The organism is Flavobacterium sp. W1B (assembly GCF_047344965.1).
In the GTDB taxonomy this organism is placed as follows: Bacteria; Bacteroidota; Bacteroidia; order Flavobacteriales; family Flavobacteriaceae; genus Flavobacterium.
Window position 1 is genome coordinate 922,747 of record NZ_CP178845.1, and the last position, 57,671, is coordinate 980,417.

At 35.5% G+C, this 57,671-nt stretch carries 36 protein-coding genes (2 of these 36 only partly in view); 22 read left to right on the forward strand and 14 right to left on the reverse strand.

Annotated elements, in window-relative coordinates:
• The 7 genes from ACMDB5_RS04120 to ACMDB5_RS04150 all read left to right on the forward strand — a co-directional run.
• Window positions 1–2,348, forward strand: the 3' portion of a protein-coding gene (locus ACMDB5_RS04120) for a hypothetical protein (RefSeq protein ID WP_413999750.1). 955 nt of this gene lie to the left of the window's left edge; only the last 2,348 of its 3,303 coding nucleotides appear in the window; the start codon falls outside the window, past its left edge; its stop codon occupies window positions 2,346–2,348.
• Window positions 2,345–2,764, forward strand: coding sequence for an rRNA maturation RNase YbeY (ybeY, locus tag ACMDB5_RS04125; protein ID WP_413999751.1), 420 nt, complete (start codon window positions 2,345–2,347; stop codon window positions 2,762–2,764). The genes ACMDB5_RS04120 and ybeY overlap by 4 nt, the downstream gene beginning before the upstream one ends.
• 259 nt (window positions 2,765–3,023) lie before the next feature.
• Window positions 3,024–4,895: a tRNA uridine-5-carboxymethylaminomethyl(34) synthesis enzyme MnmG gene (gene mnmG, locus ACMDB5_RS04130; RefSeq protein ID WP_413999752.1), complete on the forward strand. Its 1,872-nt coding sequence runs from the start codon at window positions 3,024–3,026 to the stop codon at window positions 4,893–4,895.
• Between the two features lie 245 nt (window positions 4,896–5,140).
• A complete protein-coding gene (locus ACMDB5_RS04135; protein WP_413999753.1) occupies window positions 5,141–5,989 on the forward strand; it encodes a class I SAM-dependent methyltransferase in 849 nt (282 codons plus the stop codon).
• 245 nt (window positions 5,990–6,234) lie between these two features.
• Window positions 6,235–6,798 carry an OmpH family outer membrane protein gene (locus ACMDB5_RS04140; RefSeq protein WP_413999754.1) on the forward strand — a complete coding sequence of 188 codons (564 nt, stop codon included), beginning with the start codon at window positions 6,235–6,237 and terminating at the stop codon, window positions 6,796–6,798.
• Between the two features lie 189 nt (window positions 6,799–6,987).
• Entirely contained in the window at window positions 6,988–9,258 is a 2,271-nt protein-coding gene (locus ACMDB5_RS04145) for a helix-turn-helix domain-containing protein (RefSeq protein ID WP_413999755.1), read from the forward strand.
• 4 nt (window positions 9,259–9,262) lie between these two features.
• Window positions 9,263–9,745, forward strand: a complete 483-nt coding sequence (locus ACMDB5_RS04150; RefSeq protein WP_413999756.1) for a hypothetical protein — start codon at window positions 9,263–9,265, stop codon at window positions 9,743–9,745.
• A 59-nt stretch (window positions 9,746–9,804) separates the two neighbouring features.
• On the opposite strand, the gene ACMDB5_RS04155 is transcribed toward ACMDB5_RS04150, so the two are convergent.
• The gene (locus tag ACMDB5_RS04155) at window positions 9,805–10,740 is read right to left on the reverse strand and encodes an SPOR domain-containing protein (RefSeq protein WP_413999757.1); all 936 of its coding nucleotides are present in this window, start codon (window positions 10,738–10,740) and stop codon (window positions 9,805–9,807) included.
• Between the two features lie 203 nt (window positions 10,741–10,943).
• Between ACMDB5_RS04155 and dprA the strand changes: the two genes are divergently transcribed.
• The gene (gene dprA, locus ACMDB5_RS04160) at window positions 10,944–12,044 is read left to right on the forward strand and encodes a DNA-processing protein DprA (protein ID WP_413999758.1); all 1,101 of its coding nucleotides are present in this window, start codon (window positions 10,944–10,946) and stop codon (window positions 12,042–12,044) included.
• A 56-nt stretch (window positions 12,045–12,100) separates the two neighbouring features.
• On the opposite strand, the gene trpS is transcribed toward dprA, so the two are convergent.
• Complete coding sequence (gene trpS / locus ACMDB5_RS04165) at window positions 12,101–13,075, reverse strand: tryptophan--tRNA ligase (protein WP_413999759.1); 975 nt, start codon at window positions 13,073–13,075, stop codon at window positions 12,101–12,103.
• A gap of 213 nt (window positions 13,076–13,288) precedes the next feature.
• Between trpS and ACMDB5_RS04170 the strand changes: the two genes are divergently transcribed.
• On the forward strand, window positions 13,289–14,035 hold the full coding sequence (locus ACMDB5_RS04170; protein WP_413999760.1) for a lysophospholipid acyltransferase family protein: 747 nt from the start codon (window positions 13,289–13,291) through the stop codon (window positions 14,033–14,035).
• On the opposite strand, the gene ACMDB5_RS04175 is transcribed toward ACMDB5_RS04170, so the two are convergent.
• The 7 genes from ACMDB5_RS04175 to ACMDB5_RS04205 all read right to left on the reverse strand — a co-directional run bounded on the left by ACMDB5_RS04175 (window position 14,032) and on the right by ACMDB5_RS04205 (window position 19,904).
• A complete protein-coding gene (locus ACMDB5_RS04175; protein ID WP_413999761.1) occupies window positions 14,032–15,471 on the reverse strand; it encodes a hypothetical protein in 1,440 nt (479 codons plus the stop codon). The genes ACMDB5_RS04170 and ACMDB5_RS04175 overlap by 4 nt on opposite strands.
• Entirely contained in the window at window positions 15,468–16,010 is a 543-nt protein-coding gene (locus ACMDB5_RS04180; protein ID WP_413999762.1) for an RNA polymerase sigma factor, read from the reverse strand. Before ACMDB5_RS04180 ends, ACMDB5_RS04175 begins: the two co-directional genes overlap by 4 nt.
• 16 nt (window positions 16,011–16,026) lie before the next feature.
• Window positions 16,027–16,440, reverse strand: coding sequence for a hypothetical protein (locus tag ACMDB5_RS04185; RefSeq protein WP_413999763.1), 414 nt, complete (start codon window positions 16,438–16,440; stop codon window positions 16,027–16,029).
• Window positions 16,441–16,628: 188 nt separating this feature from the next.
• Complete coding sequence (gene recA / locus ACMDB5_RS04190; RefSeq protein ID WP_414000357.1) at window positions 16,629–17,636, reverse strand: recombinase RecA; 1,008 nt, start codon at window positions 17,634–17,636, stop codon at window positions 16,629–16,631.
• 183 nt (window positions 17,637–17,819) lie between these two features.
• The gene (locus ACMDB5_RS04195) at window positions 17,820–18,329 is read right to left on the reverse strand and encodes an acyl-CoA thioesterase (RefSeq protein WP_413999764.1); all 510 of its coding nucleotides are present in this window, start codon (window positions 18,327–18,329) and stop codon (window positions 17,820–17,822) included.
• Between the two features lie 37 nt (window positions 18,330–18,366).
• Window positions 18,367–18,750, reverse strand: coding sequence for a DoxX family protein (locus ACMDB5_RS04200; protein WP_413999765.1), 384 nt, complete (start codon window positions 18,748–18,750; stop codon window positions 18,367–18,369).
• A gap of 5 nt (window positions 18,751–18,755) precedes the next feature.
• Window positions 18,756–19,904 (reverse strand): ATP-binding protein, encoded by a 1,149-nt coding sequence (locus ACMDB5_RS04205; protein ID WP_413999766.1) that lies wholly within the window; start codon window positions 19,902–19,904, stop codon window positions 18,756–18,758.
• A gap of 928 nt (window positions 19,905–20,832) precedes the next feature.
• On the opposite strand from ACMDB5_RS04205, the gene ACMDB5_RS04210 reads away from it, so the two are divergent.
• The 10 genes from ACMDB5_RS04210 to ACMDB5_RS04255 all read left to right on the forward strand — a co-directional run bounded on the left by ACMDB5_RS04210 (window position 20,833) and on the right by ACMDB5_RS04255 (window position 51,170).
• Window positions 20,833–21,273 (forward strand): hypothetical protein, encoded by a 441-nt coding sequence (locus ACMDB5_RS04210; protein WP_413999767.1) that lies wholly within the window; start codon window positions 20,833–20,835, stop codon window positions 21,271–21,273.
• A gap of 66 nt (window positions 21,274–21,339) precedes the next feature.
• Window positions 21,340–22,632, forward strand: a complete 1,293-nt coding sequence (locus tag ACMDB5_RS04215) for a hypothetical protein (protein WP_413999768.1) — start codon at window positions 21,340–21,342, stop codon at window positions 22,630–22,632.
• Window positions 22,633–22,738: 106 nt separating this feature from the next.
• Window positions 22,739–24,199: a gliding motility-associated C-terminal domain-containing protein gene (locus ACMDB5_RS04220; protein ID WP_413999769.1), complete on the forward strand. Its 1,461-nt coding sequence runs from the start codon at window positions 22,739–22,741 to the stop codon at window positions 24,197–24,199.
• A 2-nt stretch (window positions 24,200–24,201) separates the two neighbouring features.
• Window positions 24,202–27,093: a PorP/SprF family type IX secretion system membrane protein gene (locus tag ACMDB5_RS04225; RefSeq protein ID WP_413999770.1), complete on the forward strand. Its 2,892-nt coding sequence runs from the start codon at window positions 24,202–24,204 to the stop codon at window positions 27,091–27,093.
• Window positions 27,094–27,338: 245 nt separating this feature from the next.
• Window positions 27,339–45,119 (forward strand): T9SS type B sorting domain-containing protein, encoded by a 17,781-nt coding sequence (locus ACMDB5_RS04230; protein ID WP_413999771.1) that lies wholly within the window; start codon window positions 27,339–27,341, stop codon window positions 45,117–45,119.
• 45 nt (window positions 45,120–45,164) lie between these two features.
• Complete coding sequence (locus tag ACMDB5_RS04235) at window positions 45,165–46,139, forward strand: type IX secretion system membrane protein PorP/SprF (RefSeq protein WP_413999772.1); 975 nt, start codon at window positions 45,165–45,167, stop codon at window positions 46,137–46,139.
• 160 nt (window positions 46,140–46,299) lie between these two features.
• Entirely contained in the window at window positions 46,300–47,487 is a 1,188-nt protein-coding gene (locus ACMDB5_RS04240; RefSeq protein ID WP_413999773.1) for a phosphoglycerate kinase, read from the forward strand.
• Window positions 47,488–47,592: 105 nt separating this feature from the next.
• Window positions 47,593–49,611 carry a LysM peptidoglycan-binding domain-containing protein gene (locus tag ACMDB5_RS04245; protein WP_413999774.1) on the forward strand — a complete coding sequence of 673 codons (2,019 nt, stop codon included), beginning with the start codon at window positions 47,593–47,595 and terminating at the stop codon, window positions 49,609–49,611.
• Window positions 49,612–49,660: 49 nt separating this feature from the next.
• Window positions 49,661–50,638, forward strand: a complete 978-nt coding sequence (locus ACMDB5_RS04250) for a DUF4837 family protein (RefSeq protein ID WP_413999775.1) — start codon at window positions 49,661–49,663, stop codon at window positions 50,636–50,638.
• Between the two features lie 76 nt (window positions 50,639–50,714).
• Window positions 50,715–51,170 (forward strand): GNAT family N-acetyltransferase, encoded by a 456-nt coding sequence (locus ACMDB5_RS04255; RefSeq protein ID WP_413999776.1) that lies wholly within the window; start codon window positions 50,715–50,717, stop codon window positions 51,168–51,170.
• Window positions 51,171–51,218: 48 nt separating this feature from the next.
• Here the strand turns inward: ACMDB5_RS04255 and ACMDB5_RS04260 are convergent, their stop codons facing one another.
• Both ACMDB5_RS04260 and rnpA read right to left on the reverse strand, forming a co-directional pair.
• Window positions 51,219–52,856: a S41 family peptidase gene (locus tag ACMDB5_RS04260; RefSeq protein ID WP_413999777.1), complete on the reverse strand. Its 1,638-nt coding sequence runs from the start codon at window positions 52,854–52,856 to the stop codon at window positions 51,219–51,221.
• 107 nt (window positions 52,857–52,963) lie between these two features.
• Window positions 52,964–53,377, reverse strand: coding sequence for a ribonuclease P protein component (gene rnpA / locus ACMDB5_RS04265; RefSeq protein WP_413999778.1), 414 nt, complete (start codon window positions 53,375–53,377; stop codon window positions 52,964–52,966).
• 127 nt (window positions 53,378–53,504) lie between these two features.
• Between rnpA and ACMDB5_RS04270 the strand changes: the two genes are divergently transcribed.
• The 3 genes from ACMDB5_RS04270 (at window position 53,505) to ACMDB5_RS04280 (ending at window position 56,005) form a co-directional block, all read left to right on the forward strand.
• Complete coding sequence (locus ACMDB5_RS04270; RefSeq protein WP_413999779.1) at window positions 53,505–54,239, forward strand: lysophospholipid acyltransferase family protein; 735 nt, start codon at window positions 53,505–53,507, stop codon at window positions 54,237–54,239.
• 10 nt (window positions 54,240–54,249) lie between these two features.
• On the forward strand, window positions 54,250–55,236 hold the full coding sequence (locus ACMDB5_RS04275) for an acyl-ACP desaturase (protein ID WP_413999780.1): 987 nt from the start codon (window positions 54,250–54,252) through the stop codon (window positions 55,234–55,236).
• Window positions 55,237–55,351: 115 nt separating this feature from the next.
• Window positions 55,352–56,005, forward strand: a complete 654-nt coding sequence (locus ACMDB5_RS04280) for an HD domain-containing protein (protein WP_413999781.1) — start codon at window positions 55,352–55,354, stop codon at window positions 56,003–56,005.
• 92 nt (window positions 56,006–56,097) lie between these two features.
• Here ACMDB5_RS04280 and ACMDB5_RS04285 read toward each other — a convergent pair whose 3' ends face one another.
• From ACMDB5_RS04285 to ACMDB5_RS04295, 3 genes are all read right to left on the reverse strand, one after another.
• Complete coding sequence (locus ACMDB5_RS04285) at window positions 56,098–56,502, reverse strand: hypothetical protein (RefSeq protein ID WP_413999782.1); 405 nt, start codon at window positions 56,500–56,502, stop codon at window positions 56,098–56,100.
• Between the two features lie 181 nt (window positions 56,503–56,683).
• Window positions 56,684–57,466 (reverse strand): enoyl-CoA hydratase/isomerase family protein, encoded by a 783-nt coding sequence (locus ACMDB5_RS04290; RefSeq protein WP_413999783.1) that lies wholly within the window; start codon window positions 57,464–57,466, stop codon window positions 56,684–56,686.
• Between the two features lie 9 nt (window positions 57,467–57,475).
• Window positions 57,476–57,671 carry the 3' portion of a sensor histidine kinase gene (locus tag ACMDB5_RS04295; RefSeq protein WP_413999784.1) on the reverse strand. Its footprint extends 1,220 nt past the window's final position, so the window shows 196 of its 1,416 coding nt (coding positions 1,221–1,416); its start codon lies beyond the right edge, outside the window — the gene reads right to left on this strand; its stop codon occupies window positions 57,476–57,478.

Below are 57,671 nucleotides of genomic sequence, written 5' to 3' on the forward strand. Positions count from 1 at the left end.
GGAAAATGGATACCGAAGCAACTCAAGAAGTTGATTGGTCTAATGAAATTGCCCATTTTCCTTTTGCTAAAGTTGAAAAGAGCTTCACTTTGTCAAAAAATATAGTTAATAGTACTGAATATCAAATTTTTACTTCAAATAATAAGGTTCAAAAGTACGAAAAGTTGAATTATCAGCTTACTGTGGTCAAAGATCAGTTTCCTTCTATCAATGTAAGCAATACACCAGACAGTTTGAAGGTTGTAAGTAACTATGTCGTGGGTCAAATTGCCGATGATTATGGTTTGTCTCAACTACAGATTGTTTATTATGAAAGGAACAAACCAGAAACTGCTAAACGTGGAACAATTGCTATAAAGAAATCTACATTCGATCAATTTGTGTTTGCTTTTCCATCTAAGCTTCCCGTTGTTCAAGGTGTATCTTATGATTATTATTTTGAGGTTTTTGATAATGATGCGCTTCATCATTTTAAAAGTAGTAAATCAGTTGTGTTTTCTAATAGGATTTCGACTGATGAAGAAAACGCTGATCAGGTTTTGAAGCAGCAAAATGAAAACATTAGTGGATTAGCAAAATCGCTTAAAAATCAAAATAAGCAAATTTCAGAAATTGAAAAACTGCAAAAAACAGGAAAAGAGAAGGAGCAATTTGAATTTAAAGACCAACAAAAAGTAAATGATTTTATCCAGCGCCAAAAACAACAGGATGATATGATGAAAGAATTTGCTAAGAAAATGAAAGATAATCTAGATAAATTTAAAGCTGATGATAAAGATGAATTCAAAGAAATACTTGAAAAACGTCTTGATAACGCCGATAAGGATTTAGAAAAAAACAAGAAATTATTAGAGGAGCTTAAAGAATTAAACAATAAAATTCAAAATGAAGATTTACTTAATAAGCTAGATAAATTCAAACAGAACAGTAAAAACCAAACAAAGAATTTACAGCAATTAGTTGAACTGACCAAGAAGTATTACGTTGAAAAGAAAGCGGAACAGCTTTCGGATAAATTAGACAAACTTTCTGATAAGCAAGATAAATTATCCAATGCTGATAAAGAAAATAAAGCAGAAAAACAGAAAGAGATTAATGCTGCTTTCAATAAGATTCAGGAGGAATTAGAGGATTTAAGTAAAGAAAATAAGGATCTAAAATCACCATTGGATTTGCCTAAGGATGCAGCTTTGGAAAAAAGCATTGATGAGGATTTAAAGAAAGCGGTAGATGAACTTCAAAAAGAAAATGCTGCCAAGGCAAAACCAAAGCAAAAGAACGCTTCCAAAAACATGAAAGCAATGTCTCAGAAAATGAGTCAAGGTTTAGAAGGAAGTGAGAAGGAACAGATGGAGGAAGACGTAAAAATGTTGAGACAAATATTAGATAATCTATTAGCTTTTTCTTTGTCGCAGGAAGATGTCATGAGTCAGTTTAAAAGTTTAAAAGCCGGATCACCTGGTTTTAATAAATACATAAAACAACAGCAAAATTTAAAACAACAGTTCAAACATGTTGATGATAGTTTATTTGCTATGTCTTTGCGCAACCCTAAAATCGCTGAAGATGTAACTAAGGAAATTGGTAATGTTCATTACAATATCGATAAATCTTTGGAGTCTTTAACGGATTCTCAAGTTGGAAAAGGAATTTCGCACCAGCAGTATTCTGTTTCTTCGGCTAATAAATTAGGTGACTTTTTGAGTGAATTACTTTCTAATATGAAAAGCTCCTTAAGTGGTATGGGTAAGGGAAAACCAAAACCAGGTAATAGTTCGGGTATGCAATTGCCAGACATTATTAAAAAGCAAGACGGGCTTGGTGATAAAATGAAAGAGGGTATGGATAAAGCCCAGAAACCTGGTAATGGAAAAAAAGAAGGTTCTGGTGAAGGTTCTAAAAGCGGAAAAGCTGGTTCTCAAAACGGGGATGATGGGGAAGGAGATGCACAAGCGATAATGGAAATATATAAAGAGCAACAACAGCTAAGGGAAGCTTTGGAAAAAGAATTGAATAAACAAGGTTTAGGTTCTAGTGGGCAAGCTGCTTTGGATAAAATGAAACAATTAGAAAAACAACTTTTGAATAAGGGTTTTAGTAATGAAACGATGCAGAAGGCTTTTAATATTAAGCAAGATTTGTTAAAACTCTACACTGCTGTAAAGGAGCAAGGTGAAGAAAATAAGCGACAATCAGAAACCAATAAAAAGGAATTTAGTAATCCTTCTAAAGCCTTGCCGGACTCATTGTTAGATTATTTGAATAGCATAGAAATATTAAACAGACAATCATTACCTTTGCGCTCCAATTTTAACCTTAAGGTTCAAGAATATTTTAATAAAAAATGATCAATTTTAACTACGAAAACGAATTTACTTTAGAGAACGAAGAGGCAATTGCTAAATGGTTATCTGATGTGATTGTGTCCGAGAATAAGAAAGAAGGGGAGATAAACTATATTTTTTGCGATGATGAATATTTGCATAAGATCAATCTGGAGTATCTTAATCATGATACTTTGACAGATATTATCAGTTTTGATTATACGTTGGGGAATGAATTACACGGAGATGTTTTTGTTTCTGTAGAGCGTGTTCAAGATAACGCCAATGATTTTAATGTTCCTTTTGATGTCGAATTAAGACGCGTATTGGTTCATGGTATCTTGCATTATTGTGGATACAAAGACAAAGGCGAGGTAGAAGAGCTTATGATGCGAGCAAAAGAAGATGAAAAATTAGCGATGTTTCACGTGGAACAGTAATTAAACATCTTTATTGAAAGAGTAAATGTTTCACGTGGAACATTGGTTTGTTTTATTAGAAAGATAATAATATGTTTCACGTGAAACAAAATAAACGAATTAGGAAGTTGTGGTGTTTCACGTGGAACATTTGATTTTTAAACTGGTTCAAAGTAGGTGTTTCGAAAGAGATGGAAGATAAATTTAGATTCAAAGATTTGAACTTGTTCGAGTCTTTGAGTCCAACTCCCGATCCTCGGGAGTAAATTCATAAAGAAAAATGTTTCAAGAAGGATATGATGTAATTGTGGTAGGTGCGGGTCACGCCGGTTCAGAAGCCGCTGCGGCAGCAGCAAATTTGGGATCGAAAACCCTATTGGTGACAATGAGTTTGCAAAACATTGCGCAAATGTCTTGTAATCCTGCGATGGGTGGAATTGCCAAAGGTCAAATTGTTCGTGAGATTGATGCCCTTGGCGGATACTCAGGAATTGTTTCGGACAAAACTGCCATTCAGTTTAAGATGCTGAACAAGTCCAAAGGACCTGCGATGTGGTCGCCAAGAGTTCAAAGTGATCGTATGCGTTTTGCAGAGGAGTGGAGATTGATGTTGGAGGCGACGCCGAATTTAGATTTTTACCAAGAAATGGTAAAAGGATTGATTATCGAGAACGGAAAAATAAAAGGAATACGCACTTCGCTTGGAGTGGAGATAAAGGCGAAATCGGTTGTCTTGACAAATGGAACTTTTTTGAACGGTTTAATTCATATTGGTGAAAAACAATTTGGTGGTGGTAGAGCGGGTGAAAGTGCCGCTTATGGAATTACCGAAGACTTAGTTAATGCCGGTTTTGAAGCAGGTAGAATGAAAACCGGAACGCCTCCCCGTGTTGACGGACGTTCTTTGGATTATTCGAAAATGAATGAGGAGAAAGGAGATGCTAAACCGGACAAGTTTTCTTATTCGGATTTGACAACGCCATTGGTTCATCAAAGATCTTGCTATATGACGTATACTTCTTTGGCGGTTCATGATATTTTGAGAGAAGGATTTGATCGTTCGCCGATGTTTAACGGAAGAATAAAAAGTCTTGGGCCAAGATATTGTCCTTCGATTGAAGATAAAATAAATCGCTTTGCCGATAAAGAAAGACACCAATTGTTTGTTGAGCCTGAAGGATGGAATACATGTGAAGTTTATGTAAATGGTTTTTCTACATCGCTTCCGGAAGATATTCAATATAAAGCTTTGAGTTCTGTAGTAGGATTTGAAAAAGTGAAGTTTTTCCGTCCAGGTTATGCAATCGAATATGATTATTTTCCGCCAACACAATTGAAACATACTTTGGAAACGAAGTTAGTGGAAGGTTTGTATTTTGCAGGGCAGATAAATGGAACGACCGGTTATGAAGAAGCAGCTTCTCAAGGATTGATGGCTGGAATTAATGCGCATTTAAAAGTGCATGAAAAAGCGCCTTTAATTTTAAAAAGGGATGAAGCTTATATTGGTGTTTTGATTGACGACTTAATTACCAAAGGAACGGAAGAACCTTATCGAATGTTTACTTCTCGCGCCGAGTACAGAACATTGTTGCGCCAGGATAATGCCGATTTTAGATTAACGCCTTTGTCGCACGAAATTGGTTTGGCTTCAGAAAAGCGTTTGCGTCGTATGGAGCATAAATTGAACCAATCTGAAAAAATGGTGGCTTTTTTCAAAGAGACCAGTATTTCTGTTGCCGAAGCCAATCCTATTTTAGAATCTAAAGGAACGGCGCTTATTTCGCAAGGGGATAAAATGTTTAAAGTTTTCTCTCGTCCGCAAATTGATTTGGAAGATATATTGAAATTTGAAAAGGTTAAAACATATATTGAAGAAAACGACTTGGATCAGGAAATTTTGGAGCAAGCCGAAATTCAAGTGAAATATTCTGGTTATATCGAGAAAGAAAGAAATAATGCGGATAAACTGACGCGCTTGGAAGATGTGAAAATCCCAGCTGATTTTGATTATAATAAAATAAAGTCAATGTCGATAGAAGCAAAACAAAAATTGAGCAAGATTCGTCCTGTAACTATTTCTCAGGCTTCACGTATTAGCGGCGTTTCCCCGAGTGATGTTTCGGTGTTGTTGATTTATATGGGAAGGTAAAGCAGTGTTCAATATCATTTTAACTGATTACTAAAAATCTGATGACTGAATACTAGTTTTGTTCCACGTGAAACTACGGCCGAAAGCCTTGTTATTACTGGGAAATTTGTTTTAAAAAAAATAAATAAAAAACGAGCAATAGGTATTTTATCTGTTGCTCGTTTTGAAAATAATGTGAATTTTAATATATAATTTTTCGGCTTCATATTTATTGACAACCGAAAACTATTGACTATAAACTAAAAATGGATATTTCAAATAAAAAGCATTTCCTTAGCGTAAAAGACCATTCTGTTTCAAAAGAAACATTCGATTTGTATCATGATGAAACAATGGATATGTTGATTACATTTCCACAACCAAGTTTAGAGAACTTAGGGAAATATTACGAAAGCGAGGATTATATTTCGCATACCGATAACAAACGTTCTTTATTTGAAAAAGCCTATCATTTCGTAAAAGGCATCGCGCTTAAAAATAAATTGAATTTAATAAATGCGCAGCAACCAGCTAAAGGACGAATTTTAGATATTGGTGCGGGTACTGGAGATTTTTTATCGGTTGCCAAGCAAAACGGTTGGGAAACGATAGGAGTGGAGCCTAGTGCAAAAGCAAAAAAAATTGCAAAAAACAAAGGCATTTCATTTGTTGAAGAAACTTCGGAATTAGAAAGTAATTCTTTTGATGTGATCACGATGTGGCATGTTTTGGAACACGTACCTAATCTTGACAATCAGATAAAAGAATTGAAACGATTGTTAAAACCAAAAGGGACTTTGATTATTGCAGTTCCTAATTTCAAATCTTTCGATGCAAAATATTATGGTGCTTTTTGGGCAGCCTATGATGTACCAATTCATTTTTGGCATTTTTCTAAAAAAACGATAAAAATACTTTTTGAAAAAGAAGCAATTGAATTAGAAAAAGTACTCCCTATGAAATTTGATTCTTTTTATGTGAGCTTGTTGTCAGAAAAATATAAATATGGCAAAATGAATTTTGTTAAAGCCTTTTTTATAGGATTGCAATCAAATTGGAAAGCAAAGCAAAATTTTGAGTATTCATCACACATTTATGTGTTGAAAAATAGCTAAAATCGATTTTAAGGCGGTTTTTAAGGTTGATTTCATTCGTGACGCTAAATTATGTGTCAATTTTTAAGGAAATCGCTTAAATCACAGCTGATGAATCCATTTTTTATAAAGTAAAATTATATCTTTTTTGCTTTTAATAATAAAATCTAATAGTGTCCTTTTTAGGCATTTTTCAATCTTTTTTAGGATACTATCTATTTTTTTATATTTTTGTCGTACTTACATAAAATTAGAAATAAACCAAAATGAAAAAAGTATTATTAATTATCGCAATTTCTATTTCAGTTGTTGCTTGTGACAAAGCAGCGGAAGTTAAAGAAGTTAAAACAGCTTATGTAGATACTTCGGTATTAATGAAAGAATACACAGAAGCAAAAGATCTTGAAGCTAAGTATAAAGCGCAGTCTGAAGAAAAAGGAAGACAGTTGGAAGCAGAAATCAATCGCTTTAAACAAGATGCTGCTAATTTTCAAAGTCAAGCACAGGCAAACGGTCAAGCTTGGGCACAACAAAAAGGTGCTGAATTACAAAAAAGAGAGCAACAATTGAGTTATGCTCAACAAGCTTTAGCTCAGCAATTGCAACAGGAAAGTGGAGTAGAAATGGACACTTTAGTAAGTGGTGTAAAAAAATTCATCAAAGCTTATGGTAAGGAAAAAGGTTATTCTTATATTTATGGAACTGGTGATGCTGCAACAATTTTGTATGCTGAAGACAAATTTGATATCACAAAAGAAATTTTAAAAGGATTAAATGACAAATACAAATCGGCTGCTAAAAAGGACGAAAAAGTAGAGGTTAAAAAATAATTTTTCTATATTAATTCAGAAAAGAACCTTCATCTAGATTTTAGATTGAAGGTTTTTTTTTGAACTTATTTCAGCTTTTGGTTTCGATCTGAACTTAGATAATTAGTTCAAAAAAACAAAAAATGTTACTTTTTAATAAAAATAGGGATTCTAATTTTCAATAATTTAGCAATCTTATTTACAAGTCAAATGCAAACAATATCCGAAGCTGCTGCTTATACATTACAGTTTATCAACCAGACACAACGTTCTATTTTTCTTACCGGAAAAGCGGGAACGGGTAAAACCACGCTTTTGCGTGAAATTATTCAAACTACGCATAAGAATACGGTGGTGGTTGCGCCTACGGGAATTGCTGCATTAAATGCCGGTGGAGTTACGATTCATTCTATGTTTCAATTGCCTTTTGGTGGTTTTATACCTTCGTTTGGTGTTGAATCTCATTTTTCGGAAACGGTAAAGTTTGAATCTAAGGATACTTTGCGCAGACATTTTAAAATGAATGGCTTAAAAAAATCGGTAATCAGAAATATGGAACTGCTGATTATTGACGAGGTGAGTATGTTGCGCGCTGATTTGCTTGATGCTATGGATTACATGATGCAAACGGTGCGAAAAAAAACGACTCCATTTGGTGGAGTTCAAGTTTTATATATAGGAGATTTACTACAATTACCACCAGTTATTCGAGATGAAGAATGGAAAACCTTAAGGAATTATTACAAAGGAAAGTTTTTCTTCCATTCGCATGTGGTGCAACAAAATCCGCCTTTGTATATTGAATTGTCCAAAATTTTTCGTCAAACGGATGACAAGTTTATCGCTGTTTTGAATAATTTGCGCAATAACCAGATTTCTAAAGAGGATGTCGAAGTGCTCAACGAATACGTAAAACCCGACTTTGATTTAAAAACCAACAAAGGTTATATTACGCTTACAACCCATAATGCAAAGGCTGATACCATGAATGCGCAGGCTTTGGAGGATTTAGAAGGAAAGCTGACGATTTATAAACCGGACATTGTGGGCGATTTTCCCGAAAAAATTTTCCCGGTTGATGAACAACTTCAATTAAAAATTGGTGCTCAGGTGATGTTTGTAAAAAATGATCTCTCTGCAGACAAGAATTATTTCAACGGAAAAATGGGCGTTATCAAATCGCTTTCAAGCCAAGAGATTCTAGTTCATTTTCCAGAGGAAGACAAAACAATTGAAGTCGAAAAATACGAATGGCAGAACATCCGATACAAAGTGGATGAGATGACTAAAGAAATCGAAGAGGAGGTTTTGGGTACTTTTGTTCATTATCCGATCAAGTTGGCCTGGGCGATTACGGTGCATAAAAGCCAGGGACTGACTTTTGACAAAGCAGCGCTCGATGTTTCGCAGGTTTTTCTGCCCGGACAGGCGTATGTTGCATTGTCGCGTTTGCGTTCGTTAAACGGGCTTATTTTGCTTTCTCCGCTGCGTATGAACGGTATTTCTAACGACCAAGACGTGATGGATTATGCGCTGAATAAAGCTTCGGAGGAATTGTTGAAGAATTCATTGCATTTTGAAACCAAAAATTTCATCCATAATTACTTGATTAACAGTTTTGATTGGGCTGATTTGGCTCAGGAATGGCGCAACCATAAATTCAGTTATTCGGATAAATCAGAAACTTCGGGAAAATCTAAGAATGCGCTTTGGGCAACTAAGCAAATGCAGGCCATCGATTCGCTTTTAGATCCATCCCAAAAGTTCATCCAGCAATTGAATAAAATCTTTGCCAGTGAAACCGTCGATTTAATTCATGTTTCGCAGAGAATTGAGGCGGCTTTCAGTTATTTTTGGTCGCCAATGGACGATTTGGTTTTTGAGGTACTTTGGAAAATAGAGGAAGTAAAACGAACCAAAAAAGCAAAAGCCTATTATGAGGAATTATCGGTGCTCGAAGAATTGCAGACCAAGGCGGTTTTGCGATTGATGAAGGCGAAACTCCTGATGGACGTAGTCATTTCAGGCGAAACGATTTCGAAAGAGAAATTGACTTCAGACGAAATAAAAAAATACAAATCCCGAAAAACGGAAGTAATTGCAGCGCAGTTCAAGAAGTTAAACATCAGTTTGATTGAGGATGACAAGGATGTAGAACGTTATACTTCAAAAAAATCCGCTCCAAAAGCGCCAAAAAAATCAACCGTAGAGGAAACTTATGATTTGTGGCTACATAAAAATTCGATTCAGGACATTGCAAGAATCCGAAAACTGACCACACAAACGGTTGAAAGCCATTTGGTAAAACTGATTCAGTCCAAGAAAATTGCCGTTAGAGACGTAATGCCACAAGATAAAATTGAGGAATTGAGCGAAGCTTTTAAATATTACAAAGAAGAATCGCTGAGTGGAATGAAAGAACAATTTGGTGAAAGATATACCTGGGACGAATTAAGGATGTTTAAAGCAAGTTTAAATTAATTACATGGTAATTCTCGGAAAGAATATAAAAACGACGTTATCGGGCAAAATTTTGGCGTCTATCGCCTTTCTTTTGTTAGTCTTGGTTATTGCTTGCGATTCAAAAAAAGAATCTAAGGCGAACTCGGTTTTTTACGAAGCGGTCAATAACAGAGATACGGCTCTTCTATCGATTGTTACAAATGGGTTTAGTTTTAACGGAAACTATGAAATAATTTACGGCAATAAAGCGATAAAAGATTCGGGTGATGTAAGCGGGAAAATTAAAGGAGATACGCTGATAGGCACTTACAATTACAAATCCTATGGTGGCAGTTGGAAACGGTTGCCTATAGCTTTTTTGAAAAAAGAGAATAAGCTAATTTTAGGTAATGGAGTGGAAGGTGGTTATATGGGCTTTGTTTATTTTAATCCGGAAGTTCCTCTTGATTTTAACTCTCCAAAATTTATATTCGAAAAAACGAAAGATTCTTTGATTAAAAACTAAAGCTTTTTCGAGCCTTTTAAATATAAAAAAACCTATTCAGAACGAATAGGTTTTTTGTATTATAGTGATTCAATCAAAAGCCAGGCTTCAGGATTGTCCTTTTTTTGAATTTCTGTTTTTGCTTTTTCAGCTTCTGCTAAAGTACTGTAGCTTCCATAGACAACAGGGAAAAGACCGTGTTTGTTTGGCGCCAGACGTTTGGCTTTGTATCCTTGATTTGATAATTTTTCGAAGCTTTTTTGAGCATTTTTTTCTTCTCTAAAAGCGCCTGCCATTACGTGATAAGGCATTTTTCCTTCTTTTATTGAAAGTGTTACTGCCGGCATAGGGCTTTTTATAAAGAAAGTAGCTTCTTGTATTTTGTTATTTACTTGTTTTTGAACTGCCGTTTCGACAAGCAAAGTTTCAGTTGCCATTTGATTTTGGTACACGCTATAACCAATACTTCCGGTTAATCCCAATCCCAGAACAAAAATTGCCGCATATCTTAAATACGGTCTGCTTTTTCTTTCTTCGGGCTCTAGGTTAATTACGGTATTCTCCTCGATTGCTTCTAGTTTTTGCTCGAAGATTTCTCTTTTTACAACAGGCGAAACAAAAGAACTTAAACCAAAAGAACTCGATAAATAATTGGTTTGGTCCGAAGGAATGAAAACTAAGTTTTTATCTGCATTCAGCCTAATATCTCCAACGTTTTTAATCGAAATCGATTCGTTTTCCAACAATATTTTTTTCCAGTTCAATACTTCATATTGAATGGCGCTTACGGCATAATCATAAGATGTTTTCTCAGATTGAGCAATATGATTGGCCAATAAACCATCGTTATTTTTAATGTAGGCATTAAAAGAAATCATTTTTTTTGGAGGAAAAAATGAATTTTCGCTTTCAATCCACTGAGCCGATTGAGTTTCAGTCAAAAATGCTCCGAAACCAGGAACGGTAACACATTGATAACGATATAAAAGCTGGGCGATGTAAGGTTGGATGTTCATACTTACAAAGTTATACAATGAAAATAGTTATCAAAATTTTATTCACAATTTTTATTAACAATTCCCGTAAAAAATGTATACTTTTCATAAACAATTGATTAGCCAAAAAAATCGAGGAAGTTCAGATTAATTTTTTTTTGTGATTCGGTTTGTATTTTGCTTGCACCAATGATAGTTTTTAAAATTATAATAGCATCTAAAAAATGAAAGAGCAGGATTTGTTTTATTTATTAGCCTTGCAAAGGGTAGAAGGTGTTGGCGATATTATGGCCAAGAAACTGTTGACGCATTGCGGCAGCGCAGAGGCAGTTTTTAAAACCAAAACGGCGCAGCTTTACGCCATTGATGGTGTTGGTTCGATGTTGTTGAAAAATTTAAAGGATAAATCCGTTTTTGACAAAGCCAATAAAGAGCTGGAATTCATTAAATCCAACGGAATCAATGTGGTCCATTTTCAAGACGAAAACTATCCCGATCGATTGAAGCATTGTATTGATGGACCGGCGTTGTTGTTCACTTCGGGAAATATCGATTTGAAAAACCGAAAAATTATCAGCATTGTCGGGACGCGCCAAATAACTTCTTATGGCTCGGAGTTTTGCCGAAAACTAATAGAGGATTTGGCTCCGCTTAATCCCATTATCGTAAGTGGTTTTGCCTATGGCGTGGATATTTTAGCGCATCAATTGGCTATGGAAAACAATTTGCAGACGATAGGAGTATTGGCGCATGGCTTGAACCAAATTTATCCCAAAACACATAAAAAATACGTGGCCAGAATGGAGCAAAACGGCGGTTTTATAACCGAGTTTTGGAGTTCATCTAATCCCGACAAAGAAAATTTTGTTCGTAGAAATAGAATAGTTGCGGGAATGAGCGAAGCAACAATCGTCATAGAATCGGCTGAAAGAGGTGGTTCATTGATTACCGCCAACATGGCTAACGATTATAATCGCGACGTCTTTGCCGTTCCGGGACGCACGACCGACAAGTACAGCGCAGGTTGTAACAACTTGATAAAAACCCAAAGAGCAAACCTGCTCAACAGTGCCGCCGATTTGATTTATATACTGAATTGGGATCTGGAAAAAGAAGTTAAACCCGTACAAAAACAATTGTTTATAAGCTTAGATGAAGACGAACAAAAAGTATATGATTATTTGCTGAAAACCGGCAAAGAACTGATGGACATTATCGCCTTGAATTGTGATTTTCCCATTTATAAAATCTCGGGTTTGCTACTGAATATGGAACTCAAAGGCGTAGTGCGGCCGTTGCCGGGGAAATTGTTTGAAGCAATATGAAAACAAAAACCCTTTCCGTTTTGAAGGGAAAGGGTTGTGAATATGTGGTTTGAAAATTAGATTTCATATCCCAATTTGGTTCTTACTCTTGCCAGAACGCCTTTGGCAACTTCTGACGCTTTTGCGGCACCAATTCTTAATAAGGAATCTACCTCTGCAAGATTGTTTATGTAGTAATTGTATTTTTCTCTTTCGGTTTTGAATGTTTCGGTAATTAGCTCAAACAAAGCTTGTTTGGCATGACCATAACCGTAATTTCCTCCTAGATAATTAGCTCTCATAGTCGCAATTTGTTCTTGATTTGCTAACAAAGCATAAATCGCAAAAGCATTGCAAGTATCCGGATTTTTTGGTTCTTCCAGTGGTGTGCTGTCGGTTTCGATGCTCATCACTTGTTTGCGCAAGGTTTTGTCATCAAGGAAAATATTGATGATATTGTTGGCTGATTTACTCATTTTTCCGCCATTAGTTCCTGGAATCAACATGCTGTCATCCTGAATTTTGGCTTCCGGAAGCACAAAAGTTTCTCCCATTTGGTGGTTGAAACGCGAAGCGACATCGCGCGTGATTTCGAGGTGTTGCAATTGGTCTTTTCCTACAGGAACAAATTCGGCATCATACAATAAAATATCGGCGGCCATCAACATTGGATACGAAAATAAACCGGCGTTTACATCGTCCAGTCTATCGGCTTTATCTTTAAAAGAATGTGCCAATGTGAGGCGTTGAAAAGGAAAAAAACAACTCAAATACCAAGATAATTCTGCTGTTTGTGGCACATCAGATTGTCTGTAGAAAACTACTTTATTCACATCTAATCCAAAAGCAAGCCAAGCTGCAGCAACGCTATAGGTGTTTTCTCTTAAGGTTTTTCCGTTTTTTATTTGCGTAATCGAATGCAAATCGGCTATGAAAAGAAAAGATTCGTTTTCAGAATTATTAGATAATTGTATTGCCGGGATGATCGCTCCCAGTAAGTTTCCTAAATGTGGGGTTCCCGTACTCTGAACACCAGTAAGTATTTTTGCCATTGTAATTTTTCTTGATCGCAAAGTTCGCAAAGTTTTTTATTTTTTATCGCAAATTTGAGAATTTTAAAAATTATCTTGATTTAGCTCTTTAAGTATATTTTTTTAATCTTTAAAAAGTTTTGAACGTGCTTTGACAAGCCTTCTTTGAGGTTACTAATTCACTAAGTCAATTCTTTTACCAAAAATAACATTCGATTTCCTATTTTTGGCATTATGAAAGGAATAAAAATAATCTTTTGGACTTTATGGCGGGTATGGTTTTATGTTTTAATGGCCATCCCGATATTGGTCATGTTTCCTTTTTTAATTCTTTCCATTTTATCTGAAAAAGGCTATCCTTATTTTTTCAAAATGGCGAGAATTTGGGCCAAATTCATTCTTTTCGGAATGGGATTTTTCTATAAAATTAATAAAGTTCAACCTCTCGATTTCCATAAAAGTTATATGATTGTTGCCAATCATACCTCGATGGCCGATATAATGTTGATGTTAGCGGCGGTTAAAAACCCCTTTGTTTTTGTTGGAAAACAAGAACTGGCAAAGATTCCCTTGTTTGGGTTTTTCTACAAAAGAACCTGTATTTTAGTTGATAGAGGTTGTTCAAAAAGCCGAATGGAAGTTTTTAACCAAGCACAGAAGAGAATTGACCGCGGCTTGAGCGTTTGTATTTTTCCTGAAGGCGGTGTTCCCGATGATGAATCGGTGTTGTTGGATTCTTTCAAAGATGGTGCTTTTCGATTGGCGTTAGAGCACCAAATCCCTATAGTTCCCATAACTTTTGCCGATAATAAAAAAAGACTTTCCTATACTTTTTTTAGCGGAAGCCCAGGATTAATGCGAGTTAAAATCCATTCGATTGTGGAAACTCATGGTAAAACTGGGGCTGACCGAAAAATAATTCGGGATGAAGTACGAGAAACTATTTATAACCAATTAGTCGAATTTGATTCGATAAATTAAAAATGATAACTAATTCCGGAATATAAGCCAATAAGAACGGGTTTAAAATTCCCGGAGTTATTAGAAAAAGTATTCAGTTGGTATTTTACCATTGGTTCAAAATTAAGTTGGAATGATTTCACAAACTTGTATTGAAAACCAATCCCAAAATTAGTGCTGAAATGCACTGAATTCAAGTTATTTGCCTCGCCCAATTTTAGATTAGCTTCGCTTGAAATTAATGATATTTTATTCTCTTCGAGGAACAAAGTACTGATTCCGCCAATGATGTTAATGCCTATTTTTTTATCCAAAATTGCATAGGAAAGCTCCAAAGGCACTTCATAATAGCCCATTTTTTGATTGATGGTTCCGCTGCTTGTTTTTTGCAGGTTTTTTTCAAAAGTCATCAGTGAATTTAAATTTGAGCTGTTATGAACCTCAATCAGAGCGTTAGTAGTGTAATTTACATTGGCTAAATTGTTATTCTTTAAACCCGTAGAATAGACAACATTGTTGGTGTTGTATCCCAATGAAAATTTATTGATTCCTGATCGCAAAGCCATTTTTTTGCTAATGGCATAATTGATGCCAACACCAAATCCAAGGCTGTTTTCGGTAGTTTTCGAGTTTTCTGAAAATTGTGGATCAATGCTCGAACCGTTCGAATTTGCGTTAGGATACATCGCGGCTATATTTGGTGTGATTTCCCACTTGTTTTTCCTTGCGGCAACTATTTTATTCTTTTCTTCTTCTTTTGTCTTTAAAAGCGCTTCTAGTTCGTTGGGGACGGCGGCTGAAGTTAAAGCCTGCTTGTCAGAATCTGTTTTTGCAATCGCTGAGTTTTCTTTTTCTTTTAATAATTCTTTTTTGATGTTTTGGTTTAAAATGTTATCAGAAAGAGTAGAATTTTTTGGATTGTTTTTTTCTGCAACAGCTAAATCTGATTTTAAATTTTCATTTTTGGTATCGGCTTTTTCTAACGATGGATTATTTTTACCGATATAAATCTTAGCAATGTTCTGATTCTTCGTTTTGCCAAGGGTGATTTTTGATTGTATAACAGCTGTAGTTTCTTTTTCATTTTTTTTGGTTTTTTCGGGGTCCGTTAGAGCAATTTTTGAATTATTTTTCAGGTAGATTTGGTTTTTTTCTCCCATTGTTTTAGTCGGAACGGTATCTTTATTGTCAGTCGAAGAATTCGAAGACTTGGTTTCTAAAACGATACTGTTTTTGGAATCATTATTTGTTTTGAAAACAGAATTCAAAGCAAAAAAGCCTAGAAAAAAGGCTGCAGCAATTCCGGTGTATTTCAGCCAAAGCGGAATTACTTTTCGTTCTTTTTTTTCCTCCTTCAAAGCGGCTTGGATGTTTGACCAAGTGTGCTCGTTGGGTTCTGTTTCAAAATCTTTGAATCTTTCTTGAAACAATCGGTCTATGTTTTTTTTGTTTTTCATTTTGCCGATGATTCGAATTTAATGTCTGTTAGTTTTTCAATTTTTTCTTTCAAAATCAATCGTGCTCTGAAAAGATTTGATTTTGTTGTTCCGGTTGTAATGTTTAGCATTTCGCTGATTTCCTTGTGCGAGTAACCGTCAAGGACATACAAGCTAAATACGATTCGATATTGATCCGGTAGTTCGTGTATAATTTGCAGTAAATAATCGAGGGATATTTTTTCATCGTCTATTTCGAGATCAACTTCGGCAATATTATCATCCAGAACTTCCATAAATCGGACGTCTTTGTATTTTTGTAATGCATTGTTTATGAATATTCTTTTGGCCCAGCCTTCAAAAGAGCCTTTGCTGCTAAATTGTTCAATTTTTTTAAAAACAATTATAAAACCATCCTGCAAATTATCTTGGGCATCATCATAATTACTGGAATATTTGAGGCACACCCCAAAAAACTTCTTAGCGAACAATTGGTATAACTGTTCTTGAGCTTTGGGGTGATTCTTTTTACAATCCGTAATTATTTGTTCTAATGCCACAGAATTGTTCTATTTTTTATTGAACTACTTGAATTTCTACTTCTTCAAATAAGTCTTTGTCTTCAGCATCTTTACCTTTGTAAAACTTAAAAATATAAGAACCTGTAGCAGTTACCGTAAAGTTAAATGAAGTTTCTGATAATGGTGGAATTTCAGTACCGCAAATTTGTTTGTCTTTTACCGCAGTTTGTACTCCTATTGTTCTCGTGTTTAAATCTTTACTGTAGTATATTCCTTGAAAAATATGACAAGCTGAAGGCTTTTGGTATTTTAATTTTATTTCATAGGTTTCGCCCAATTTAAAAGCTTCAGGAAGCGTATAACTTTCCACAGGAAGTACGGAATAGGTATATGTTTCTCTGTCACCACTATCAAGACTACAGCCTACTAAAGATGTGATTAACACTAAAAGTAACGCAATTTTTTTCATTTTTTTTCAATTTTAAAGTTAATAATTCATTGTTTACTTTTTATAAGATTGTACTTGATGAAAAAGGTTGCGTGAAAAAGGATTTTTTTTATCAAAATTAAAAAACGGAAAATAATTGGGTTGTCAAAACTCCAAAAAAAATGCTCGAAAATTTTCGAGCATTTTTAAAAATATTACAATAAAGACTATTAGTTTTCTGCTAATTCTTTTATTCTGGCTTTTATTTTTTCTTCAAGTTCATCCGCTAATTCCGGATTGTCTTTAATCAAAGATTTAACGGCATCGCGACCTTGTCCTAATTTGGTTTCACCATAACTAAACCAAGAACCTGATTTTTTGATAATTTCAAATTCAACAGCCAAGTCTAATATTTCGCCTGTTTTTGAAACTCCTTCACCATACATGATGTCAAATTCAGCCACTTTAAATGGTGGAGCTACTTTGTTTTTTACAATTTTCACTTTGGTTCTGTTACCCAATACGTTGTCCCCGTCTTTAATTTGAGTAGAACGACGAATATCTAAACGTACCGAAGCGTAAAATTTCAATGCATTTCCTCCTGTAGTCGTTTCCGGATTTCCAAACATTACTCCAATTTTCTCTCTCAACTGGTTGATAAAGAAAACGGTACAGTTTGTTTTGCTGATAGTTCCGGTTAATTTTCTTAACGCTTGAGACATCAAACGGGCATGTAATCCCATTTTAGAATCTCCCATTTCGCCTTCAATTTCACTTTTTGGAGTCAATGCGGCAACAGAGTCAATAACCACAATGTCTATTGCTCCTGAACGGATCAGATTTTCGGCAATTTCCAACGCTTGTTCCCCATTGTCCGGTTGAGAAATAATTAGATTTTCTATATCTACGCCTAATTTTTCGGCATAATTTCTATCGAATGCGTGTTCAGCATCAATGAAAGCAGCAATTCCTCCTGCTTTTTGAGCCTCAGCAATGGCATGAAGTGTCAAAGTAGTTTTACCAGAAGATTCTGGACCATATATTTCAATAATCCTACCTCTTGGATAGCCACCAACTCCCAAGGCTAAATCTATTCCTAAAGATCCCGACGAAATGGTTTCTACTTCTTCAATGGCTTTGTCGCCCATTTTCATCACTGTTCCTTTTCCGTAGGTTTTGTCCAGTTTGTCCAGCGTAAGCTGTAGTGCTTTTAATTTGGCTTCTTTTTCTGTACTCATCTTCTCTTTTACCTTTTCTTTCATTTGTATTATTTTATGTCTGTAAGAAATTGATTTGCAGGCCTTATTCTCCTGAAATTTCTTTTAAATATGATTTTTTGTGCTTGTAAAAATACTCCTTTTTTCGATTCAAATTTTCCGTATCTGAAATATTTAATTACAAAAAACGAGTTAAATTTATTTTTAGATAAATAATGCCTTCAATTCAGTAGCATCTTGAGGACTCATCTTGCCTGCCAAAACTAAACTAAGTTGTTTGCGTCTTAATGCGGCGTCAAAACGCTGTTTTTCTAGTTCCGTTTCCGGAATTATTTGTGGCACTTCTACTGGTCTTCCGGTGTCATCAACTGCCACAAAAGTATAAATTGCTTCGTTTGCTTTGGTGCGATTTCCAGATTGTCTGTCTTCTACCCAAACATCAATATAAATTTCCATCGAACTTTTGAAAGCTCTAGAAACTTTGGCCTCAACATTTACAACGCTTCCCAAGGGAATGGCTCTATTAAAGGCTACGTGATTTACTGATGCGGTCACGGTAATTCTTCGGGAATGTCTCCCGGCTGCAATACTCGCTGCTCGATCCATGCGGGCCAGTAATTCTCCGCCAAAAAGATTATTCAAAGGATTGGTTTCGCTTGGCAAAACTAAATCGGTTAATATAGAAAGGGATTCTGAAGGATGTTTTGGTGTCATTTTATTTGTCAATGTGAATGTTCTTTATTTTGTTTTTCTAGTTTAACCAATAGACAGCCATTACTGCCGGGATGAAATAGATAACTATGGTTCTGGCTCCGTCATAATCTTTTGCCAATCGTTGTCCAAAAAGTAACATAATCAAAGTTATACAGGAAAAAACGGCTCCGTAAAAACCAAAGATTCTGCCATCGTTTACCACTAATTGGATGCTCCCCACGATGCACAAAATACCGGATATTAATTCTAATATCAGAATATTTGCTAATGCCAAAGGCACTTGTTTTCTCAACGGAGTGTTGGCAAAATGCCCTTTTAACCAATCGATATTGTCTTTCCAATAGAATAGTTTATCGTATCCGGATTGAAGAAAAGAAATTGCCAAAAAGACTAAAATTAAAATAGAGGCTACGTTGTTCATAATTGTTATTTTTTATGGATTAAACGGGTTAGTTTTATGGATAAATCGGTCAAAATGATTTTTGCGTTTCCGTTGCGTTCCACATGATACATGGCGTCCGAAAGTTCTTTGAAAATATCTTGAATGTTATTGCCGTTTACAAATGGCGCAAAATTTTCTAGTTTAAATTTATCAACCTTAGGTTCAAAATAAACCAAATTTTTCGTTTCGTAATTGAGCAATAATGCCTGACGAAACATTTCGATGCAAAATTCTAGAAATTTCTTTTGCGTTTCTCTTCCTAAAGCAGCAATTTTTTCGCTCCAAAGAATTAAATCCTGGATGGCAGCAGCATCTTTTTTTGCCTTGAAAGCTGCACGAACCCAAGTCACAAACCATTGTTCAAATGGATGTTCTTCGTCGTCATCATGAAGTAAATGCAAAGCAATGTTGTAATTTCCTTGTGCCTGATGCGCAATTTTTGCACCTAATTTTGGGTCTGCCTTTTCTCGGGAAACTAAAGCTTCAGCAATGATAGGTTCGCTCAATCCATTAAAATGCAAGACTTGGCATCTTGATCGTATGGTTTGAATGATATCTTCTTCATTTTCAGAAATTAAAATAAAAAGCGTTTTTTCTGGTGGCTCTTCAAGTAATTTCAATAATTTATTCGAGGCAGCAATATTTAATTTATCGGCCATCCAAACAATCATAATTTTATAACCGCCTTCGTATGATTTCAAGGATAATGATTTCAGAATTTCCTGAGCATCATCGACCCTAATCTCGCCTTGTTTGTTTTGAACGCCCAGAATGGCATACCAATCAAACAAGCCTCCATAAGGATTTTGTAAAACGAATTTTCTCCAATCGGCTATGAAATCAATGCTTTTTGGGTTTTTTTTGACTTCTTCGGTGGTCACCGTGGGATAAGCAAAATGTAAATCAGGATGTGATAATTTTTGGAATTTTAAATTGCAGGATTCATTTGAACCTTGATTTTCTCCGTTTTGATTAGCGCATAAGATGTATTGGGCATAAGCGATGGCAGTGGCCAAAGTGCCACTTCCTTCTGGCCCCACAAATAATTGGGCATGAGGAATCCGGCCTAAATCGGCACTTCTTGTCAGATGACTTTTAATGTGTTCCTGCCCTAAAATTTCCGAAAATTGCATGAAGCAAAGATAGAAGAAAATGGGTTAGTCAAAAATTTTTGATTGTAAAGTTTTACGGTAGGAAAACTCAAAATTAATAACAGAAAAACACATTTGCTTAGAATATTGAAGCATTGATTGTGATAAATACTGTTTTTGTTGCCATATCTTGAATTCTTTTGATTAAAAGTATGATTGCTTTATCGAAATTTTTAATTGTTAGGACAATTACAGTTTTTAAAACAAAAGGGGTAAAAAATCGCTTCGAATTAACTGACGGTTTGTTGAAATAGGTTACTTTTTTGTGAGTATCCGAGGTTTTTATAAAACATTTTGTAGGATTTTTATTTTAATAAATTAAAGAAAATTTGAAGTCATTTTTTTTATTTGATTATGACAACTAAAAATAATAGGCGGGACAATTATTGGTATTTTAATTCTTCTCGTCTTTTTTTCTAAAACGTATTTTTACTAAAGTTTTTAGTAAAATTTTTAAATATAATTGCATACATGTAAATAAAACCCTACTATTGCAACTTTTAAATTTGTGAATCTAAGATAGATGTTTGCTGTTATGTTTTTTTTAAAAATAATATAATTTAAGGCGTGTAATTATTTGATTATTATAGGATTATAAATTCAGGTATTTTTTAAGTAAGTAATGATTGTTTTTCTTTTATCCGGATTTAATCTTAAAATAGTTTAGACGGAATTAAGAGCTTTTCTGTTTTTTAAAATCCATTTCCATAAATTTTAGGATAATTAATCTTACATTATTTTTTAAGGATAATTTAAGAAAAAAGACGATATATTGCTTATTTTGTCGGTATTAGACGTCTTTTTATTTAATTTGTAATACTTTTTCTAACAAACAATTGTTGATAAATGTTGTAAATTAATTTTAATTATTTAATTTTGTTTCTATAGATTAACTATTTAAGTTTAAAATATGAAGATCAAAGTTATTGTTTTAAGTGTTTTTTTATTCACTTCTGGTGTGGTTTTTTCACAAAATAAAAATGCTCCAAGAAGTATTATTAGTTCAAGTGCTTCAATTAAAAAGTACCACGGTTTGGACGAGTTAAAGGCGATGCAAAAAGGGGAGCTTTTGGAGCTTTATGTAGAACGAATACAAGTTCTTGTAAAAACCTTGCCATATATAGCCTTGGCTACAAAACCTGGTGTGACTATAGCTGATTTAGGTATTCCTAATAATCCTGATAACAGGAAAGCGATGGAAGGTCAAGCCGAAGGAACTAATTCTTTTCTTCAATTAACAGTTGATTTTCAAAGAAGGATGTTGCCTTATTCTGATAAAGATAATTTAATATCAGCTATTTTATTTTACGAGAATACAATGAAATCATTGCATGAATTCAATGATTTGTAGTCTATAATAACAGTGTTTCATTAGTTTTTTATTCAATAATATTATTAACAATTTACCTTTTGTCTTATGAAAAACATTACTAAAATTATTGGCGTGTTTCTTTTGATAACTTGCGGTGTAAATGCACAACAAGAAAAAGGAATAATAGGATCTAACAATTGGTTAAATAATTGGACGGAGTTTAAGCCTAATAAACAGGATTATGGTGAGGCTAATCGAATTTTAGCCGGAAATATTTCTGTAAACACAAAATTAGAAAAGAAAAATATTTACTTATTGCAAGGAAGTGTTTATGTAACTAATAATGCAACACTTACAATTGATCCGGGAACGGTGATAATATGTGACTCTGAATCTAAGGCTTCGCTTGTTATTACAAAAGGCGCTACTTTAATTGCTGATGGTTTACAAACGGATCCGATTGTTTTTACATCCAACAATAGCCTTAAAAAGGCAGGAGATTGGGGAGGAATAATCTTATTGGGAGATGCGCCTATTAATAAATTTGGTAGTGTTTCTTCAGTAAACTTTGACCTAAACCCTGCTTTAACTTCCTATGGAGGAGCAAATGCTGGGAGTAATTCAGGTATTTTAAGATTTGTAAGGATAGAGTTTGCTGGAGCAAAATTGAAAGGAACTGAAAATTTCAATTCTTTGCTATTGTGCGGTGTAGGAAATAAAACCATAATCGAAAATGTAATGGTTAGCTTTTCTGCTGGTGATTCCTTCGAAATATTAGGTGGAGAAGTTAAATTGAATAAGATGGTTTCGTTTAAATCAAGTAGTAATGATTATAAATTTAATTATGGAACTCAGTGTAATATCGATAATTCATTAGCCATTCGTTCTTCTTTTTTATCAAGTAAATTTGGTTCAAGATGTCTAGATATTGCGTCTTATGGCACTAAAGAAGAAGTTGATTTTACAAAAAAGCAGACACTAGTTGTTGCTACAAATTTAACCTTGGTTAATAATAGTGAAAACATAAGTGTTGATATCGAGTCGGGATTGGTTAAAGAGGCTATCTATGTTGGTGAGAATTCGGCTTTGGAATGTAGAAGAACAGTAATTTCTGGATTCAATCCGGCAGTATTATTGGACAGCAAAATGGAAATCAACGACAAGAATCTAAATAAAATAAAATTTGAACAAATGTATTTCAATTTCTGTAAAGGAAATATTTTTACTGAATTTGATTCAAATAATGAAGATTTAGAGAATTGGTATGGTAATAGTATTTTTTCTAATGTTTATTCTAAAAGTGACAATAAAGAAACTTTTATCGATTTTTTAAATGATAAAAGACCTGATTTTAGATTGAAAATAGGGAAAATTGTTGCTTCAAACGTTGATAAATAGTTTTCAGGTTTGATAGTTTTTGTTTTTAAACTTTAAGGAAGTGAAATTTAATAAATTACCTCTAAGTTATATTTGTTGATTATGCTAAATAAAGATCTGTTCAGCGATGGTTACTATAGTAAAAAAATGTTTTTTTTGTTTCTTCTTTTTTGCTTTATCCTTAGCAACTGATACTTATGCTCAAATAACAATTGGAAAGCCTACACTTAGTTTTAGCCAAATTTGTGCTGATGCGGCATATAATACTCAGGTTCCTATTTTGTCTACGGCAACTTTTGCTTTTAGCCCACAATCGGCTTTTGACTCAACTAATCAATTTATAGTTGAGTTGTCTGATCCAAGTGGAGACTTCGCAAATGCAACTGTTCTTGTTAGTTCTAATGCTGGAGCAGTTACTAGTTCCCCGGCAACTTTAGGATTTCGGATTCCCACAAATACTGCAGGCGAAGCTTATAAAATAAGAATACGAAGTACTTCTCCAGCAGTTACTAGTACTAGTTCAGTTTCTTTTTCGGCATATTACCAAATTCAAAACACTCCTTTTTCAATCAATAATTTTATTTCTACTGCCACTTATTGTGCGGGAGGAAATTATGTTTTAAAAATAGATAATCCCGGTACAGGAACGAATGATTCTCCATTAAAATACCCTTCCCTGACCTACAAATGGTATAAAGAATCTACTCCTTCTCCTATTCTCATGGGGAGCACCACAAGCCTAACCGTTAACCAACCAGGAACCTATTTTGTTGAAACTAATTATGGGTCTTGTACATCCTATTCATATTCTAATAGAGTAACAGTTTCGGAAGCGACAGCGCAGGTTTCGGCTATAACTTCTAGTAAAGGAAATCCATTTTGTGCTTCTGAAGGACCAACAACCTTAACTACTCAAACCGCTAACAGTTATCAATGGTATCTTAATGATGTTGCAATAGCTGGGGCTACAGCTAGTACTTATGACGCAAACAAAGCTGGTTTGTATTCTGTTAAAGTTGATTTTGGCGGATGTGTGACTAATTCAACTATTAATTTGCAGGAAATTCAATTTGCAAGTTCTATAAATGTTACAGGGACAAACACAATAAATGAAGGGGAAGTAAAAACTATAGTTACAACAACGACCGCTGTAGATCCTACTTATCAGTGGTATTTAAACAATGTTTTAATTGTTGGAGCCAATGGTGCTACTTTTGATGCAACAGCCAAAGGAGATTACAAAGTTATAATTACCCAAAGTTCGGGTTGTGTTGCTACAAAAGAGTTTCTTTTCACAATAAAATATCCTATTGTTGACACTAATGCTGTTAATATACCCAATTTAATAAGTCCAAATGGAGATGGAATAAATGATACTTGGGTAATTCCTCAAGAATATTCAAGTGGTAGCGATACCGAGGTAATATTGATGAGTTCTTCAGGCGAACAAATCTTTAAAACCAATAATTACCAGAATAATTGGCCTGAGACCATTATAGATTTCAAAAATATTAACCCAGTTTTTTATTACATTATTATTCCCCAAGATAAAAAAATAAAAAAAGGTTCTATAACTTTAATTAAATAAGTATGAAGAAACTTTTACTATTCATTATCTTTTTTTATTGCTCACTTCAAATACTCTATTCTCAAGACAATGTCAAAGAGGGTGGAGTTGTTTCGTTTACATTACCAGTTCGAAATTCTTTAAAATTTAATAAATATCTTATCAATCCTACTTTTAGTTTTGTTAGGGAACAAGGCTCTTACTTAAGTTTTTATAATAAAAAACAGTGGGTACAATTTGATAATGCACCTCAAACCTATTTGTTTAGTTATGCGGGCAGATTTAGGGAGAATCAAGGGATTGCTATTGGTTTATTTCAACAAAATTATGGTGTTTTAACTACTTTTGGAGCGGTTGCCAATTTTGCCCACAATGTGGTATTGGACCAAGACAGCAATCTAACTTTTGGATTGAATTTAGGGTTTTATAAAAGTGGTCTCAATAGTGGTAAAGTAATTACGAACAATCCCGATCCTGCATTAGATAATATTCCTTCTAATTCCTTAATTACAATAAATCCTGGTATTAATTACGGTACGGCCTTCCTTGATTTTGGGGTATCCTTAAATAATTTGTTTTTATATAATCTTAAAACGGCCGAAATGGTTCAGGATGATCCTGAAAAAAGTATCGAATTGCATGTTATGCATACTGGTTATTTGGACACCTATGGTTTTTTTGATAAAAGTAAATTTTCGGGTTTACTTAAAACAGAACTTAAAAAAGAGAAAACAGTTATTTCAGGATTGATGATGTTCACTATTCCTAATGGCGTTTGGGCTCAAGCGGGTTATAACACTTTATACGGCATGTCGGCCGGTTTAGGTTTAAATTTAACCCCTAAAATTTCGGTTGAATATAATTTTGAAAAAGCAACGGGTAATTTGGCAAATTTTGGATCCTCGCATGAAATTACACTTGCTTATAAATTCAAGAGCAATAAATATTACCAAGATGACGATGATACCGAGGGAGCGATTATCAATCCAATTCCAGTCAAAAAACAGGTTCCATCAAAACCTAAGACGGTTGTTCCATCTCAAGATAAATCAGTTGCTGCAGCAAAAGCAAAATTAGAAGCCGAAGCTAAGGCTAAAGCAGATGCATTAGCTCAGGCAAAACTAGCTGCAGATGCTAAATTGAAAGCGGATGCCGAGGCCAAAGCAAGATTAGCTGCCGAAGCTAAGGCTAAAGCCGATGCATTGGCTCAGGCAAAACTAGCTGCAGATGCTAAATTGAAAGCGGATGCCGAGGCCAAAGCAAGATTAGCTGCCGAAGCTAAGGCTAAAGCCGATGCATTGGCTCAAGCAAAACTAGCTACAGATGCTAAATTGAAAGCGAATGCATTGGCTCAGGCAAAACTAGCAACAGATGCTAAATTGAAAGTAGATGCTGAAGCCAAAGCAAGATTAGCTGCCGAAGCTAAGGCTAAAGCCGATGCATTGGCTCAGGCGAAACTAGCTGCAGATGCTAAATTGAAAGCGGATGCGGAAGAAAAAGCAAAATTAGATGCCGAAGCTAAGGTCAAAGCGAATGCATTGGCTCAGGCAAAACTAGCAGCAGATGCTAAATTGAAAGCAGATGCTGAAGCCAAAGCAAGATTAGACGCCGAAGCTAAGGCTAAAGCCGATGCATTGGCTCAAGAGAAACTGGCTGAGGATGCTAAATTGAAAGCAGATGCTGAAGAAAAAGCAAGATTAGCTGCCGAAATTAAGGCTAAAGCAGATGCATTGGCTCAAGCGAAACTGGCTGCGGATGCTAAATTGAAAGCAGATGCTGAAGAAAAAGCAAGATTAGCTGCCGAAGCTAAGGCTAAAGCAGATGCATTGGCTCAAGAAAAACTAGCTGCAGATGCTAAATTGAAAGCAGATGCTGAAGCCAAAGCAATATTAGAAGCAGAAGCTAAGACTAAAGCAGATGCATTGGCTCAGGCGAAACTAGCTGCGGATGCTAAATTGAAAGCAGATGCTGAAGAAAAAGCAAGATTAGCTGCCGAAGCTAAGGCTAAAGCCGAAGCATTGGCTCAGGCCAAACCGGTTGAAGATCCAAAAGATGATAATGCTAGATCTATGAAAGATCTGACTCAATTTATTGAAGAGTCTAAAAATGGTCAACAAGAATTATTAAAAAGACTTGACGCTACAGTTGCAGAAAGACAAAGTGATCTTAAGGATTTAAGAGAAGAGAATGATTTAAGTGAAAAAGGTATTTTTAAAGAACCAAAACCATTTAAGAGTATTTCTGCCCAAAACAGCGCTTTATCTTCTTTAGAATCTGAAATTGAGGAGTTAAATAAAAGTCAGAAAAGTAAAATTGCTGCTTTAGAAAGTTTGTATAAAGAGCGACTCAAAAAAGGAAATAAAAATGATGCTACGGCTCAATATTATTTGAAGGCTATTGAAACCTTGAAATCAGATCAAATGAAAGTATTGCAAATGAATACAAATTTGCTTTCATCATTGGAGAAAATTAAAGAAGATACTGAGATTGAAAGAAAACGAAGAATAAAACGAGCTTCTTTTGAGAACGATCAAGGTAGATATTTAAATGATGTAGCAACATTAAAGCGTATAAAAGAAACAACGCCTGTTAGTAAAGAAACTTTTACGCCTGAAGATTTTAATTACGGTGAGGAACAACCTAATATGCAAATTTTAAAAAATCTTAAAAATGCTGATGGAGGTTATTACCTGATTGTTGCTGTACATAATGATGTAGCTAAAAGAGATGAATTTTTGAAAAAAGCGGTGGCTGCAGGAGAAAAAAACATCAACTTCTTTTATGATGTAAACACAAGTAAATATTTTATCTACTATAGCAAATTTGATTCTATCGAAGAAGCCAAAAATGTATTGGAATCCAAAGGTAACAAGCCATATAATGGTAAAATGACAGTGGTGAGAGTAGAAAATTAGATGTAGTGAAAGTAAACTTATTGATAAATGATAATGCAAAACGATGTTTTTAAGAATTGGTTTTTTAAGCCAATTCTAGATTGAAATAGTGCTATTTTGTTCTAAAAATTAGAAAAAATATGGCAAATTAATTTTAGTTAGAGTAAAAAATACTGTTTATAAAAGACAAGTATCAGATCATTTAGATTATAACATATCAAATTTTTGGGTCCCAAATTCCCCAAAAACTAAAACCGAATAATACCATGCATAAAACTACTTTTTTGAAAGTAATCCTACTTACTTTTATTTTTTTACAGGGTTTCATTTCCTATTCTCAAAACTTTAAGACTTTTACAACCAGATACAGTAAAGAGATAAAAGGGGATATGCTCTTGATAGGTAATAATATCTTGGGTAAGGACAATAATCCCCTTAATGACAATAGTGTCAATGAGAATATTTCGATGCAATATATCAATGTTGATCCTGACATCGATATTTTTTGTTCTAGTAGTTCCACCTTGGTAATACCTCCTGCAACTACTTGTTTTAGAGTTGTTTATGCGGGATTGTATTGGGGTGCTATCCTAAATTCAGGAAGCAGAACGGATATTAAAAAAGTAAAATTTAAATTACCCGGAAGCGCAGTCTATACTGACATTACAGGGCAACTTATTTATGATGCCGATATAGCTCCGATTGATCCGGATTCGAATAAACCTTATGCCTGTTATGCGGATGTGACTTCTTTAGTAGCCGGTTTGACAAACCCACAAGGGATATACACGGTAGCAAATGTAGTTTCAAGTTTGGGTTTTAATGGGACAACAGGGTTGTCTGCCGGTTGGACACTTTTTGTAGTTTATGAAGACCCTACAGCAACTACAAAATATATTAATTCTTTTGATGGTTTTGTTTCACTTTTTGACCAAAAAACATTAAGTATCCCTGTTTCCGGTTTTAAAACCCCTAGTTCAGGAATCGTTAATCTGCAATACGGTTTTGCGACTTTGGGAGGCGATAAGACAGATATAGCAAATAAAGCAGAAATCATTAATAAAGCCATTCCAGCTACTATTCAAAGACCTTCGAATGAGTTTTTTAATAGTAGTATAACCGACTCAAACGGATATCTTGCGGGCAGAGTTCCTAATAGTAATAATACATTGGGGTATGATACGGGGTTAATGGCATACAAAAATGCGGCTCCCTCTGCAATTGGTTATGGTGTAAATTCTGCAACAATTAATTTGCAAATTGCTAAGGGGCAGGCAGATCCTATTTTTGATTTTTTTAATGTTTTTTCGACCGATGTCATTGCACCTGATATTAGCCTGACAAAAATTGTGGAAGATGCCTCCGGAAAAGATATTGGTAATACTACTATTAATCTGGGACAGGATTTATACTATAAAATTGATTTTCAAAACATAGGGAATGACAATATCACTAATTTTACCCTAGTAGACGTTCTTCCAAAAAATGTAGTATTTAATTATCCTGCTGATATTACTTCCTTGCCAGCAGGTGTTACCCATACGTATAACGCGACCACAAGAAGATTACTGTTTACTATTCCTAATAGTTTAGTGAAAATAGGTGACCCAATAAATACAATACGATTACATGTTAAGGTGGTTTCTGATTATAATCTTTTAAGTGATGCTTGCTCGAACGAAATTAAAAATCAAGCTTTTGCTTCCTACAGTGGTGTTGTCAGCAAAACTGACATTAAGAGCGAAGGCAGTTTTGCTTCTACTGTTTGTAACTTTGGCACGCCTTCTTCAACTAATTTTTTAGCCAATACTGTTGGGCATACATTTACCAGAACTGTGCAATTATGTAATAGTGCTGTATTATCAGCTTCTAATGGATATGATTCCTATTCTTGGTCAACAAGTCCTACTGGCACACCGGTAGTAGGAACTAGTCAAAACTATACTGTAACAGAAACTGGTACTTATTATGTTAATGCAATATCTAATGCTAATTGTAAATCAATTAAAGAGGAGATAACTGTTATTCCTACTGGAAATATTACTAATCCCGTAATTCCTTATGCAGATGAGGTCGTTATCTGCCCAAACAATGGAAAAGAACTGCCCTATATTTTCCTTTGTGGTGCCAACGCCACCAAATCTATTCAAACAAATATTGCTGGCGCTACCATTGTATGGGAAAAATTAAATGAAAGTAGTTGTGATCCTTCAGTATTAATTAGTTGTGCAAATGAGAACCCGACCTGTCTATGGACCAGTGTTGGTGAAGGGGCAAACTACTTAGTCAATACTTCAGGCCAATTTAGAGTAACCATAAATTCTGGTGGATGTTTTAGCCGATTTTATTTTAATGTATACCAAAATCTTCTAAGCCCTACAGAAACTCATAATGATATTATTTGTAACACTCCTGGAAAGATTACCATTGGAGGTGTTCCTGAAGGATATGAATATAGTTTAAATGCTACTGGTCCATTTCAATCTAGTAACGTTTTTCCTAATGCTATTTTTCCTGTGTTAGCTGCGGGTTCTTATACAGTTTATATAAAACAAGTAGGCGTTGCTACAAATCCTTGTGTTTTTTCGGTGCCTAATATTCTTATCAGACAAAGAAATTTTACTACTTCAGAAATTGTCACACAGCCACTTTGTAACGGGGATAAAGGTGCCATAAGATTAGCAGCCGGTGACGCTCGCCCACAATATTTTTATAGTATCAGTAAGGGTGGGACATTAGTGAGTAGTAGTGGTCTTATTGCAGCAAGTGATTTTACTTTTTCGAATTTGGATGTAGGAACTTATACTTATGAAGTTAAGACGGACGATGGCTGTTTAGATTCTGGAACTATTGAAATAAAAGAACCGGTGCTACTAAAAGCAACTGTGGCATTAACCAAAGCATTGACCTGTGCAAATGGTGAGATTACAGTCTACCCTCTAGGTGGTACGCCACCATATACTTATTATGTAAATGGTTCCTCTGTTTCTCAAAGTGTTCCACAAATTGTGGTTACTAATCCATTGCCTTTAAATGGGATATACAGTATTAAAGTTGTTGATGTAAATAATTGTGAAGCAACTACCGCAATCACAGTTGCTGCAACACCACCTCCAACTTGGACGGTAAGTTCAACAAACATCAAATGTTATGGCTACAACACAGGAGAGATTAAATTTGATGTAACAGTAGCCAATGGTTATACAATAATGTATAGTATTGATAATGGAGCCAATTACTCCTTAAGCGATACTTTTTCAAATCTACCTATAGGAATTTATTCCCCAAAGATAAAATATTCGCTTGCTGGAACCGATTGTTTCGATACCAAACCAAATATAACTCTTACTCAAGCTTCAACAGCCTTAACAGCTTCGGCGGGGGTATCTGAATTAGCAGGTTGTGGACCAAATGGTGAAGGAAAAGTAAGAATAACCAATCCGCAAGGAGGAACCCCTTTTGCTGCGCCAAATTTTTATAAGTATAGTTTTGATGGGGGAATTACTTGGGTGAACGCAAATGAAGCATATTTGATGCCGGGAACTTATACAGTTTATATCAAGGATGCTAATGATTGTGTATATCCTATGACAGTTATCCTTGACGCACAACCACCTGTTCCAACTATCGAAGTTGTAAATTCAGCTTTCAATTGTGATGGTTCGGCAAGCAGTACGGTTACGGTAACTAACGGTGGGGGATCTAATTATGCCTATGAATATTTGCTAGACGGAATTCCAAATCCCAACACTGCAAACCCTAAAGTTTTTTTAAACGTTCCATCAGGAACTCATGAGATTACCGTAAATTATAAATTACTGAGCGTTCCTACTTATAGTAATTTATTGTATGAAGATTTTGGGAATGGGGATGAAAATGTTAAATCACCAGGAGCTAGTACCAATTTTTGTTTTGAAAATCAATTGGGTACGGGTTCATGCGGTACAACGCCAGCTTTGCACTATGGCGAATATACTGTTACGAATACTTTGCACCCTAGCTCATGGCATGAATGGAATCCATTTCCGAAAGACCATAGTGGAGATAAAAATGGGAAAGGTCGTTTTTTTGTAACAGATGTAGGAACCGTAATTAAGGCAAATGATGTTTGTTATAAAAAAACCATCCATGATATCATCCCAAATAGAGATATTGAAGTTGAAATTTGGGTGCGAAATTTATTTGCAAAAGGAATGTCAGCTAGTCCTGATCCTATTTTAATTCTTGATTTAGAACCGGTAGGAGGTACTTTGGCAACAGCCCTATCAAAACAGGAAACGGGACCTGTTCCTAGAACAAACGGTTGGGTACCCTATAAGCTGACTTTGAATCCGGGAGATAATACGAGCCTTGATTTTGCAGTTCGAATTAAAAACCCAGGGAATCAGGGAATCGATTTTGCTTTTGACGACATCAGAGTTTATCAACTTCCTGTATCCTGTATTACACAAAAAAATTACCCACTCGTTGTCCCAACAGACAAAGCTTTTGAGGCAACAGTTAGTGGAACGGATTTAACTTGTGCCACCTCTGATGATGGTACTATTACTATAGTTGCTCAGAATTTTGATATAACAAATGGTTTTGAATATTCAGTTAATGGAGGGATTAATTGGGCTAATAGCACTACTTCGCCAGTAAAAATTGAAAATTTAGCAGCGGCAAGTTATAATATTCAGGTTCGTTATAATAATTCGGGGGATTGTACCTTACCATTAGGAACTATAGAAGTTAAAGCACCAACTCCGGTAACGGTCTCGGCAAGTGTAACCCTAGAGCCAACTTGTACAACTGGAGCCACTATTACGGCTCTTGGTGATGGTGGAACAGGAGTGTACCAATATGAATTAAGAGAAGCTGATGGAATAGCTGTTGTAAGAGCATTTCAAGTTTCTGAAGATTTCTTGAATGTTCCTGCAGGAAATTATACTGTATTTGCAAAAGATGCTAATTCATGTGTCAGCGCTGTTGGAGCTCCCGTTCCTGTTATTGCGCCAACACCGCCCACGGCAACATTAGACGCAACATCAAATTTATGTTTTGATAGTAATGCTACAATTGTCGTTACTATTGCAGGCGGCGTTGGGCCATTTAGTTATAAAGTAAAAGTAGATGCAGGAACTTACAGCGCTCCGACGCCTACTTTTACAGGAACTTCATTTACCTATACCGCCACTGCCACAGGAAGCTATTCTTTTATTGTTATTGATAAAAACAACTGTGAATCTCTAGAAGTCGTACAAACAATTAGTCCAAAACTGGCAGCGACTCCAAGTATCAAGACAGCCTTAAGTTGTTACCCAACTACACCGGAAGCTACAATTGAAGTTAAAATTGTTGGTGGTACCAGTCCATATAACTATATTGTTAAAAATAGCTTGGGAGATATTTTAGTTGCAAACGGAACTACTACTGTACCAATATTTCAATATTTAGCTGCGACAGCTGATATCTATACTTTCGAAATTAAAGACGCTAATAACTGCCCAATAACGATCACTCAAAAAGTGGATGCTTTGGTAGCGGTGATAGCAAAAGCTACGGTGACTGATGTAACTTGTTTTGGGGTTGATAACGGTAGTGTAATTCTTGAAGCATTGACAGGAGTTGCTCCTTATACTTTTCAAATAATAGGACATACAGTTACTTCAGTTACTAATACAATAGCTAACTATTCTAATTTAGCAGGTTCCGTTGCTGGAATCACCTATAATTATATAGTTACAGATTCTAAAAACTGTGTTTACAATGGTACGTTTATAGTAAAGCAACCTGAGGTAATTGTAGCAATAGCTGAAATAACAACACCTTATACCTGTGATAATCCTGCAACAATTAAAGTTACAAGTATTTCAGGTGGAAATGGTTCTTATAAGTATACATTAAACAGAAATGCTACAGCGGTAACTACAAATACTACAGGCGTATTTCCTAATTTAACTGTTCCGGGAATTTATACGGTTAGCATTTCTGATGCTAAAGGATGTCCGCTGTTAGTTGATGCGGGAACTATAGTGGCGTTAGATCCGCCAACGGCAATGACTTTTAGCCCTACGACACTTACATGTCCATCTAATAAGGTGGATGTGACAATTGGGGTTAGTGGAGGAACTGGAACTTTATTCTTTGCAATCACTGCTCCAGCATCGGCAATTACAAATACAACAGGAGCTGCAGATGGTGTTTTTACCGGTTTAGCTCCTGGGGTGTACACTTTTGAAGTAAAAGATGCCAATAATTGTACTTATTCTAAACCTTATTCCATCGCTCCTTTACCAGTTTTCACCGTAAGTGGCGTTGTGGATGCAGATGTACAATGTTTGGGCGAAGCCAATGGCTCAGCCACTTTTACGGTTTCTGGATTAGGAAACAATGTTAATTATACGTACTCGGTTGATATGGGAGCTGTTCAATCTAGAACTTCACCAAATGCAGGAACTACATTTGAAATTCCAGTTACAGGATTAACTGCCGGTGATCATACCATTTTAGTTACCAATACTGCGACAAACTGTAGCGAGACGGCTACTATTAACATTGCAGCCCCAATAGCAGCTTTAGTTTTAAATGATCCAACACTTAGCCATGTTACTTGTATTGCCAAGGGTAAGGCGGTAATAAACGCAGTTGGGGGCTGGGGAACGTATACTTATATGCTAACGCCAGTTTTACCTATTGGAACTGTAATTACACAAGCAAACAATATATTCGTTAATTTAGCTGCGGGTGATTATTCATTTACGGTGACTGATTTAAAAGGTTGTGAAGTATCAGGAGCATTTTCTATTGATGATAAAGTTGCTGTTGTTGCAAGTATTGATCCAAGTTCAATTTTATGCTATGACCCAACTAATAAAGCTACTATTAAAGTAACACCAGATACATTTACTAACTATGTGTACAGCATCAATAACGCAACGCCTCAAAATAATGGAACTTTTGCAGGATTAACTCCCGGTAAATACACCATTCGTGTTACCGATACAGCAACAGGATGTTATATTGATTTAGCAGAACAAACGATTGCTTTACCAATTACAGCAAGCATTACTTTACTTAAAGATTTAGACTGTGATCCAACAAATCCAGAAGCTAAAATTCAAGTTTCGATTAAAGACGGATATCCTGATTACAGTTACAAAGTAAGTACAACTGCTGGTTCGTTTACAGGAACACCAGAACCAGTTGGTATAGGACTAAATACATTTATTTACACGACTGATACAGCAGGAACGTATTATTTTGAAATTACTGATAGCAAAGGATGTACAACTGTTGTTTCCAGAACAATAGCCCCACTAATTAATCCCGATTTTTCAACTACTCAAGTTGATGTAAAATGTAAAGGAGATAATACAGGAAGTATAACTGTAACGGGAATTCCGACAACTGGAACGTACACTTATAGTAAAGATAACGGGCTTACTTTTCAGTCTTCAAATGTATTTACTGGATTAGTTGCGGGTTCTTATCAAATTGTGGTTAAAGATGCAAAGCAATGTCTATCTGCAGCTAAATCAATAGAAATAAAAGAACCAGATGATGCTTTGGATGCTTCTGCTCTAGTGACAACAACATTAACATGTGGATCCGGTAATGTATCTCAAGCAGCTATAATTACGGTAACTGCCGCTGATGGTACACCATTTGCAGGAGGGAAATATAAATATGATTATGGCAATGGTTTTGTTGATTCAAATACATTTGCGACAAATACTCCGGGTACAGTAAATATTATTGTAAAAGATGCCAATGGTTGTACGACTACTGTTTCTGTACTGGTTGATGCATTAGATGCGCCAACTGCGATAGCATTTGATTCTCCGGACCCAATAACCTGTGAGACGGATCATGATAAAACTAATTTAACAATAAGAGTAGTAAAAGGTATTGCGCCATTTAAATTTGAAATTACAAGTACAGATGCAGCGGTAGCTCCAGTAACTCCTATTGCTACGGGTGTTACAGATCAATTTCATACTTTTGAAGATTTAGCTCCGGGGAATTATTTCTTTAAAGTGACGGATGCTAATGGATGTACAGTTGTTGGAGATTATAAAATTGATGCGGTAGTTGCTATCCAGGCAGTTGGTGCTATTGTTACTAATGTAACTTGTAATGGTGCTGCTGATGGTAAAATTAAGTTCACGGTTTCAGGAAATAGAACAGGAGGTTATACTTATAGCTTAACGGGAAGTATTTCAGGGATAATTACAGGTCTTGATGCGAAAACAGGCGATGTTATTAGCTATTCTGGACTAAAAGGAGATGAAGATTATACATTTACAGTTACAAATACAGCAACTAAATGCGTTGCTACCAAAACAATTACACTTTCACAACCTGCGGCTATTACTGCTTTAGATGCAAATGCTACTAAAGTATTTTGTTCAAAAACAACTTCAACAATTACAGTTTCTGCTTCTGGAGGCACATCACCTTTATATTTTGCAGTTGTAAAGTTAGGTGCAGCCGCTCCAGTTTTCCCAGAAGATTACAACACTACAGGTTTATTTACCAAAGATACTAGTGTGGATGGTTTAGCCTATGTAGCTTATGTAATAGATAAAAACGGAAATTGTTCTCAAAATATTCCTGTAAACGTAGTCAATAATGTAGCACCAACTATTGACCCTGTTGCAGATACTTGCTATCCGGGAGCTTCGTTTGCTGTTACAGTTTCGGGAACTGTTTATCCAAGTAGTTCAATACAATACGGAATTGGTACTACGGCTACAAACATTAACTACAATACCAACTCAGTAAAAAACATTACTGCGCCTGGAACTTATTTTATTGGAGTTAAAGATGATAATGGCTGTGAAGTAACAACTTCTTTTATTGTCAATGAGCAATTAACACTTACACCTAAATTAGATAAAGATATTACTTGTTCTTTACCAGTAGCTGCCCAAATTACATTGTCAGCTGGAGGAGGAGCGGGAACTTATACTTATGAATACAGATTAGACCCAAGTGCTACTTATAGTGCAATCGCAGGGAATGTTTATAATCCTACAGTAGCAGGAGATTATTACTTTAGAGTAACTTCAGGCGGATGTTCTGTAGAAACCATTGTTCCAGTTAAAGTTACTGATCCGGTGTTACCAACAGCTAATCATAATGCTATAAACTTAAGCTGTTACCAATCAGCAGATGGAGTGGTTACACTTATTCCTTTAACAGGAGCAACTCCTTTTACGTATAGTTTTAATGGTAGTCCTTTTACAAGTAATCCTACCTATTCTAATTTATCAGCTTCTTCAGTTACAGGTTATCCATATATTGTTAGAGATGCTAAAGGTTGTGAAGTAACTGGAAATGCAGTTGTAACAGAACCTGCTCAAATTACGTTTACTTATACTACAGTTAATATGCTATGTCCTGGGCCAAGTTTAGGCTCGGTGACTATTAGCGCCATTACAAATGGTGTTGCGCCATTTACTTATGAATTGAGAAATACTGTTACGGGTGTAACTACTGTACTGAATCAGCCAGGCGATGTTACATATACTTTTTCAAATTTAAGTTATGGAGATTTTGTGTTGACCGTTTCCGATGCTAGTGGATGTAGCAATTTTAAAGATGATGTTAAAATTATCGCTCCTCCAAGTGATTTAAATATTAATTTATTAACGCCAATTGCTAATTGTTTAGATGGAGCGACAATTATAGTTGATTTAAATCCTGTTGTTTATCCAGCCAATCCTAACTATAAATTTGGTATATATGATTTAAGTGCGTTACCATTTAGTAGTAATCTATTACCTTCTGATATAGGTTCTCCATTACAACATACGTTTACGGGTTTAACACCAGGTGTGGTTTATACTTTTGTGGTTTATGACCCAATAACAGATTGTTATTATTTCCAAAAAGCTGCTGGTGCTATTCCGCCTTTAACTACTTTGAAAAGTGATTTAACTGCTCTTCCTGTTAGATGTAAAGGAAGTAAAACTGGAGGGGTTTCATTTGAAATTAGTGATTATGATGCAACTCAGGTTGATTATGAAATATTTTCGGATCAAACTAATATTTCTACAGGAATCACGGGTTCAATAACTTCGGCTACAATATTGCCAGTCGTTATTCCAGATCCAGCTATAATTCCTTTGCCAACAGGACTTTACCCAGGAACCTATTATATTAAATTTACGGAAGTGGGTGGTACCCATTCTGGATGTACGTCATCCTCTACGACTTTTGTAGTTATAGAATCAGCTGTAAATTTAACAGTAACTGCTGTATCTCTTAATGATAATTGTAAAACCGATGCAGGTCAAGTTATTGCCACTCCTAATGGAGGAACGGGACCGTTTAAATACATTATAAATAAATCTTCTACGGCGCCACTAGTTACTGATACTTGGGGAGCAAATAATGTTAATATATTTAATGTCGAATCAGGAAGTTATCATGTTTGGGTTAAAGATGCTAATAATTGTATCCAGGGTACAACTGTTACTGTTCTTTTAGATCCAGATCCTGTATTTGATTTAAGCATTGTAGATTATTGTGCTGGCGAAGGTAATTTCTCCGTTAATATAAACATTACAGAACCAACGCTTCCGTTGCCCCCGATGGCTGATTATTCGGTAAGTGTAAATGGAGGAGGTTTTGTAGCGGTTACTGGATTGACTTATACCGCAACAGGTCTTAATTCTGGGGAGCAAACCATTGTAATTAAAAATAAAAATGGTTGCCCAACAACGCAGACAATTGATATTAACGCAAGGCCAGTGGCATCAGCTGCTGTAACTAAAGTGTTAGATTGTTCGGTTGATCCAATTTTGGTTGAAAATGCAGTTATTACCGTTACTATTTCTAAAGGAACACCGCCCTATACGTATGAAGTTAAAAAAGGAGCAGGTCTTTTTGCAACTTTTGCGCCAACAGAAACAGTAGTTTCAGGAGTAACAACAGTTGAATATCCAGTAAACAATGGAAATTCAGGTATTTATACATTCAGAATAACAGACGCTAACGATTGTCCAATTGAAACAAATGAGGTGGTTATAAGTCCAATTGTGCCTATTGTTCCAGATTATACACCTATTGAACCTTTGTGCAATGGAGGAACGGGTACAATCGAAATTACTGCAACTGGTGGTCAAGGAAGTTATACATATACACTCATAAGAACTTCTCCGCCATTAGGGATTTTACAAACACAAACTACAGCAGTCTTTACAGATTTAATTGCTGGAGATTATACGTACACCATTACCGATGAGTTGGGTTGTACAGAAACTGCTTACGCTACATTAGGCGAACCAACTGAAGTTACAGTTGGAACACCAGTGATTACCCCTTTAACATGTGGTCCTGGTAATGTAGGTCAAGCTGCAACTGTAAACTTGTCTCTTGTAGCCTCAGGAGGTTCAGGAACTTATTTATATAGTTTTGCTGGAAGTGGTTTTAGTACTCAAACTTCTTATACGGTTGAAGATATTGATGCGGATCAACTTAATATTCCGTTTGCAGTTCAAGATGAGAATGGTTGCGAAGCTTCTGGAACGCTAGATATTTTGAAGCTGAATCCACCAACTGATTTTGATTTAACACAAGGCCCAGTTATTACTTGTTCTACTTTATCAACAACGGTAACTATTTCAAATGTTCAAAATGCTGTTGGTTCAGTTACCTTAGATTTAACATACCAGATTATTTCTCCGATAGGAGCAATAGTAGATAACATGAATGTTCCAACATTTACAAATTTAGCGCCTGGAAACTACGTTTTCCAAGTTACAGACGAGGCGACTGGTTGTGTAAAACAATTACCATTTGAAATTAAGGATGTTGTTAAAATTAATATTGTAGAACAATCTACAACAGGGATTACTTGTTTTGGAGCTACAGATGGTAAAGCCAGTTTCTTTGTGTCTGGATTTGCAGCAACAGCAACTTACCATTATAAAGTGGATGGAGTTTTAGTTCCAGGTAATTTCTCTTCTCCTACAATTGATTTAACAGGATTGGCAGCAGGATCTCATACTATTGAGGTATTTGACGATGTAACAGATTGCCCTAAATTGATTTCTTTTGAAACAGAAGCTCCAACTGCAGCACTAGATATTGACAAAACTGTAACGCCATTAGGTTGTACTACTTTTGGCGCAGTTACTATTACTGCTACGGATGGATGGGGCAATTACGAGTACACGCTAACTCAGCCTGATCTTACTGTTTTAAACAATAATACAGGTGTTTTTGGTGGATTAACGCAAAATGGACCTTATAATATATCAGTAAAAGATGGCAATGGTTGTGAGAAGACAGATAGCTTTACACTTACAATCCCAATTAATCCAATAGCTACTATTGATGTAGCTTCTGACTATTGTTATGACGGTACAAATGCCACAACATTGGTTGTAAAAGCCTCATTGGGAGTTGCACCTTATTTTTTCAGTATTGATAATGGTGTAACATTTAATCTTAGTAATTCTTTTCCAGTAGCTGATGATACTTATACGTTCAGTAATCTATCTCCGGGTAGTTATAATGTTGTGGTTAAAGATGCTTATGGATGTAAATCAATTGTACCATTAAACACAGTAATTGAATCTCAGCTTTTTGCTTCGGCAGAAAATAAAAAAGATATTTTCTGTACTGTTGGAGATGAAAATGGTACTATCAGAATTTCGGCAGTAGGCGGTTATGGTTCTTATGAATATACTGTTTCTGATGGAGTGACGACTTCACTTCCAATAGCATTCCCGGTAGGATCTAGTACGGCTGACTTTGCAGTTACAGTTCCAGGCACCTATACTTTTGTGGTTTATGATGCTAAAGGATGTTCTTACGCTATTACAAATACGGTAGTGATGGTGGCTCCAACTGCAGTTACTTTTAGTGCAGTTCCAACTTCACCAAGTTGTTCAGGTACGCAAGGAACTGTTGATAATGGTAGTATTTTAGTAACATTAGATGCAACTAATAACAATCCGGATTATACCTATAGATTAACATCAACGGCAGGTCTTGATGTAACACAAACTAATAATGGTTTATTCACTGGATTGTCTGTGGGGACTTATGAGGTTACGGTTACTTCGGCAAGAGGTTGTTCAGATATACAAACTAATATTGTAATTACAGCCCCAGCTGCGGTTGTAGCTTTGGCCTCGCCTTCACCATTTACTTGTTCGGCTACGAATACCTTAAACGCAACCATTGTTACCGTTACTGGAACAGGCGGTGCTGGAACAGGGGCAATAGCGGATTATAAATACAGTAAAGATGGAATAAACTGGAATGATGCCAATACCTTTCCAGTCTTTGATACTGAAGTCGTTCAGAACTTAACCTATTATGTGAAGGATGCTAATGGTTGTGTGGATGATGTTCAAATTCCAATCAATCCATTCCCTAAATTGATTTCGGCTATTGCAACTCAAGACACAAAAATTGATTGTTTGAATAATACGGAAACAATTAAGGTTGATATTTCTGGAGGAACAAATACACCAAATGCGTTTACATACCAAGCTTACAAAGATGGTGTAGCAGATGGAGGATTAGTTACAGTTACTGGAACCACATTTAATTATCCAGCAACAACAGCTGGTAGTTATTATGAGTTTGAAATATTCGACAACAATACTGGATGTAGTATAAAATCTACTTTATATGAAGTTCCGGTTTATGATACAATGCAAGTTATTGCTAGTCCAGCTGCTAATGTGGATTGTTTTGGCAATGCTACGGGCGCAATTGAGATTAATATTGTTGATTATTCTGGACCATACAGTTATGAAATACTTAAGGGAGGAGTTGCTACTAGTTTTAATGGTCTAGGAAATACTACCACAAATCCTTTTGTACTTCCTCACGGATTAATAGCTGGAACAGATTATACGATTGTAGTTACTCAAACAGCTTATCCAAGTTGTCCTGCGACTTCAGATGATGTTGAGATTACGCAGCCAACAGCTTTAGATTTAAGCGGATTGGATGTAAAGGTTAAAAATCAATATTGTGATTCTCAAGGTGCAGTACTTACAGTTGATGTTTCAACTATTCTTGGAGGCACCCGAGCTTATGAATATGCTTTTGTGCCTAAAGGAGGTGATCCAACAGCATTCTATTCGCCTTCTCCAACCAAAACAATAGCTACTACACAAATAGCTCCGGCATTTGATGAAATAGATGTTTATGTAAAAGATGCTAATGGATGTTTTGCTTTTAGAACAGTACAAATTAGTGCTGATCCAATGCCCGCTATTACAAATGTCACTGTCGATAACCAATGTGCTGATGCAAATGGGTATAGAATTGATGTTACGGCTACTGGAGTTCTTCCTTTAAGATACAGTCTAGACGGAGAACAATTTCAAGATGAGGCTTTCTTTACAGTTTTTTCTTCTGGCGATTATACAGTAACGGTTATGGATGCTAACCAATGTAAAACAACTGCAACCACTGCTGTAACGGTTCTTGAACCTCTAACATTACGAGGTGAAGTTTCTTTAGTTCCAACATGTAAGGATGCTGATGGTGAAATTACCTTATATGTAACTGGAGGAACAGTTATACCTGCTAATAATTATGTTTATTTTGATAAAAACATAGGCACGCTCCAACCAAGTAATGTATTTACAGGTTATGCTCCAGGAACTTATGATTTCGTAGTTAGAGATTTAGGTACACTTTGCGAAAAAGAAGTTCAAGTAATTATTGATAATCCTACACTTGTAACTGGAATTACGGCAACACCTACCGCGGTTACTTGTAAAGGTGGTTCAGACGGAAGCATTTTGGTGAGTTTGGAAGCATCGAATAATAATCCTATTTATACTTATGCTTTAAGTGGACCTGCAGGATTCACTGCTAGATTAGCTCAAGAATCACCATTGTTCGAAAATTTACCGGCGGGTGATTATACCATAACAGTAACTTCTGGCAGAGGTTGTTCGGCAACAGCTCCAGCTACCGTTGGAGAACCGGCAATTATCCTAGTAAATGCCCCTGTTGTAACACAATTTTTATGTAACACAGGAACTAACGGAGCCAATTATGCCACAATTACTGTAGACAACGTAACAGGAGGTTCAAGTACTTATAAAATTTATGAATTCTTCAAAGTTGGCAATCCTATTGCGGTTCAGCGAGGAACTTCAAATAGTTATACAGAGTTAGATTATGCAGGAGGAACTTATACCGTAAATGTGTATGATAACAAAGGATGTATGGGAAGCTCTACAACGCTTATTACTATTGTGCCGTATGTAAGCTTAGACAAGATTACAATTGATAAAGTGGCAATTACTTGTAATGACTTGGAAACAATTACCCTAACAACTTTTGATGCTACAGGAGCTACTGTTCTGGGTATTGAATATACTTTGTCTGACGCAAATGGAAATCCATTAGTAAGCAATGACACAACAGGTATTTTTAGCTTATTAAATGTTGGCAGCTATATTATTACCGCATTAAATCCTGCAACTGGATGTAGTATTCAAACGGTTCATTATGTGAATAACCCGAATACCTTTGTATTAAAAGCAGTTAAAACAAGCGATGTCGTTTGTTTTGGTTCTGATGAAGGAACTGTCGAATTAACAATTGTTGATAATCAAACCAATCCAGATGACGAAGCTGGAGCTTTTAGCTATGTTTTAACCAGACCTGACGGAACAACGGTTAATGGCAATTCACCTGATAAAGGACCATTTACCTTAACAGGTTTAACTGCCGGATTGTACAGTGTTACGGCTACTCTAGTAAATAGCCCGTTCTGTAGTGCCAGTACCAGTTTTACCATTGTGCAACCCGCTGCGGCTTTGGATATTATAGAAACCCATACTGAAATTACTTGTATTGCAGGAAACAATGACGGTTCTATTTCGGTAACTGCAACAGGCGGATGGGCTGGTGGTTATGAGTTTGAAGTTCTTAAAGATGGCAATCCTTTTAGTCCTTATTCTACTCAAACAGAATACATAGCTTTAGAAGCGGGAGTTTACACAATTAATGTCAGAGACAGCAAAGGATGTGTTGATTTTGTAAACGTTACATTGGTAAACCCAACGCCTATTGCTTTCACAGCTTCACCTAGTGCAACACGTGTTAGTTGTTTTGGAGATACTAGCGCAATAATTACGGTCGATTTGCCAACAGGAGGTTCAGGGGATTATTTATATACCTTGATTACTACCTTGGCTAACGGAACCATAACTACTAATGGACCTCAATCATTGAATATATTCTCTAATTTGGGTGCGGGAAGTTATCAGGTAAAAGTGTCTGATTCTTGGAATTGTTCGACAATTTTAGCTACTCCTATTGTAATCAGTCAACCAACAAAAGTAGTAGCAAGTTTAGTGACAGCTACTACAATTACTTGTGATAATGATGCGACTCTTACATTGAGTGCTACAGGAGGAACAGGACTTTATACATATAGTGACAATGCTACTTTCACTACGATTTTAGGTTCGTTCGCAACTTCTGTTACGTTCCCAGTATCCGTAGGAACCTATCATTTCTATGTGAAAGATGCTAATGGATGTGTAAGTTTTGTATCTAATGATATTAAAATTGACGCTTTAGAACCTTTAGAGGCAAATCTGGATATTCAAAATGCAGTGATTAATTGTAAAGGGGATGCTAGCGGCGTAATTGTAGCCAATGCCACCGGAGGATTAGGGAGCTATGTTTACACACTTTTAGATGGAGCAGGGGGTGCTATAACTCCAACGCCGGTACAAAGTGCTCCAGGTCGTTTTGATGGCTTGCTTGCAGGTTTCTACCAAGTAAAAGTAGAAAGTGGTGATTGTGATGTAATTTCAATAGTTGTTGAAGTTAAAGAACCGACAACAGCCTTAACATTTACCCCTAATGTTACTGATGTTACTTGTAACGGAGCAAAAAATGGTAAAATAGAAATTATTGCTAGCGGTGGTACGGGCCAAATTAAATATGCCATTTCACCGCGTATGGATCAATTTTTTGATTCAGGCATTTTTGATAAATTAGTGCCAGGAGATTATCAGGTAGTAATTCAGGATGAAAATGGTTGTTTTGCCGTTTATGATTTCGAAATTAAAGAGCCTATTGCGCTAACGGTGTCTACGGTTATTGATTCTGTTTTTCCGGAGATTTGTGCCGGAGATAAAGACGGTGCTTTTAGCATTGAAATAATTGGCGGAACGGCTCCTTATAGTGTTAGCCTAGATAATCCTGACGGGACTTATACTACAGGTACTTTGACGCAAACGGAATTTGACTTTATGGGACTAAGCGGTGGAAACCATTTCGTTTTCATTCGTGATGCAATGGGCTGTACCACAGATTGGTTTGTGGCATTGCCAGAAGCCATAAACATGAAGCCAGTTGCAGTAATAGAGTACAATTGCGTGGATAATGCTGCAGCCAATACTGTTACTATCACAATTGATGACAGTATCACGGATCCTACCGATGTTGATTATTCATTAGACGGAGGGAATTTCCAGGGGTCAAGTGTGTTCACCAATCTGACACCAGGCTCTCACTTTGTTACCGCAAGACATAGCAATGGCTGCGAGCAGCAAACTATGAATTTTGAAATTGTTCAAGTAGAGCCTTTAGAGCTGATTTTAAATGACGGCGGATTAAACGAGATAGTTGCTGTAGCCGCTGGTGGCGGTGGTGATTATAAGTACACGCTTAATGGAGAATCTTATGGCAGTAAGTCTAATTTCATTATATACAAATCAGGCGAATATACCGTTACCGTTACGGATGCTAATGGTTGCGTTGCTACAGCTACCAGATATTTCGAGTATATCGATGTTTGTATTCCGAATAACTTTACGCCAAATGGAGACGGCATCAATGATGTATGGGCTCCTGGATGTACGGTAAACTATAAGGATTTGACTTTCGAAGTTTTTGACAGATACGGTCGTAAAGTTGGTAACTATCGTCTAGGACAATATTGGGATGGTAGATACAAGGGAGCAGAGCTTCCTTCAGGAGATTATTGGTATGTTTTAAAACTCAATGATGTCAAAGACGCTCGTGAATTTGTAGGGCATTTCACGCTGTACAGATAAATTTATTAAAGTGATGGAGCGATTCTCCCAAATGAAAATATTCAAATGAAAAAAATAATAGCATCATTTCTACTCTTGGCTGTAACTTCTGGTTACGGTCAGGAGTTAAATTTACCGGTTTTTACGCAGTATCTAGCCGATAATCATTTTGTAATAGCACCAACATTTGCCGGAATTGGTGACAACCTTAAAATTAGAGCCAATGGATTAACCCAATGGGTTGGTATAAAAGGTGCTCCAGACAATCAATCGGTTTATGCCGATTTTAGAATTGCGGATCAATCAGGTATTGGACTTTCTTTTTACAATGACAGCAATGGACATACAAGGCAAACCGGTGCTAAATTCTCTTTTGCACATCACTTGATCTTGGATTATTATTCTAAGCAATATTTGTCTTTTGGAATGTCTTACAATATCAATAATTTTAAAATAGATATTGACAAGTTTAATACCACTAACGATAGGCCTATGCCGGATCCGAGCATCACAGACAATAGATTTGTATCTAACAACAACTTTGAAGTAGGTTTATTGTATAGAAACAAAGCCTATTATATAAGTCTTAATGCCAGTAATATTTTAAATAAAAATGCCGATCGTTTTACTGGAGTAGAGCCTATTTTACTTAGAAATTATCAAGTCTATTCGGGCTATGTTTTTAAGTTGCCAAGTGATAGCAGAGCCGAATTAGAACCTTCCGTTTTTTACCAATATTTTGCCAGTGACGGACGTTCCAGTACCGACATGAATATTAAGTATCGAAAATACGATCGCTATGATGATTACTATTGGGTTGGAGCCTCGTATCGTTTTTTGAACGATCAGTTTCTTAAACCTTTAAACGTGGGGCCTATGGTGGGACTCAAGAAATCTAATTTTTATTTTGGATATTCGTATCAATTGACGCTTAATAAACTGGCAGCATTCAATACAGGGACGCATGTTGTCACTATTGGACTTGATTTTCTGCAAGGCATCAGTAATTGCCCTTGTACACAAAGTCCGGTGCATGACTAATAAACGCTAATTGTTTGATTCTTATTTAAGAAAACACATATTATTTATTAAATTACAACGTTTTCGTTGATTTAAAGTGTGTTTTTTTAATTTTTTCAAATTTAGGGCGAGGCTAAAAGTCCTATATTTGCTGTTCTTTAAAAACAAAAAACAGACCTAAATGAAAACTTTGAACAACTTTGATTTTAAAAATAAAAAAGCAATAATCCGCGTTGATTTTAATGTCCCTTTGGATGAAAATTTTAACGTTACCGATGCTACCCGAATAGAAGCTGCAAAACCAACTATTGATGCAATTCTTGCTCAAGGTGGAAGCGTAATTTTGATGTCGCATTTAGGAAGACCAAAAGGAGTAGAAGAGAAATATTCTTTGAAGCATATTTTGAAAACAACTTCAGAAGTGCTTGGAGTTCCGGTTCAGTTTGCTTCAAACTGTGTTGGTGAAGAAGCTGCGACTGCTGCTGCAAATTTAAAATCGGGCGAAGTTTTGTTGTTGGAGAATTTGCGTTTCCATGCAGAGGAAGAAGCTGGTGATGTCGCTTTTGCAAAAGAATTGGCTTCACTTGGCGATATTTATGTAAATGACGCATTTGGAACGGCGCACAGAGCTCATGCTTCTACGACAATAATTGCACAATTTTTTCCAATTCAAAAATGTTTTGGATTGTTATTGGCAAAAGAAATTGAAAGCTTAAATAAAGTATTAAAAAACAGTGAGAAACCGGTAACGGCTGTTCTTGGCGGATCAAAAGTGTCTTCGAAAATTACGGTTATCGAAAATATTTTAGACAAAGTAGATCACATGATCATCGGTGGCGGAATGACTTTCACTTTTGTTAAAGCCTTGGGCGGAAAAATTGGTGATTCTATCTGCGAGGATGACAAACAAGAATTGGCATTGGAGATTTTAAGATTGGCCAAAGAAAAAGGAGTTCAAATTCATATTCCTGTTGATGTTATTGCAGCAAATGATTTCTCAAATACTGCCGACACACAAGTTGTAGATGTAAGAGAAATTCCTGATGGATGGCAAGGTCTTGACGCAGGTCCAAAATCTTTGGCAAACTTTGAAAAAGTGATCATGGAATCTAAAACGATCCTTTGGAATGGTCCATTAGGTGTTTTTGAAATGGAAACTTTTGCAAATGGAACCATAGCACTTGGTAACTATATAGCTGCATCTACTGAAAATGGGGCATTCTCTCTTGTAGGAGGTGGTGATTCGGTTGCGGCAGTGAAACAATTCGGTTTGGAAGATAAAATGAGTTATGTTTCTACTGGAGGTGGTGCCATGTTAGAAATGTTAGAAGGTAGAACATTACCAGGAATTGCAGCAATTCTAGACTAAAATTGCATTTTTAACAAAATTTATTCTAATTTTTAGTCTTAAGCTGTTAAGTTTGTAAAACACTTGATTTATAATTGTTTATGATTTAATAAGTTGACGAGAAATATGAATATAAAAAATGCTGTAATATCATTATTCTTAATATTAACAATTCCTTTGTTTTCGCAACAACTAGCCGAGAACAAAGGAATTGTTACTGTTGAGACTAAGTTGACATACTTAGATTCCATAAAAAAGACTTTCGTTAACGATGATTTGGCGTCCTGTGTCGATAGTTTATGGATGAAGGAACTGACTAATCTTGATTTGTTTAATGACATCACTAACGATATTGAGAACATCAATATTGATGAAAAAGTAGATTATGAGTTGTCTACAGAATTGTTGAAATCACGACTGGAGGCAATGAATGCACAATCGCCTTTTAGAATTGAATACAATCAGAGCCTTGAAAATGTCATTAAATCTTTTCTGAAATACAGAAAAAAATCGTTTGGGCGATTGATGGCTATTTCGGAATATTATTTCCCCTTATTTGAAGAAGAATTTGCCAAAAATAATGTTCCACTGGAGATGAAGTATTTGGCCGTTGTTGAATCGGCTTTGAATCCAAAAGCGGTTTCTAAGGTTGGAGCTACTGGACTTTGGCAGTTTATGTACCATACTGGGAAACAATACAACCTGAATATTGATTCTTACGTTGATGAGCGCAGTGATCCTCTAAAAGCTACCGCCGCTGCCGCAAAATACATGACCAATATGCATGCTATTTTTGGAGATTGGGAGTTGGTATTAGCATCTTACAATTCAGGCCCCGGAAATGTTTCCAAAGCCATCAGACGTTCCGGCGGAAAACAAAACTATTGGAACATTAGAAAAAATCTTCCTAAAGAAACCCAAGGTTATGTTCCGGCTTTTCTTGCAACAATGTATTTATATACCTATCGCAATGAACACGGAATTGTTCCTGATAGAGCCGTAGTACAACATTTTGCAACCGACACAGTAAGGATCAAAAGGGAAATGTCTTTCAAGCAAATATCAGATTTATTGGATGTTCCCGTTTCACAATTGCAATTGTTTAACCCTTCTTACAAGCTGAATGTTGTTCCTTTTTATAAAGAAGCTAATCATTACCTGAGATTGCCAATTGATAAAATTGCTGTTTTTACGTCCAATGAAGATAAGATTTATGCTTACGCTCAACGCGAATTTGAACTTAAAGAAAGTCCTTTTCAGAATTCAACTGCAATCGTGAAAAGCAATAATTACGGAGCTCAAACGGTTTCACAAACCAAAACAAAATACTACAAAGTAAAAAAAGGAGATAACCTTGATGCGATTGCTAATAAATATGATGTGTCTGTTGCCAATTTAAAAAAGTGGAATAAGATTAAAGGCAATGCAATTGCTTACGGAAAAAGTTTAAAAATCATAACGACTGAGAATGTTGCTAAAATAACCAAGAACGAACCAAGAATAGAAATTGCTTCGGTTGAGGTTAAAAATACCAACGAAGCAAAAGTAAAAAAGGAAATTATAAAAGATAGCTTGGTTAAAAACACAACATTTTATATTGTTCAGAAAGGTGATAATCTTAACACAATTGCCAAGAATAATAATGTAACCGTTGCCGAAATCAAAGAGTGGAACAATCTTACTGGCAATGCAATTCAATTAGGCGCATCTTTGCAGTTGGAGTCAAAAGAAACCGAAACTAAGGAGGCTGTTGCTTTAGCTGCTGAACTAAAAAACATTGAATATATCGTTCAAAAAGGAGATAATCTTGGGAATATCGCTAAGAAATTCGGAGCTTCTTTAGCTGATTTGAAAGATTGGAATCATTTGTCAGATAATAATATTGCTTTAGGTCGAGTTTTAATTGTTACCAAGAATGAAGCGGAAATCAAAACAAATCAAGTAGCTGCAAATTCATTCAAGAAAAAAGAGAATTTGCTGGCAACTTCCCAAAAACAAGAAAAGAGTTATTTTGTTCAAAAAGGGGATTCTTTATATAGCATTGCCAAAAAATATCCGGGCGTAACAGTTTTGGATATTAAAAAATGGAACGATATTAGCGGTGAAGAAATTAAACCCGGAATGAAATTAAAAATTGGAGGTTAATAAAAAGATTTTTCTCTAAATTTTAGTTCCATTTTACAATTAAACTCTAATGAATAAAATCCATTTTTTAGTTCTATTTATTTCTCTTTTACTTTTTTCCTGTAAAAAGGAAGATGCCGATACGCCCAAAAAAACAACCGGAAAAATCAACAGCATCTCAGTTATCGTTGATGACTTGTTGTGGAACGGGGAGGTAGGAGACAGTATCCGAAATAAGTTTGCTTCTCCTGTAATTGGTTTGCCCCAAGAGGAACCTCTTTTTACGATAAATCAATATCCGGTTAAATTGATGGAAGGCTTTATGACTGATTGCCGAAACATTATTGTAATCAAAAAAGGCAACGAAAATATATTTCAAATTAAGGAAAATCAATGTGCTTCGCCACAAAATGTCTTTCATTTCACCGGAAAAACCGGAAGTGCTATCTTAGAAATGATAGAAAAAAATGCACCAAAAATAATTCAAATAATTCATCAGACAGAAATTGAGGAAAATCAAAGGCTGAATAGAGTGTCATTGCTTAACTCTAAAAATATTAGTCATGAATTTAATATTAAAATTGAGATTCCTTCGGCTTATAAATATGCGCTTCAGAAACCTAATTTTATTTGGCTGAAAAAAGAAATTATAAGCGGGAACACGAGTTTGTTAATTTATCAGCTTCCGCTGAATGTTCTTAAAAACCGTAAAAATGCGGTTTCTAATATCATTAAAGCACGAGATTCTATCGGTCGTTTATACATTCACGGTAAAGAACCCGATACAGACATGATTACAGAAGAAGCCTATGCTCCCTATTTTCTTAAGAGCGAACAAGATGGGAAGCCAGCTTATGTCACCAAGGGAACCTGGGAAGTAAAGAACGATTTTATGTCAGGCCCTTTTGTCAATTATGCGATTGTTGATGAAGAAAACAACAGAGTTTTGATTTTAGAAGGATTTTGCTATTCTCCATCAAAAGAGAAAAGGGATTTAATGCATGAATTGGAATCCATAATAAAATCAGTTTCCATTATCAAGAAATAATTATCAGAATAAAATAGGGTTTAAGCTATATCAATAGATAGAGTTTCAAAACGGAAAATATAAAAAATAAGAATCCATGGGATTAGAATGGAAAATAAAGCCTTTTGAGGCATTATCAGTGCATGAGCTATATGATTTGCTTAAACTAAGAAGTGAGATCTTTGTGGTGGAACAAAACTGCGTCTATTTGGACTTAGATGGTAAGGATAAAGTGGCGCTGCACCTTTTTGGCGAGTTTGAAGGAAAAATTGTTGCCCATGCCCGACTTTTTAAAGCCGGAATCAGTTTTGATAATGCCTCAATAGGCAGAGTTGTGGTTGATGAGAATTATAGAGACCGAAAATGGGGTCATGATTTAATGCGGGAGGCCATCGCAGCTGTTGCGCATCATTTTGGCGAAAACAACATCACAATTGGCGCCCAATTGTATCTGAAGAAATTCTATGAAAGCCACGGATTCGTTCAAACCAGCGAAATGTATCTGGAAGACGACATTCCGCATATTGAAATGAAAAAAGAGCAAGGCTCTTAATAATCAGTAGTTAGCAAAAATCCCCTTGAAAAAGGGGATTTTTGCTAACTACATCTTAAGGATACTTTTATAATCGCTACTATTGTTCAAAATAGTCACTGATTTCTTGATTTCAGAATTGTTTTTTAGGTAATATTGATACAATCCGTCTTGATATTGATAGCGTTTTATAATTTCTTCCAAAATTAATTTTTTGATTTCTTCTTGGTTTTTATCCAATAGCGTTTCTTCACTTTTTTGTAGCGCCGTAAGTAATTGTTGGTATTCAGTATTAATGGTGCTATCTATGTTTTCTTTTTTGGCTATAGCCAAAGTATTTTTCAAAGCCAATTCGGTTTCGGTGTCAAAAGAAAAGTTTTCAGCTTTCAAAAATTGTTTGAAATCTTGGTAATCAGCTGCAGTTAAATTTGGAATCTGATTCCCTAAGTTCGGGTTTTTAAAATAATAGCGGGTTACATAATTAAAGATTCCGTCATTTTTCAATAAGGCATTGGCAATGGCACTCGTATTTGATTCTTCGAGTGCAATATCCGGTAAAATTCCGCCGCCGTCATAAACGGTTCTGCCTTTACGGGTTTTGAATGCGGTATAATTTTTTTCTTCCGTTCTTTTGGCCTGTCCGTTTTTGTCTTTTCGAGTGTAATCTAAAGCCTGAATACATCTGCCAGAAGGCGTGTAATAACGGGAAATCGTTACTTTTAGTTGGGTATTATAAGTTAAGTCTATCGGTTTTTGAACCAATCCTTTTCCAAAACTACGGCTTCCCACAATAACGGCTCGATCTAAATCCTGTAAGGCACCCGAAACAATTTCTGATGCCGAGGCACTTTTGCCGTTTATGATAATCACCAACGGGATTTGTGTGTCTACGGGTTCAAATGCCGTTTTGTAAGTGTTGTTGTGTTTTTCTATTTTTGATTTTGTGGTTACTATAATTTCGTTTTTTGGTACAAAAAGATTACATATGTTTACCGCTTCACTCAGCAGTCCTCCGGGATTTCCTCTTAGGTCTAAAACAATTCTTTCGGCGCCTTGTTTTTTTAATTCTTCCAAGGCTGCTTTAGTTTCAAGGGCTGCTTTGTTGTTAAAACGAGCCAAAACGATATAACCTGTTTTCTCATCAATTTTAGAGAAAAAAGGAACTGATTTTACCTCCACTTCATCAAGTACGATTTGGGCGGTATTGGTTTTGTTTTGACGGATGTATTTTACGTTGATTTTAGTGTTTTTGGTGCCTTTTAGCAACTGCGAAGCATCATCTTTGAAATCAGATAAAAGAACATCTCCAATCTGAATAATCTCGTCACCAGCTTTAAAACCGGCTTTATCGGCAGGAAAGTTTTTATAAACCTCTCTTATGATTAGCTTGTTTTCTTTTCGGGTAATCAAAGCGCCTATTCCGGTGTATTCTCCCGTATTGTTTATTTTAAATTGCATCACATCCTGCTCGTTAAAATAAACCGTGTAAGGATCTAAACCGGCCAACATGCCTTTTACCGCCTTGTCCATTAAGTCGCCAGGATTGGTAACATCAACGTAATTGGTGTTCAATTCCTTGAAAAGGGTGGTGAATATTTCGATTTGCTTGGCTATTTCAAAAAAGTCGTTTTTGAAACTGGCGCCTACAAATAAAAATCCCGAGGCTACAACAGGAATTATATATTTCTTTTTAAAAAAGGAAGTCATGGCAATTAAGTTCTATAATTATTGGTCTACTAAAATAGTAATAAATGAGCAATAATAAAGATTGGAAATCGACGAATCTTAAAAACAAGGATGTAATTATTTAAAAATCAATCTTTTGTGGGTTCATTATTATTGACTTCAGGATCATTTTTTATGTTTTGCGCCAAAAACTTCTCAAACAATTGGATCGTTTTGGTATTTATTTCTTCGTAAGACAAGCGGTCTTTGGTTTGATAAAAAAACATGAAAGCATAAGGCTTGTCCAGATTATCAATAAGTAAATGCTTGTTGTGGCGATAGGTTTCGCGAAGAATCCGTTTAAAATGATTGCGGTCTACGGCTTTCTTGAAGTTTCTTTTGGAAACAGAAACGCCCATTTTTATTTTTTCGTTTTCATTTAAGGAACCCGAGTGAAATACTAAACGCAAAGGGTATTTAGAAACCGATTTGCCTTCAGAGAATAATAATCCAATGGTGGTTTTACTTTTTAGTTTTTCGTTTTTTGGATAATTGAACTTCATTTTTTAGTATAAAAAGGCAAATATTTTAGACGACAAAGGTACAATTAAACACTAAATCTACTTATTGTTTGAGAATTAAATAGCACTAAAAAATATATTTCTTACTTTTGCAGCTAATTTTTTAAGAATGCAAAAACTAATTTCGTATCCCATATCCGTAATTTATTATTTATGTTTTGGACTTACGTTGGTGATTTTCCATCCTATTCAATGGGTTTGCCTGAAGTTTTTTGGATATCAGGCTCATAAAAAAAGTGTCGATTATCTAAATTTTTTTTTATTGAAATGTACCAATCTTATTGGTACAACTTACAAATTTGAAAATACGGACAGCATTCCAAAAGGTGTTCCAATAATTTTCGTATCAAACCATCAAAGTATGTACGATATTATTGCGATGATTTGGTTTTTGAGAAGATTTCATTGTAAATTTGTGAGTAAGAAGGAGTTAGGAGAAGGAATCCCAAGTGTATCATTTAACTTACGTCATGGAGGTTCGGCATTGATAGATCGAAAAGATCCCAAACAAGCGATTCCGGAGATCAAAAAGTTATCGGAATATATCGAAAAAAACAATCGTTCGGCGGTTATTTTCCCCGAAGGAACCCGAAGCAAAACCGGGAAACCAAAGGAGTTTGCCCAAAGCGGATTAAAAATATTATGCAAATATGCACCATCAGCATATGTGGTTCCCGTGAGTATTAATAACTCTTGGAAAATGGTTAAATATGGTTTTTTTCCTCTTGGTTTAGGAAATCGTCTTACCTTTGTAGTCCATGAGCCGTTAAAGGTAAGTGAGTATAGTTTTCCTGAGCTGATAGAGAAGACAGAAAGTGAAGTAGTAAAAGGAATAAAATTTTAATTTATATAAAATGTCTATAAAAAACATTCGATTAGAAGTTATGCAGTTTTTGGAAAAAAACGTGACTAGCTATGTTGATCAGTATTTGATACCGGTGGAACAAATTTGGCAGCCATCTGATTTTTTGCCAAATTCTGAAAGCGATAATTTCTTAGAAGAAGTAAAAGAGTTACGCGAAATCTCTAAAGATTTACCGTACGATTTTTGGGTTGCGATGGTAGGTGATACTATTACTGAAGAAGCTTTACCAACCTATGAAAACTGGTTGATGGAGGTAGAAGGAGTTGACAATTTAGAAAGAAATGGTTGGTCTACCTGGGTACGTCAATGGACCGGCGAAGAAAATCGTCATGGTGATTTGTTGAATAAATATTTGTATTTATCAGGTCGTGTTAACATGCGTGAGGTTGAAATTACAACACAGCATCTTATCAATGATGGTTTTGATATCGGAACAGGAAGAGATCCTTATAAAAACTTTGTTTACACCAGTTTCCAAGAATTAGCAACTTATGTTTCGCACAATAGAGTTTCGCAATTGGCCAAAAGCTATGGCGATAAAAAACTGTCTAAAATGTGCAAAATGATTGCTGGAGACGAAATGCGTCACCACCATGCGTATAGCGAATTTGTAAATCAGATCTTTAAGGTAGATCCTAGCGAAATGATGCTTGCTTTTCAATACATGATGAAAGCTAAAATCGTTATGCCTGCTCATTTCTTGAGAGAATCGGGACAAAAAATAAGTTCTGCTTTTGAACAATTTTCGGATTCTGCACAACGTATTGGCGTTTATACAGCCAATGATTATGTAGATATCATGCAAAAATTAATTGACAAATGGGAAATTGATAAAATCGGTGGATTAACGGATGAGGCCGAGAAAGCACGTGATTATCTGATGAAATTGCCGGCTAGAATGGCTCGAATTTCTGAAAGAATAGTTATCCCTAAAGAATCTCATATTTTCAAATGGGTAGAACCAGCAAGATTATAATTAGCGAAAGTTAATGGTATGATTTTGACAATTCAGTTGAAGTAAATTATAGATGTTGATTTTTGAAGTATCAAAGCTTTGAAAATCAATATTTTTTTTTAAAAAAATATATTAAATGAACAATTCAGATATCATTAGTAAAACGATCACTTTTGTAAAAGACAAACTCAATAATGCCGAAGGTGGTCACGATTGGTTTCATATCGAAAGAGTGTATAAAAATGCATTATTGATTGCCAATAATGAGATTTGTGAGCTAACAGTTGTAAAACTAGGCGCACTTTTGCATGATATTGCCGATAGTAAATTTCATGATGGTGATGAAACGGTTGGACCTAAAGTAGCCAGAACTTTTTTAGAAACTCAAAATGTCGATCAATCAATTATTGATCATGTGATAAAGATTATCGAAAATATTTCTTTCAAGGGAGGAAATGTTGAACGAAATTTTACTTCTATTGAATTGGATATTGTTCAGGATGCAGATCGTTTAGATGCTATTGGCGCCATCGGAATTGCTAGAACATTCAATTATGGCGGTTTTAAAAACAGATCGCTCTATGACCCTAAAATAGCTCCAAATACCAGGATGACTAAGGAAGAGTACAAAAATAACGATTCGCCAACGCTAAATCATTTTTACGAAAAGTTATTGCTGTTGAAAGATAAAATGAATACTCAGGCCGGTATTAAAATCGCTCAGGAAAGACACCGTTATATGGAAGGTTTCCTGTCACAGTTTTATGCAGAATGGGACGGAGAGAAATAAAATCTTTGATTTCGGGTTAGCGATTTTAGATCTCAGATGTTTCTAGATTACTGATTTTAAAATCAAAAATCAGCAATCGTTAATCAAAAATCTTAAATTGTAATCCCTTTTTCTTTCATTTCGATGATCACGTCTGAAGCGTTTTTAAACGTAGGCGCTTGTTCTGTGATGGTTCCTACTCTTTTTTTGTTGAGTTTAAAAGTGATGTCGTTCTCGGTTGTGAATAAAAGCGCGGTCAAAAACGGATTATTTATGTATGGAACCAAAACAGTAAAGGCTTCGTCCAAAGTATGGAAACTTTCTATTTCTTCGGTTTTGTAACGTGCTATCAGCGAAAGGCTAAAAACGTCATTTTCCAATAAAACGGGGCGTACATATATGTTTTTCAATTCAGTATCGCCTATGGTTTTCGCTAAGGTTAATTTGGCATAAGTGCCATTTTGGATACTTTCTTTTACTTTTTCCCAAAATTGAACGAATACGGGTTGAAATGACATAAAATTATTTTTAGTCCCGATAGTCGGGATGGATTATTCTCTATTTGAAATGACAAAATTAAGCGATGTTATTCAAAATAGCGGGCTAATAAAGAAAAAGTTTGTTGCTAAATAGAAAACCGCAGATTCACTGATTTTGTAATTAGCGAATCTGCGGTTGTTTTTTATAGATATAGGATGTTTATTCTCCTGTAAATACGGCTTTTCTTTTCTCTAAAAATGCAGTAGTTCCTTCTTTGAAATCTTCGGTTCCGAAACATTTTCCAAAGGATTTTATTTCCGTTTCAAAACCATTTTCGCCGTCTTTATAGTTAGCATTTATGGCATGAATTGCTTTGCTGATGGCCAAAGGCGAATTTTTCATGATTCTTTGTGCAATTCCGTTACAGAAGCCCAAAAGTTCGTTTTGAGGAACAACATGGTTGACTAAACCAGTTCTAAAAGCATCATCGGCAGTGATCATTCCTGCAGTCATAATCATTTCCATGGCGCGTCCTTTGCCTATTAATTGCGGTAAGCGCTGCGTACCACCATAACCCGGAATTACACCTAAAGAAACTTCTGGTAAGCCCATTTTGGCGTTATCCGAAGCAACTCTAAAATGACAGGCCATCGCTAATTCCAGTCCGCCACCTAGAGCAAATCCATTGATAGCTGCAATAACAGGAATTTTTAGATTCTCTACAAAGTTGAATAAAGTTTCTTGTCCTTGGGCTGCTAATTGCACGCCTTCTTCTACAGAAAAATGAGCAAATTCGGCAATATCGGCTCCTGCAACAAAAGCTTTTTCGCCTTCTCCAGTCAAAATAATTACTCGAGTTTCATAGTTTTTTTCCAATTCACCAAAAGCCTCATGTAACTCTTTGATTGTAGCTTTGTTTAAAGCATTCAGTTTTGTGGGACGATTTATGGTTATTGTCGTAATACTGTTTTCTGATGAGATTAGAATGTTTTTGTAGCTCATAGTATTAATTTAAGAGTTAATTATAGGAAGGGAAACGGTGAATTGGGTTCCTTTTTCAAATTCTGTATCAAAGGTAATTGTTCCTTTATAATTTTCAATAATATTTTTTATAATACCGAGACCCAATCCCATTCCACTATTTTTAGTGGTAAATTTGGGTTCGAATATACGATCAATGTCTTGTGGTTTTATTCCTATTCCGTTG

What these genes read in the sequence shown, in the direction of transcription:
- ybeY (WP_413999751.1), top strand. Translation starts at nt 2,345, where the DNA reads ATGATCAATTTTAACTACGAAAACGAATTTACTTTAGAGAACGAAGAG.
- mnmG (WP_413999752.1), top strand. Translation starts at nt 3,024, where the DNA reads ATGTTTCAAGAAGGATATGATGTAATTGTGGTAGGTGCGGGTCACGCC.
- ACMDB5_RS04135 (WP_413999753.1), top strand. Translation starts at nt 5,141, where the DNA reads ATGGATATTTCAAATAAAAAGCATTTCCTTAGCGTAAAAGACCATTCT.
- ACMDB5_RS04140 (WP_413999754.1), top strand. Translation starts at nt 6,235, where the DNA reads ATGAAAAAAGTATTATTAATTATCGCAATTTCTATTTCAGTTGTTGCT.
- ACMDB5_RS04145 (WP_413999755.1), top strand. Translation starts at nt 6,988, where the DNA reads ATGCAAACAATATCCGAAGCTGCTGCTTATACATTACAGTTTATCAAC.
- ACMDB5_RS04150 (WP_413999756.1), top strand. Translation starts at nt 9,263, where the DNA reads ATGGTAATTCTCGGAAAGAATATAAAAACGACGTTATCGGGCAAAATT.
- ACMDB5_RS04155 (WP_413999757.1), bottom strand. Translation starts at nt 10,740, where the DNA reads ATGAACATCCAACCTTACATCGCCCAGCTTTTATATCGTTATCAATGT.
- dprA (WP_413999758.1), top strand. Translation starts at nt 10,944, where the DNA reads ATGAAAGAGCAGGATTTGTTTTATTTATTAGCCTTGCAAAGGGTAGAA.
- trpS (WP_413999759.1), bottom strand. Translation starts at nt 13,075, where the DNA reads ATGGCAAAAATACTTACTGGTGTTCAGAGTACGGGAACCCCACATTTA.
- ACMDB5_RS04170 (WP_413999760.1), top strand. Translation starts at nt 13,289, where the DNA reads ATGAAAGGAATAAAAATAATCTTTTGGACTTTATGGCGGGTATGGTTT.
- ACMDB5_RS04175 (WP_413999761.1), bottom strand. Translation starts at nt 15,471, where the DNA reads ATGAAAAACAAAAAAAACATAGACCGATTGTTTCAAGAAAGATTCAAA.
- ACMDB5_RS04185 (WP_413999763.1), bottom strand. Translation starts at nt 16,440, where the DNA reads ATGAAAAAAATTGCGTTACTTTTAGTGTTAATCACATCTTTAGTAGGC.
- recA (WP_414000357.1), bottom strand. Translation starts at nt 17,636, where the DNA reads ATGAGTACAGAAAAAGAAGCCAAATTAAAAGCACTACAGCTTACGCTG.
- ACMDB5_RS04195 (WP_413999764.1), bottom strand. Translation starts at nt 18,329, where the DNA reads ATGACACCAAAACATCCTTCAGAATCCCTTTCTATATTAACCGATTTA.
- ACMDB5_RS04200 (WP_413999765.1), bottom strand. Translation starts at nt 18,750, where the DNA reads ATGAACAACGTAGCCTCTATTTTAATTTTAGTCTTTTTGGCAATTTCT.
- ACMDB5_RS04205 (WP_413999766.1), bottom strand. Translation starts at nt 19,904, where the DNA reads ATGCAATTTTCGGAAATTTTAGGGCAGGAACACATTAAAAGTCATCTG.
- ACMDB5_RS04210 (WP_413999767.1), top strand. Translation starts at nt 20,833, where the DNA reads ATGAAGATCAAAGTTATTGTTTTAAGTGTTTTTTTATTCACTTCTGGT.
- ACMDB5_RS04215 (WP_413999768.1), top strand. Translation starts at nt 21,340, where the DNA reads ATGAAAAACATTACTAAAATTATTGGCGTGTTTCTTTTGATAACTTGC.
- ACMDB5_RS04220 (WP_413999769.1), top strand. Translation starts at nt 22,739, where the DNA reads ATGGTTACTATAGTAAAAAAATGTTTTTTTTGTTTCTTCTTTTTTGCT.
- ACMDB5_RS04225 (WP_413999770.1), top strand. Translation starts at nt 24,202, where the DNA reads ATGAAGAAACTTTTACTATTCATTATCTTTTTTTATTGCTCACTTCAA.
- ACMDB5_RS04230 (WP_413999771.1), top strand. Translation starts at nt 27,339, where the DNA reads ATGCATAAAACTACTTTTTTGAAAGTAATCCTACTTACTTTTATTTTT.
- ACMDB5_RS04235 (WP_413999772.1), top strand. Translation starts at nt 45,165, where the DNA reads ATGAAAAAAATAATAGCATCATTTCTACTCTTGGCTGTAACTTCTGGT.
- ACMDB5_RS04240 (WP_413999773.1), top strand. Translation starts at nt 46,300, where the DNA reads ATGAAAACTTTGAACAACTTTGATTTTAAAAATAAAAAAGCAATAATC.
- ACMDB5_RS04245 (WP_413999774.1), top strand. Translation starts at nt 47,593, where the DNA reads ATGAATATAAAAAATGCTGTAATATCATTATTCTTAATATTAACAATT.
- ACMDB5_RS04250 (WP_413999775.1), top strand. Translation starts at nt 49,661, where the DNA reads ATGAATAAAATCCATTTTTTAGTTCTATTTATTTCTCTTTTACTTTTT.
- ACMDB5_RS04255 (WP_413999776.1), top strand. Translation starts at nt 50,715, where the DNA reads ATGGGATTAGAATGGAAAATAAAGCCTTTTGAGGCATTATCAGTGCAT.
- ACMDB5_RS04260 (WP_413999777.1), bottom strand. Translation starts at nt 52,856, where the DNA reads ATGACTTCCTTTTTTAAAAAGAAATATATAATTCCTGTTGTAGCCTCG.
- rnpA (WP_413999778.1), bottom strand. Translation starts at nt 53,377, where the DNA reads ATGAAGTTCAATTATCCAAAAAACGAAAAACTAAAAAGTAAAACCACC.
- ACMDB5_RS04270 (WP_413999779.1), top strand. Translation starts at nt 53,505, where the DNA reads ATGCAAAAACTAATTTCGTATCCCATATCCGTAATTTATTATTTATGT.
- ACMDB5_RS04275 (WP_413999780.1), top strand. Translation starts at nt 54,250, where the DNA reads ATGTCTATAAAAAACATTCGATTAGAAGTTATGCAGTTTTTGGAAAAA.
- ACMDB5_RS04280 (WP_413999781.1), top strand. Translation starts at nt 55,352, where the DNA reads ATGAACAATTCAGATATCATTAGTAAAACGATCACTTTTGTAAAAGAC.
- ACMDB5_RS04285 (WP_413999782.1), bottom strand. Translation starts at nt 56,502, where the DNA reads ATGTCATTTCAACCCGTATTCGTTCAATTTTGGGAAAAAGTAAAAGAA.
- ACMDB5_RS04290 (WP_413999783.1), bottom strand. Translation starts at nt 57,466, where the DNA reads ATGAGCTACAAAAACATTCTAATCTCATCAGAAAACAGTATTACGACA.